Genomic DNA, 55,677 nt, shown 5'->3' with positions numbered 1-55,677 from the left:
GCGATGATCTGATTGAGCTTCGTCATGGTCCACCTCCCCGAATCGTTGCCTCGCACCGTCTTTCGCCCCCCCGGTGCGGACACGACGCTACGGGAGCGGCAAGGCCATGCGCGACTGATTTTTCAGGTGAGGACGAGGAGTTCGGTGGGGGATGCGACCTCGACGCGCAGCCCGGCCTTGGCGGCGATCCGGCCGACCCCGCGCACATCCGACGGGTCCGCGCGGGTGAGAACGAGCGCGCGAGCGAGCAGCCCCTTGTGGTGCTTGTTGAAGTGGCTCACCACGGTCCGGCTGCCGTCCGGCTGCTCGGTGAGCACGGTGGCGGTGACCGCGCCGGGGACCGGGCCGAGCGCCTGATAGCTGCCGGAGCGCAGGTCGACGACCAAACCGCCCGCGGCTTCGGCGCGGAGCGCGGGGGTGAGCGTGTCCTTCCAGAGCGCGGGCAGGGTGGGCAGTCCGGGGAGGCGGGTGCCGCCGGAGAGGCGGTAGGCGGGGATCGGGTCGCCCGCGCGGACCACGCCGAAGAGCGCGGAGCCGACGGCGAGCCGCTGCAGCGCCTTGGCCTTCTGCGCGCGGGTGAAGGAGCGGGCGTCCAGTGCGTCGTAGAGGACGCCGGTGTAGCGCTCCAGCGCGGGCCGGGTGGCGGAGGTGCGGACGGTGGCATTGCGGGCGATCTCCGCCTCCGCCGATTTGCCGAGCCCGAGTACGGCGGCGGCCGTCGCGGGGTCGGCGGCCAGCTTCTCGACCGCGTCGAGCAGTTGCGCTCGGACCGGGGTGAGCGCGGTCAGCGAGAGCGAGCCGAGGTCGAGCGGGCCGCCGCGCCCGCCATCGGACTTGGTTTCGGAGGGGGGCAGCAGCACCAGCACGAGCGGTAACGGTAGTTCAGCCGGGAAACTCCTCGTCGCCTGCCACCGGCGGATGCGCGGTCCGGCGCGGTTTGTCCGCGGGAGGCGAGGGTAGGCGGCGCCCATGGTAGGGGAACAGCCGTCCATTCTGTTGATCGCCGATCCCGGGGCGCCGGAGGCGATCGCCGAGCATCTGTCCGAAGCGCTCGCGGATTCGCAGCACGCCGAGCACCGCGCGGACCGGGGCTGGGACGTGTCGGTGCGATGTCACGCCTATCCGATCGACGAGCACACCGAGTTCGCGGAGGTGGTCGGCGCCGTCGATCCGGGTGGCGAGACCGAGGATCTCGTCATCTACCTCACCGACCTGCCCCGGCGCCAGGGAACGACGCCGGTGCTGGCCGACATCGGCCTCTCCGACCGCTTCGCGGTGATCTCCATCCCGGGGCTTGGCGGCGCGTTCATCGAGCGCCGGGTCCGGGAGCTGGCGCGCACCGTCGTGGGCGAGGTGACGAGCCGCTCCGGGCAGCCGCACGCTCCGGCGACGCGGACGCACCGGGTGCAGGACGGGGATGTCGTCCACTACCTCGGGCCGTCGGCGCTGTCCCGGCTGCGGCTGCTCGCGGGCATGGTCTATGCCAACCGGCCGTGGCGATTGGTGACCGGCATGTCGAAGGTGATGATGGCGGCCTTCGCGACCGGCGCTGTGAGCCTGGCCTATCCGACGATGTGGCAGCTGTCGGCCACCATGGGGCCGTGGCGATTGAGCACGACGACCGTGCTGGCGATCCTGGCGCTGATCGCCTGGCTCATCATCGAGCACAGGCTGTGGGAACGCCCGCACGGAAGCGGCGAACGCGAGCGCGCGGTGCTGTACAACGCATCGACGGTGATCACCCTGACGATCGGCGTCATCATCTTCCACGCCGCGCTCTTCGCCCTGCTGCTGCTGACCGCCTGGTGGACGATCCCGCCGCAGATGGTCACCGAGAACACCGGCAGACCGGCGGACCTGACGACGCTGCTGCTGATGGCCTGGCTGGTCGCCGCCGTCGCCACGCTCGGCGGTGCGCTGGGATCGGGCATGGAGGACGACGAGGCCGTGCGCGCGGCCGCCTACGGGGTCAGGCAGCGTCGGCGCTTCGATCGCACGGACCGACCGGCCCCGCCGCGGGGGCCGATGGCCTGACACCCCCGGTCAGCGCCGGACCAGCACGGACTACCCTGTGCAACCGTGATCACCCGCCTCTCCCGCCTCTTCCTGCGTACCCTGCGCGACGACCCGGCCGATGCCGAGGTGCCCAGCCACAAACTGCTCGTGCGCGCGGGCTACGTCCGCCGGATCGCACCGGGCGTGTATTCCTGGCTACCGCTGGGGCTGAAGGTGCTGCGCCGGGTCGAGGATGTGGTGCGCGAGGAGATGAACGGCATCGGGGCGCAGGAGATCTCGCTGCCCGCGCTGCTGCCGCGCGAGCCCTACGAGGCGACCAAGCGGTGGACCGAGTACGGCGACGCGCTCTTCCGGCTGCGCGACCGCAAGGGCGCGGACTACCTGCTCGGGCCCACGCACGAGGAGCTCTTCGCGCTCACCGTGAAGGGTGAGTACAACTCGTACAAGGACCTGCCGGTCACGCTGTACCAGATCCAGACCAAGTACCGGGACGAGGAGCGGCCGCGCGCGGGCATTCTGCGCGGGCGCGAATTCGTCATGAAGGACTCGTACTCCTTCGACCTGGACGAGGCGGGGCTGAAGGCCAGCTACGCGGCGCATCGCGAGGCGTACCAGCGGATCTTCGAGCGGCTCGGGGTGAAGTACGCCATCGTGGCCGCCACCTCGGGGGCCATGGGCGGCAGCGCGTCGGAGGAGTTCCTGGCCGAGAGCGAGGTCGGTGAGGACACCTACGTGCGCTCGGAGTCGGGGTACGCGGCGAATGTGGAGGCGGTGGTGACGCCGGCGCCGGAGCCGCTGCCGATCGAGGGGCTGCCGGAGGCGGTCGAGCACGACACCCCGGACACGCCGACCATCGCGGCGCTGGTGGAGTGGGCGAACGGCGCGGGGATCGGGGCGGTGACCGCGGGCGACACGCTCAAGAACGTCATGGTCAAGCTGCGGCATCCGGACGGGAAGACCGAGATCGTCGGGATCGGCGTCCCGGGCGACCGCGAGGTGGACGGCAAGCGGCTCGGCGCCGCGCTGGAGCCCGCCGAGTTCGAGCTGCTCGACGAGGCCGACTTCGCCGCGAACCCGTTCCTGGTGAAGGGGTACATCGGGCCGCGTGGGTTGCAGCGCAATGGGATTCGGTACCTGGTCGATCCGCGGGTCGGGACCGGCACCAGCTGGATCACCGGGGCGGACGCGCCGGGCAGGCACGTGGTCGGGCTGGTGGCGGGGCGCGACTTCACGCCGGACGGCACCATCGAGGCGGCCGAGGTGCGGGACGGGGATCCGGCGCCGGACGGGCGCGGGACGCTGGTGACCGCGCGCGGCATCGAGATCGGGCACATCTTCCAGCTGGGCTACAAGTACACCGACGCGTTCGAGGTGGACGTGCTCGGGGAGAACGGCAAGCCGGTGCGGCTGGTCATGGGCTCGTACGGGGTCGGGGTCTCGCGCATGGTCGCGGTGATCGCCGAGCAGCAGCACGACGAGAAGGGGCTGCGCTGGCCCGCCGCCGTCGCGCCGTACGACGTGCACGTGGTGATCGCCAACAAGGACGGGGCCGCGCGGGACGGGGCCGAGGAGGTCGTGGCGGGGCTGGATGCCGCCGGGCTCGAGGTGCTCTTCGACGATCGCACCGCCTCGCCGGGGGTGAAGTTCAAGGACGCCGAGCTGCTCGGGATGCCGCTGGTGCTGGTCATCGGGCGGGGCTGGGCGCAGGGCGTCGTCGAGCTGCGCGACCGGTTCAGCGGGGAAGCGGAAGAGATCCCGGCCACCGAGGCCGTGGCGGCCGTGGTCGCGCGGGTCCGCGGCTGATTCAGACCGCGCCGGGGAAGGCGACCGTCGGGGGCTCAGCGCCGAGAATGCTCTGCCAGGTCGCCAACCGCAGCGTGGCCTCGGTGAGCCCGTCCACCCCGGTGGTGCGCACCTCGGGGGTGGTCCCCTTCTCGACCACGGAGCGCCAGGCCACGGCGGTATCCGTCTCGACGGCGACCGCGAGCCGGGCCGCCGCCACCGGATCGGTGACGGGGAAGGGCGCGGTGTAGGCGGCGCTCGGCGCGGGCGGGGTGAGCCCGGTCGCGGCGAGCGCGTCGACGGTGGCGTCCCGGCGGGCGCGGTGCGCGGCGGCGTGCTCGGCGAAGACGGTGTAGCGCTCGTCCGCGGCGTACGCGGCGATGATCCCGTAGGCGTAGACGGCGGCGTACTCGGCCTCCAGCGCGGTGCTCAGCGCCTCCTGGTCGGGTGTCATGCGAGCAGTACCTCCGCGTGCGCGGCGCAGGCCGCGCTGATCGAGGCGAGCAGCCCGGCCCGGTACCCGGTCTGGGTGCGCGCCAGGTCGGCCGCCGAGCGGCGGGAACGGGTGAGCCGGTCGCGCAGCTGCTGCACGGTCGGGGGCGCGGCGGCGGTGCCGGTGGCGCCGGTGATGGGATCGGCGGTGGGCTCGGCGGGGAGCGCCTCGCGGGTGCGGTGCACCGGGGTCGTGCCGTCGCCGTAGCTGCCGACCACCCGGGCGATCTCGGCGCGCAGCGCGTCGGCGTGCGCGGTGCGCTCGGCCGCGACCGTGGCCAGGGCCCTGGCGCGGGCGGGTTCGGTGGCCGCCATGGCGGTGGCCGCGGCGGCGTCCACGCGGGCCCGCTCCTCCTGCCCGGCCAGCTGGTCCGGATCGTGCACCGGGTCGCTCGCGCAGCCGGCGGCAGCGCCGAGCAGCAGCAGCCCCGCGGCGGCACCGGCCCCGGCGCGCAGGGCGGTGCGGCGATCGACCACGGGTCGGGACGCGGGAGGGCGGTTCGGCACGCGCCCCATCGTGCCAGACCGCGGTGACCACCCCGGCATCGGAACCCGGGCCCCAAAGTTGTCCGCGCGGAACGGGTTCAACCGGGTCCGGTAGCGTGGCGCCGGGGCGGGGCACTACGAAGAACGGCAGGTCCGAGACGAATGAGCATTCGAGACGTACCGGTGCGCACGCTGGCGGGCGAGCCGGCCACCCTGGCCGACGTGGCCGGTGACCGCGCCGCCCTCGTGGTGAACGTCGCCAGCAAATGCGGCCTGACGCCGCAGTACAGCGCCCTGGTCGAGCTGCAGAAGCAATACGGCCCGCGCGGCTTCACCGTCATCGGGGTGCCCTGCAACCAGTTCATGGGCCAGGAGCCGGGCAGCGCCGAGGAGATCCAGGAGTTCTGCTCCACCACCTACGGCGTCGACTTCCCGCTGCTGGAGAAGACCGACGTGAACGGCGACGAGCGGCACGAGCTGTACCGGACGCTCACCGAGACCCCGGACGCCGACGGCACCGCGGGCGATATCCAGTGGAACTTCGAGAAGTTCCTGATCGACCGCGAGGGCAAGGTCGTGGGCCGTTTCCGGCCGCGCACCACCCCGGACGCCGCCGAGGTCACCGCCGCCATCGAAGCGGCGCTCTGACCCCAGAGCCGACCGGAGCCGCCGCCCCGCCCGGGGTGGCGGCTCCGTCGCATCCCGGATGCCCGGAGTTCGCTCCGGCTCGCCGCCCGGGGTACCCCGCCGACCAGCGGATTGCGCTCCGGCCTCGGGAGGCGCGTTACGCTGGACCCTCGGCACAGGAACTTCCGACCCGCTGACAACTGAACCAGGAGCCGCCCACATGCCGTTGCCGACCGAGGAGAGGGTGAGCCAGCTTGTCGCTGGCCTCGTCGAGGGCCGAGGTTTCGATCTGGAGGGGGTCACGATCGCGGGCGGCCGCAGCGGGCAGGCGAAGATCACCATCGTGGTCGACCGGGACGCCGCCACCGACCTGGACACCGTCGCGGAGCTCAGCACCGACCTCTCCGGGCTGCTGGACGAAACGGGCGATTTCGGCGAGGCCGCCTACCTGCTCGAGGTCACCACCCCCGGCGTGGAGCGCCCGCTGGACGCGGAGCGGCACTGGCGCCGCGCGCGCGGCCGCAAGGCGCGGATCACGCTGCGCACCGGCGCCCCGCCCCCGGAGCCGGGGGTCGGCAGCCGCTTCGAGGCCCGCGTCGGCGCGCTCACCGGCGGGTCGATCGCGCTGGTGCTCGGCGGCAGGCGCAACCCGCACCGGGTCACCGTGCCGCTGGCCGAGATCGCCGAGGCCGTGGTGCAGGTGGAGTTCAACGCCCCCGGTGCGGCCGAGCTGGAGCTGGCCGGCGGCGTCGCCCCCGGCCGCCCCGACCCGCGCACCGAGAGCGCGACCCCGCTACCCGGCGACGAGCCGTCGTCCGTCGGTACCACCGAGCCGCAGACCGAAGGGATCGTGGAATGAACATCGAGATCGAAGCTCTGCGCGCCATCGTCACCGACAAGGGCATCTCCATCGAGACGGTGATCGCGGCGATCGAGCAGGCGCTGCTCACCGCCTACCGGCACACCGACGGGCACCAGCCCGACGCCTACATCGACATCAACCAGAAGACCGGCGTGGTCCGGGTGATGGCGCGCGAGGTGGACGCCGACGGGAACGTGCTCTCCGAGTGGGACGACACCCCGGAGGGGTTCGGCCGGATCGCCGCCACCACCGCCAGGCAGGTGGTGCTGCAGCGGCTCCGCGACGCGGAGAACGAGAAGTCCTTCGGCGAGTTCGCCACGCACGAGGGCGACATCGTCGGCGGCGTGGTGCAGCGCGACGCCAGGGCCAATGCCAGGGGCACCATCGTGGTCCGGATCGGCAGCGAGGTGAACGGCACCGAGGGGCTCATCCCGCCCGCCGAGCAGGTGCCGGGCGAGCACTACGAGCACGGCGACCGGATCAAGTGCTACGTGGTCGGGGTCTCCCGCGGCCAGCGCGGCCCGCAGATCACGCTCTCCCGCACCCACCCCAATCTGGTGCGCAGGCTCTTCGCGCTGGAGGTGCCGGAGATCGCGGACGGCTCGGTGGAGATCGTCGCGGTGGCCCGCGAGGCCGGGCACCGCTCCAAGATCGCGGTCCGCAGCACCGTCTCCGGGGTGAACGCCAAGGGCGCCTGCATCGGCCCGATGGGGCAGCGGGTGCGCAATGTCATGAGCGAGCTGGCCGGCGAGAAGATCGACATCATCGACTACGCCGAGGACCCGGCCTCCTTCGTCGGCAACGCGCTCTCGCCGTCGAAGGTGGTTTCGGTCACAGTGGTCGACCCGGATGCCCGCGCGGCCCGCGTGGTGGTGCCGGACTTCCAGTTGTCGCTGGCCATCGGCAAGGAAGGGCAGAATGCCCGGCTCGCCGCGCGGCTCACCGGCTGGCGGATCGACATCCGCAGCGACGCCGCTCCCGAGGTCGGCGACGGGGTGCGCAGCGAGGCCAACCGGAGTTGACCGAATCGATCGGGGGGGAGCGGTTCGATCATCCGGCCCCGGCAGCGGTATCATGGAAGAAGGTTCAGCTCGCGGGGCCGGTCCGGACATGTATCGGGTGCCGGAAACGCGAGATGGCCGCCGATCTGTTGCGGATCGTGGTGCGAGTGGAGGAAGCCGGAGACGGTCTTCCCGCGGTCGTCCCGGATCCACGGCACAGACTTCCCGGACGGGGTGCCTGGCTGCACCCCGTATCGGCTTGTCTGAGCGCGGCGCACAAGCGCCGGGCGTTCGGCAGAGCACTACGAGTGTCCGGACATCTGGATATCTCAGCCCTGGAGCATCACCTCGAGAACAGGCACGAGCACTCATGAGCACACCGTGAAGTACCAACGATGATCGTCCATCGGAGATAATCCGAGGTCGTGCGGGCCGCCGTCCCCAGGAACGGTGGAGCTGCTCGACCTCTCAGTAGAGGAGAGCAGTGGCAGGCAAGGCCCGCGTGCACGAGTTGGCCAAGGAACTCGGTGTCACCAGCAAGCAACTACTCGCAACGCTCAAGGAGCAGGGCGAGTTCGTGAAGTCCGCGTCGTCGACGGTGGAAGCTCCCGTCGCCCGCAGGCTGCGTGAGTCGTTCTCGAGCAAGTCGTCGAACGGCGCCAGGTCCGGGGCCCGCCCCGGCGGCGAGTCCGGAGCGCGCTCCGGCGGCGACAGCGCGGCCAGGCCCGGCGCGCGTCCCACCCCCGGTGGCGGCCCCCGCCCCGGCCCCCGTACCCCGTCCGATCGCGGCCCCGAGCGCAATGGCACCCCGGCGCCCGCGCAGGAGAGCAACGGCGCCGCCGCGGCAGCCCCGCAGCCCGGCAGCGCCCCGGCGCAGCGCCCCGGCGACGCCCCGCGTCCCGGTCCCGCCGCGAAGCCGGGTCCGGCCCGTCCGGCCGCACCGGCACCCGCCGCGGCCGCGCCGTCGGCCCCGTCCGCACCGGCCGGTCAGCGCCCCGCGCCCGGTGGCCCGCGCCCCGGCGAGCAGCAGCGCCCCGGCCAGCAGCAACGGCCCGGCCAGCAGCAGCCCCAGCAGCAGCAGCGTCCCGGTCAGCCGCAGCAGCGGCCCGCGGGCCCGCAGGCCGGTGGCCCCCGCCCCGGTGGCCCCAAGCCCGGGCCGAAGCCGCCGCGCGTCGGTAACAACCCCTTCTCCTCCGCGCCCGATCGGGAGCGGCCCGCGCCGCGTCCGGCGCCGGGTCCCGGCGGCCCCCGTCCGGGGCCGCGGCCGGGTCCGGCTCCGGGTGGCGCGCCGCGTCCGGCCGCCGCGGCCGGCCCCGGTGGCCCCCGTCCGGGTGGCCCGCGGCCGAGCCCCGGCTCGATGCCGCCGCGCCCGAACCCGGGTGCGATGCCGCAGCGTGCGGCGCGTCCCGGTGGTCCGGGCGGCGCCGGTCGTCCCGGTGGCGGTCGTCCCGGCGGCGCGCCCGGTGGCGGCGGTCGTCCCGGTGGCGGCGGCGGTGGCGGCGGCTACCGCGGTGGCGGCGGCGGTACCGGTGCTCCCGGTGGTACGGGTGCTCCCGCCGGTGGCGGTTTCCGCGGCCGTCCCGGTGGCGGCGGTGGCCGTCCGGGTGGTCCCGGTGGCCGCGGCGGCGCCGCGGGTGCCTTCGGCCGTCCCGGTGGCGCGCCCCGGCGCGGTCGCAAGTCGAAGCGGCAGAAGCGCCAGGAATACGATTCGATGCAGGCGCCCGCCGTCGGCGGCGTGCGGCTGCCGCGCGGCAACGGCGAGACCATCCGGCTCGCCCGCGGTGCCTCGCTCTCGGACTTCGCGGAGAAGATCGACGCGAACCCCGCTGCCCTGGTGCAGGCGCTGTTCAACCTCGGCGAGATGGTCACCGCGACCCAGTCGGTGAACGACGAGACGCTCGAGCTGCTCGGCGGCGAGATGAACTACGTCGTCCAGGTGGTCAGCCCGGAGGACGAGGACCGCGAGCTGCTGGAGAGCTTCGACCTCACCTACGGCGAGGACGAGGGCGACGAGGGCGACCTCGAGCAGCGGCCGCCGGTGGTCACCGTCATGGGCCACGTCGACCACGGCAAGACCCGCCTGCTCGACACCGTCCGCAAGGCCAACGTCCGCGAGGGCGAGGCCGGCGGCATCACCCAGCACATCGGCGCCTACCAGGTGCTCACGCACCTGAACGACACCGACCGGCTGATCACCTTCATCGACACCCCGGGCCACGAGGCGTTCACCGCCATGCGTGCCCGCGGCGCGAAGGCCACCGACATCGCGATCCTCGTGGTCGCGGCGGACGACGGCGTCATGCCGCAGACGGTGGAGGCGATCAACCACGCCCAGGCGGCCGACGTGCCGATCGTGGTGGCGGTGAACAAGATCGACAAGGAGGGCGCGAACCCGGAGAAGATCCGGCAGCAGCTCACCGAGTACAACCTGGTGGCCGAGGAGTACGGCGGCGACACCATGTTCGTCGACATCTCCGCCAAGCAGGGCACGAACATCGACGCGCTGCTGGAGGCCGTGCTGCTCACCGCGGACGCGGCGCTCGACCTGCGGGCCAACCCGGAGCAGGACGCGCAGGGTGTCGCCATCGAGGCGCACCTCGACCGCGGCCGCGGCCCGGTGGCCACCGTGCTGATCCAGCGCGGCACGCTGCGGGTCGGCGACTCGATCGTGGCCGGCGACGCCTACGGCCGCGTCCGCCGCATGGTGGACGAGCACGGCGACGACGTCGACGCCGCACTGCCCTCGCGGCCGGTGCAGGTCATCGGCTTCACCTCGGTGCCGGGCGCGGGTGACAACCTGCTCGTGGTGGACGAGGACCGGATCGCCAGGCAGATCGCCGACCGGCGCAATGCCCGCAAGCGCAACGCGCTGCAGGCCCGCAGCCGCAAGCGGATCAGCCTGGAGGATCTGGATGCCGCGCTGAAGGAGACCAGCGAGCTCAACCTGATCCTGAAGGGCGACAACTCCGGCACCGTCGAGGCGCTGGAGGAGGCGCTGCTGCAGATCGACCTCGGCGACGAGGTCCGGCTGCGGATCATCGACCGCGGTGTCGGTGGCGTCACCGAGACGAACGTCAACCTGGCGTCCGCCTCGAACGCGATCATCATCGGCTTCAACGTCCGCGCGGAGGGCAAGGCCACCGAGCTGGCCAACCGCGAGGGCGTCGACATCCGCTACTACTCGGTGATCTACCAGGCGATCGACGAGATCGAGAAGGCGCTCAAGGGCCTGCTCAAGCCGATCTACGAGGAGGTCGAGCTGGGTCGCGCCGAGATCAGGCAGATCTTCCGCTCCTCGAAGTTCGGCAATATCGCCGGCTGCATGGTGCTCTCCGGCTCGGTCAAGCGGAATGCCAAGGCGCGCCTGCTGCGGGACAACGTGGTGATCGTGGAGACCATGACCATCGCCTCGCTGCGCCGGGAGAAGGACGACGCGACCGAGGTCCGCGAGGGCTTCGAATGCGGTATGACCGTCACCTACTCCGATATCAAGGACGGCGACATCATCGAGGCGTACGAGCTGCGCGAGAAGCCGCGCGACTGACGCTCGGCAGCGTGACGGCGCTCCGGCCCCCGGGCCGGGGCGCCCTCGCGCGCCCTACTCGGAGGTGAGCGTGTACCTCGGTGCACTCGAATTCGACATCCTGCTCGGGGATGTGCACTCGCTCAAGGAGAAGCGCAAGGTGATCCGGCCGGTCCTGGCCGAGCTGCAGCGCTTCGGGGTGAGTGCCGCCGAGGGCGGGGACCACGATCTCCATCGCCGCTCCCAGCTGGGTGTGGCGATGGTGAGCGCGGGAATGGATCAATTGACGACGGTCCTCGACCGTTGTGAGCGGCACGTGGCCGCGCGTCCGGAGCTAGAGTTGCTGGCGGTGCGCCGCCGCATCTTCGGACCGGAGGACTGAGAACGTCCTCCGCCGACGCCGTTCCGATATCAGGACAGGAGGAATCGGCCATGGTGGATCAGGCCAGGGCACGCCGGCTGGCGAAGCGGATCTCCGCGATCGTGGCGACCGCGATCGAGTACGAGATCAAGGACCCGCGTCTGCGTTTCATCACCGTCACCGACGCGAAGGTCACCGGTGATCTGCGCGACGCCACCGTCTACTACACGGTGCGCGGCGAAACCCTCGACGCGGAGCCGGATTACACCGAGGCCGCGGCCGGGCTGGAGAAGGCCAAGGGGGTGCTGCGCTCGAAGGTGGGCGCGGGCACCGGGGTCAAGTTCACCCCGACGCTGGCCTTCGTGCTCGACACCGTGCCGGACGCCGCGCGCGAGATGGAGGAGCTGCTCGCTCGCGCCAAGGAGCAGGACGACGCGGTGGCCAGGGTAGCCGCGAATGCCAGCCCGGCCGGCGACCCGGACCCGTACAAGAGCGACCGCGACGACGACGAGTAACCGGCACGCGCATGATCTCCACGGATGAGCCGGTCGAGCTGGGCCCGGCGGTACGAGCGCTGGACGCGGCTCGATCGGTCACCATCCTCTGCCACGTGCAACCGGACGCCGACACCGTCGGCAGCGGGCTCGCGCTGGCGCAGGTCTTGCGCAGGCGCGGGGTGCCGGTGTGGGTCTCGTTCGCCGAACCGGCGGCGCTCCCGGTCTCCATGCGCACGCTGCCCGGCGTCGAGCTGCTCGTCCCGCCGGGGGAGGTGCCCGCCGAGGTCGACCTGCTGGTCACCGTGGACTGTGGCAGCGCGGGGCGGCTCGGCGCGCTCGGCGATCGGCTGGCGGGTGCGGGCACCACGCTGGTGATCGACCACCACCGCTCGAACACCCGGTTCGGGGGCGTCAACCTCATCGACCCCGATGCCGAATCGACGGCGGGGCTGGTCGCCCGGGTGCTGGACGCCTGGGGCGAGCCGATCGACGCGGCGGTGGCGCACTGCCTGTACGCGGGGCTGGTCACCGACACCGGGTCGTTCCGCTGGGTGCGGCCGGGGACGCACGGGCTGGCCGAGCGGCTGCTCGGCACCGGGATCGACGGCGCCGAGATCTCCCGCGGGCTGCTCGACACGCACCCGTTCGGCTGGCTGCCCATGCTCGCCGCGGTGCTCGGTAGCGCCCGGCTGGAGCCTGCGGTATGCGGCGGGATCGGGCTGGTCTACGCCTTCGTGCGGCGCGCCGATGTGCGGGCGCTCGGCGCCGAGGAGGTGGAGAGCGTCATCGATATCGTGCGCACCAGCGCCGAGGCCGGGATCGCCGCCGTCTTCAAGGAGCACCGCACCGTCGAGGGCCGCTGGACCGTCTCGCTGCGCTCCCGGAACAGCGGGCCGGGGGCCGCCGACGGGGTGGACGTGTCCGCCGTCGCCACCGCGCTCGGCGGCGGCGGGCACCGTTTCGCCGCCGGGTACACCGCGCACGGCACGGCCGACGAGATCCTCGCCGCCCTGCTCGCCGTGCTCGAATGAGCGACAGCGACCTATCCGGCCTTCCGGAGACCGAGCACCACCCCGCCGCGCGAGCCGACCCGGAGCCGGCCCGCGATGCCGGGCCGCGGCGGCTGCTGGCGCTGGCGATCCCGACGCTCGGCGTACTCGTCGCGGAACCGATCTACCTGCTCTTCGACCTGGCTGTGGTCGGCAGGCTGGGCGCGCAGGCGCTGGCCGGGCTCGCGGTCGGCGGGCTGATCCTGGCCCAGGCCAGCACCCAGCTCACCTTCCTCTCCTACGGCACCACGGCCCGCTCCGCGCGCAGGCACGGCGCGGGGGATCGCGGCGGCGCGGTGACCGAGGGCGTGCAGGCCACCTGGCTGGCGCTCGGCATCGGGCTGGCGCTGCTGCTCGCGGTGCAGCTCGCCGCCGCCCCGATCGTCGGGGTGATCGCGGGCGGCTCCGAGATCGCCGGCCAGGCGCTGCCCTGGGTGCGGATCGCGCTGTTCGGGGTGCCGCTCATCCTGATCGCCATGGCCGGCAACGGCTGGCTGCGCGGCGTGCAGGAGACCAGGCGGCCGCTGATCTTCGTGGTGTGCGGGCTCGCGCTCTCGGCGCTGCTCTGCCCGCTGCTGGTGCACGGGCTGTGGTTCGCCCCGCGCTGGGGGCTGCCCGGCTCGGCGGTGGCCAATGTCGCCGGCCAGGGCGTCACCGCCGTGCTCTTCCTGACCGCGTTGGTCCGGGAGCGCGCCGAGCTGCGGCCGCGCGCCGCGATCATGCGCGCGCAGCTGGTGCTCGGCCGCGACCTCATCGTGCGCAGCCTCGCCTTCCAGGCGTGTTTCGTCTCCGCCGCCGCGGTCGCCGCCCGCTTCGGCGCGGCCTCGGTCGCCGCACACCAGGTGGTGCTGCAGCTCTGGAACTTCCTGGCGCTGACCCTCGACGCGCTCGCCATCGCCGCCCAGACCCTGGTCGGCGCGGCGCTCGGCGGCGGCGACGCGCGCGGCGCCCGCACCCTGGCGGGCCGGGTGACCCGGTGGTCGCTGCTCTTCGCGGTGGCGCTGGCCGCCTGCTTCGCGCTCGCCGCCGCGGTGCTCCCGCCGCTCTTCACCACCGACCCGGCGGTCCTGGACCGGATCGGCGTCATCTGGTGGTTCTTCGTCGCCATCATTCCGGTCGCCGGGGTGGTGTTCGCGCTCGACGGCGTGCTGCTCGGCGCCGGTGACGCCGCGTACCTGCGCACCACCACCATGGCGGCCGCGCTGGTCGCCTTCCTGCCCGCGATCTGGCTGGCCCTGATTTTCGGGTGGGGCGTTGCGGGAATTTGGGCCGGACTGGTCGCTTTCATGCTCGCGCGGCTGCTCGCGGTCGGTTCCCGCGCCCTTTCCGGACGCTGGGCCCGGGTCGGCGCGGACATTCAGAGGCCCTGATTTCTGGGTGTACCCCGGCCGCGAATCCGTCGTTATAGTCGGTGCTCTATTCCTGGTGGCGGGCGATCGAGGGGCATCGAAAGGACGGCGGGAAATGTCGAACAAGGGGTATGACGAGAGGCCGGTGACGCTGGCGCCGATACTCGCCGCGAGCTGCGCGCTCTGGCTCGGTCGCAGCGTGCGCGACCGGGTGCGCCCGCGCCGCGGCGGCACGGCGCGGCAGGTGGTGCCGGAGCACGGGAATCTCGAGCTGGCCGAGGTTTTCGATCGGAAGACCCCGGTGGTGATCCGGAATACCGCGAACCAGTGGTCGGTCTTCGAGAATTATCAACCGGCGAAGCTGCGCGAGAAGTACCGGACCGAAAAGGTCTACGCGCTGACGAGTACCACCAATGTTTTCACCCAGGAGACGTCGCCGGTCGAATTGCTGGAGTACGGCGATGTGATGACGGCGATGTTCGATTCCCCGAATCCGGACAAGAAGTATTACTCCCGCGCCGCCGCCGATCCGGCGCCGCTGGCCGAGCAGCTCCCCGCGCGCATCGGCGGCCGCACCCAGAGCACCGCCGCGAGCAGCGTCTGGATGGGGCAGTCCGGCAATCTGACGCCGCTGCACAACGATCCCTGGCACGGCCTGCTCATCCAGCTGCACGGCCGCAAGCGGGTACGGCTCTTCCCGCCGGATGAGTACCGCAATGTCTACGGCCGGGTCCCGAGGCGGGTGAACGACCCCTACACCGGGCTGCCGGACGAGTTCGACCCCGAGTTCGGCGCCGTCCCGCGGCTGCGCGAGGCGGAGAGCTACGACGTGCTGCTCGACACCGGCGACGTGCTCTACATCCCCATGTTCTGGTGGCACCAGGTGGAGTCGGTGGACTCCTCCATCTCCTACGTGGCCCGGTACAACCCCCGCTACCTGGAGTTCATGCGGGCGGCGTTCTTCCCGATGGGGGCGCGCGGCGTGCTGCGGATCATCGCCCAGCTGACCTCCGGGCTGCGCCGCAAGAAGAAGTGACCGGGCGCCCGGCGGCGTGCTGCCCGGACGGCCCGCCGCCGGGTGTGGCACCGTGGATCGGGTGATACCCAAGTTGATGGCGGTGAGCGACATCCACGTCGGTCACCAGGGCAACAAGCCGGTGGTCGAGCAGATCCGGGCGGATTCGCCGGAGGACTGGCTGATCGTCGCCGGCGATGTCGCGGAGAAGACCGAGGACATCCGCTGGGCGCTGGAGCTGCTGCGCAGCCGGTTCGCCAAGGTCATCTGGGTGCCGGGCAACCACGAGCTGTGGACCACCGCCAAGGACCCGGTGCAGATGCACGGGGCGCCGCGCTACGACTACCTGGTCTCGCTCTGCCGCGACCTCGACGTGCTCACCCCGGAGGACCCGTACGCCGTCTGGCGCGGCGCGGGCGCCGAGGAGCACGGCGGCGCCGTCACGCTGGTGCCGATGTTCCTGCTCTACGACTACTCGTTCCTGCCCGCGGGCACCAGCACCAAGGCCGAGGGGCTGGCCGTCGCCCGCGAGCGCAATGTGGTCGCCACCGACGAATTCCTGCTGGCGCCGGATCCGTACGTGACCAGGGACGCCTGGTGCCACGCCAGGGTGCAGGCCACCGAGCGCAGGCTGAACGCGCTGGAGCCGAACACCCCGGTGGTGCTGATCAACCACTTCCCGCTGGTCCGGGAGCCCACCGACGTGCTCTTCTACCCGGAGTTCTCGCTCTGGTGCGGCACCACGCTGACCGCCGACTGGCACACCCGCTACAACACCGTCTGCTCGGTCTACGGGCACCTGCACATTCCGCGCACCTCCTGGTACGACGGCGTGCGCTTCGAGGAGGTCTCGCTCGGCTACCCGCGCGAGTGGCAGCGCCGCGGGCTGCCGGAGAACCTGCTGCGCCAGATCCTGCCCGCGCCGGAGTACCCGCCGGGCGCGCTCAACAAGTTCGGCGGGCACTTCCGGATCACGCCGGAGATGGAGGCGGCGGCCGAGGAGATGCGGGCCAAGGCGCAGCGGCGGCGCGGTATCTGATCGCGGCTGGACTAGGCTCGACGCCGATGATCGAGAACATTCTGCCGTCCGGGATCGCCGCCGCGGAGCTGCTGGAGTACCCGGAGGGGCTGCGCGCGCACCCCGCCGAGGAGCACCTCATCGCCAAGTCGGTGGAGAAGCGCAGGCGTGATTTCATCGGGGCGCGGCACTGCGCCAGGCAGGCGCTGGCCCAGCTGGGCGAGGCGGAGGTGCCGATCGGCAAGGGGGAGCGCGGCATGCCGCTCTTCCCGCGCGGGATCGTCGGCAGCCTCACGCACTGCGACGGCTACCGCGCCGCCGCGCTCGGGCACGCGCTGCGCTTCCGCTCGGTCGGTATCGACGCCGAGCCGCACGCGGAGCTGCCGGACGGGGTGCTCGATTCGGTCAGCCTGCCCGAGGAGCGGCAGTGGCTGAAGGAGACCGAGAGCCCGCTGCACCTCGATCGGTTGCTCTTCTGCGCCAAGGAGGCCACCTACAAGGCGTGGTTCCCGCTCACGCTGCGCTGGCTCGGCTTCGAGGACGCGCACATCACCTTCACCGTCGACGCGGCGGGCGCGGACTCCGGCTCCGGCACCTTCCACACGAAGCTGCTGGTCCCCGGCGGCACCAACGACGGCGGCAGGCCGCTGCTCGACTTCGACGGCCGCTGGCAGATCGCCGGCGGGCTCATCCTGACCGCGATCGCGACCGCCTGATGGACCCGCTCGGCGGATTGCTGATCGTGGACAAGGATCCCGGCATGACCAGCCACGACGTGGTCGGGAGGTGCCGCCGGATCCTGGGGACGCGGAAGGTCGGGCACGCGGGGACGCTCGACCCCATGGCGACCGGGGTGCTGGTGCTCGGCGTGGAGCGGGCCACCAAGCTGCTCGGGCTGCTGACGCTCACCACCAAGGCGTACTCGGCGACCATCCGGCTCGGGGCGAGCACCAGCACCGACGATGCCGAGGGGGAGGTGCTCGCGGTTGCTCCCGCCGGGCACGTGACCGACGCGGCCGTCGCGGCCGAGGTGGCGGTGCTGACCGGGGAGATCCAGCAGGTGCCCGCGACGGTGAGCGCGATCAAGATCGACGGGGAGCGGGCGTATGCCCGGCACCGGGCCGGCGAGGAGGTGCGGCTGGCGGCGCGGCCGGTCACGGTCTCGCGGTTCGCCGTGCTGGCGCGGCACGATCGCGGGGAGTTCGTTGATCTCGAGGTCGAGGTGGAGTGCTCCTCCGGCACCTACATCCGGGCGCTGGCCCGTGATCTCGGCGCCGCGCTCGGGGTCGGGGGGCACCTGACGGCGCTGCGCCGCACCCGGGTCGGGCCGTTCACGCTCGAGCACGCTCGCACGCTGGAGTCGCTCGCCGCGGCGCCGTCGCTCTCGCTGCCCATGGACGAGGCGGTGCGGGCCGCGTTCCCGCTCCGCGATATCGACCCGGCGCAGGCCGAGGATCTGCGGAACGGGCGGTGGCTGGAGCCGGTCGGGCGGGACGACGTGTACGCGGCGGTCGATCCCGAGGGGAAGGCGATCGCGCTGCTGCGGGAGAGCGGGAAGCGGGCGGCCTCGGTCATGGTGGTGCGGCCCGCGGGGTTCTGACCGGCGGGTTCATGCCTCACCGCCGAGGAGCGGGGTGAGGGCGCCGAGGAGGGCGCCGGTGCTGACGGCGTGCATATCGGCGCGGGTGACGGTGCCGTTCTCCAGCCAATCCACGGTGAGCACCCGGACGAAGGTGAGCCAGGCGCCGATCACCGACTCGGCGGCGGCGCGGCGCTCCGCGGGGAGCCCGAGCTCGTCGAGCATGCGGCGGCGCAGCTCGCCGAGCTCGCCCGCGATGATGCCCTGGATGGTGGGGTCGGCGGCGAGCACCTTATTGGCCGCGAGCACCGCGTGCGGGTTGGCCTCGAAGTAGTCCAGGTGCGTGTTCAGCGCGGTCGAGATCTGCTCCGGCACCGAGAGTCCGGGGTCGAACGAGGAGTCGACCAGGAGCTGCGCCGCGGCCTGCTCGTAGACGGCGGCGAAGAGGTCCCGCTTGGCGGGGAAGTGCCGGTAGAGCAGGGCGCGCGAGATGCCGGCCGCGGCGGCGACCTCCTCCATCAGCACCGCCTCGTACGGCCGGTCGGCGAAGAGCCCCGCCCCCGCCTCCACGATCTGGGCGCGGCGCTGCTCCGGGGTGAGGCGACGGCGAACCATGACCGCCAGCTTAGTTGACGCACGTCTACCGGGCCGCCATAGTAGACGTACGTCTACTAACTCCGGGAGGGAATCATGGCGGCATCGGTCTTGCGCTGGCTGGCACTGGTCATGGGGGTGACCTGCCTGCTCATCGGGCTCGAGCACCTGGCGACCGGCGAGGCGCTCTTCCCGGACATGGGCGAGCCGGGCGCCACCGCGGACAGCCAGGCCCGCTTCTTCGGCGCGGTCTTCGCCGGCTACGGCCTGGCCTGGATCCTGGCCGCGCGCCGCGACCCCATCCCGGCGAACGTCATCCGCTTCCTGGCGGGCATCATGCTGCTCGGCGCGGTGGGCCGCTTCCTCTCCATCGCCGTGCACGGCTGGCCGCACCCGTTCGTGCTCGCGCTCACCGCGCTGGAGGTGCTGCTGCCGCCGGTCTACCTGGCGCTCGCCGACGCCGACGAAAAACAGGCCCGGGTCGTCACGAGCTGATCTGCGGGCGCAGCCGCTCGACCGCGTCGCTCATGTGCTCGACCAGCAGCTTGCGCGCCCGCTCCGGCGCGCCGGCGGCGATCGCCTCGCGCAGCCCGACGTGCTCCCTGGCCTGTTCGCGCAGGTCCGGGTAGGTGGTCTGGAGCGCGCCGAGGCACATGCGGGTCTCGATCAGCAGGGTGCGCGCCGCGCGCACCAGCCGCGGGCTGCCCGAGCTCCGCACCAGCGCCTCGTGGAACGCCTGGTCGGCGTCGGAGACGCCGACCGCGTCGCCCGCCTCGGCCCGCGCCGTCATCTCGGTGACGCTGGGCGCGAGCGCCGCGGCGGCGATCTCCCTGCGGCCGTCCAGGATGAGCTCCAGCGCGCCGCCCTCCAGCGCGGTGCGGGCCCGGTAGATGTCGACCACGTCGTCCAGCGCGAGCTCGATGACGAAGATGCCCCGGTGCCGGATGCTGTGCAGCAGCCCCTCGGAGACCAGCCGCTGCATGGCCTCGCGCACCGGCCCGCGGCTCACCGCGAACTGCGCCGCCAGGTCGGCCTCGCCCAGCTGCGCGCCCGGCGCCAGGCTGCCGCGCATGATGGCGTCCCGGAGCCGGTCCGCGATCATCTCCGCGGTCGACTTCCGGTCCACCGGCTGGAAATCAACGACGGACATCACTCGGCCTCCCGGTGAAGAGGGTACCCAGCGCCGGCGCGACCGGGGCCGCCCCGGCCAGCCGGAGCCCGGCCCAGACGGTGACCTGGTTGGCGGTGAGCACCGGCTTGCCCAGCGCCCGCTCCAGCTCCGGCAGGAGCGCCAGGGTGTGCATGGCGGTGTCCGGGATCAGCAGCGCCTCGGCGTCGGCGTGGTCGTTCGCCGCGGCGAGGGCGAGCACCCGGTCCGGGGTGAGCGTGCCGACCTCGGCGGCGGTGTCGATCCCGGCGCTGGTCATCGCGGTGACCTCGATGCCGGCGGCGGCCAAGAAGTCGACGAAGAGCCGGGCGACGTCGTCCGGGTAGCTCGCCGCCACCGCCACCCGGCGCAGCCCGAGCGTGTGCGCGGCGTCGGTGAAGGCGATGCCGGTGCTGGTCGCGGGCACTCCGGCGGCGTCGGCGAGGCCGCGCGCCTGCTCGCGCGCGCCGTCCGGGCCGTAGACGAAGCTGCCCGAGGTGCAGGCCCAGACCACGGCGTCCGGCCGGTGCGGGGCGAGCAGCTCGGCGCCTGCCCGCAGCCGGGCCGGGCTGCCCAGGTCGAGCAGCTCCGGGACGGCGTGCAGGTCGGTGCCGTAGATGTGCGCCACCGGCAGCCGCACGCCGAGCGCCGCCGCGACGGGCGGGTAGTCGTCCTCGGCGGCGTGGTCGGGGTAGACGAGACCGACGGTGGTCATGGCGCTCCTCCTAGAAGACGTCGAGCAGCCAGCGGCCGGGCCCCATCATGGGGAGTTTCATCCGGCCGAGGCAGGCCCACATGGTGAGCTGGTTGGCGGTGAGCACGGGTTTGCCGAGCCGCTGCTCCAGCGGCTCGATCACGTCGTAGGTGGGCAGGTTGGTGCAGCTCACGAAGACGGCCTGGGCATCGGGGGCGTCGGCGCCGAGGATCCGCTCGGCGATGGTCCGGTAGCCGACCTTCCAGATGCCGCCGCCGAGGCCGAGGTGGTCCGAGCGCACCACCGCGCAGCCCGCCTCGGCGAGGAAGTCGTGCAGCTTGCCGGTGAGGATCTCGTCGTACGGGGTGAGCACCGAGATCCGGGAGAGCTCCAGCCGCTGGATCGCCTCCAGCAGCGCGCCGGAGGTGGTCACCGCGTCCGTCGCGCCCGCAGCGCGGATGGTGTCGCAGAGCGACCGTTCGTACCCGAGCCCCTTGATGAAGCTGCCGGAGGAGCAGAGGTAGGCCACCACCTCCGGTTCGACGTGCAGCACATTGCGGGTGGCGGCGGTGAGGTGCGCGGCGTCCGAGACCAGCTCGGCCATCGCGAGCGAGACCGGGACCGGCTCGTACGGGGTGCGCGCCAGGTGCAGGCTGACGTCGAGCGGGGCCCACCGCCAGAGCTCGCGCTCCAGCGCGAGGTCGAACGGCGCGATGATCCCGATGCCGCGCTGGGCGACCGGACCCTCGATGCCGGGAAAGCTGAAATCCACTGCGGCCCCTCTGACCAGCGCTTCTCCTGCGATCCGTGCGAGCAGCACACGATCGGATTGTTGACAATCATACGATGCGATCCTACGGTGTCAACGTGGAAAAGGCCCCTGTGATCACCGTCCTGCACGGCGACCACGCGCCCGAGCCGGGGGCGCTCGCCCGCATCGCCGACCGCGCCGAGCTGCGCTGGACCGGCGCGGCCGGGCTCCCGGCGGCGCTGCGCGGCGCGGACGCGCTCTTCGTGCTGGATTTCGGCACCGACGCGCTGCCCGCCGCCTGGCCGCAGGCGGACGCGCTGCGATGGTTGCACATGGGCTCGACCGGCGTCGACGCGGCGATGTTCCCGGCGCTCATCGCCAGCGACGTCGTGGTCACCAATACCCGCGGGGTCTTCGACGCGGCCATCGCCGAGTACGTCCTCGGCCAGATCCTCGGCTTCGCCAAGGATCTCGGCGGTGCGCTGCTCCGGCAGCAGCGGCGGGAGTGGGAGTACCGGGAGACCGAGCGGGTCGCGGGCGCCTCGGTGCTGATCGTCGGCACCGGCGGGATCGGCCGGGCCATCGCGCGGCTGCTGCGCGCCGTCGGCATGCGGGTCTCGGCGATCGGCAGGCGCGAGCGCCGCGGCGACCCGGACTTCGGCACCGTCGGCACCGACCTGCACGCCGAGCTGCCGCACGCCGACTACGTGGTGGCGGTCGCGCCGCTCACCGAGCGCACCAGGCACCTCTTCGATGCCGCCGCCTTCGCCGCCATGAAGCCGCACGCGCGGTTCGTGAATGTCGGCCGCGGCGAGCTGGTGGTGACCGACGCGCTGGTCGAGGCGCTGCGCACCGGCGCGATCGCGGGCGCGGCGCTGGACGTGGTCGACCCGGAGCCGCTGCCCGCCGAGCATCCGCTCTGGACGCTGCCCGGCGTCCGGATCACCCCGCACAACTCCGGCGATTGGATCGGCTGGAGCGGGGCAATCCTGTCGGCGTTCGCCGACAACTTCGACAACTGGGTCGCCGGGCGGCCCCTGCGCAATGTGGTCGACAAGCAACTCGGGTACGTGCCCGGCTGAAGGAGCCCCCCTCGATGAGCAACGCAGGGAACACCACCCCGTCCGACCCCGCCGCCATGACCGCCGCGCAGCTGGTGACGGCGTACGCGGCGGGCACGCTCTCACCGGTGGAGGCGACCGAGGCCGTGCTCGCGGCCATCGCCGACCGCGACCCCGCGGTGAACGCCTTCTGCCTGGTCGACCCGGACCGGGCGCTGGTGCAGGCCAAGGATTCCGAGGAGCGCTGGCACTCCGGGTACGCGCGCGGGCTGCTCGACGGCGTCCCGGTCTCGATCAAGGACATCTTCCTCACCGAGGACTGGCCCACCCGGCGCGGCTCCACCTCGGTCGACCCGGCCGGGCCCTGGACGGTGGACAGCCCGGTCACCGCGCGGATGCGCGAGGACGGGATGGTGTTCGTCGGCAAGACCACCACGCCGGAGATCGCCTGGAAGGCGGTGACCGACAGCCCGCTGACCGGGATCACGCGGAATCCACTGGCGCCGGGCACGACCGCGGGCGGGTCGTCCGGGGGGAGCGCGGCGGCGGTCGCGGGCGGGATGGGGCCGGTGTCGGTCGGCACCGACGGCGGCGGCAGTATCCGGATTCCGGCCGCGTTCTGCGGGATCGTCGGGTTCAAGCCGACGCACGGGCGAGTGCCGCTCTTCCCCGCCAGCCCGTTCGGCCCGCTGGCGCACGCCGGGCCCATGACGCGCACCGTCGAGGACGCCGCGCTGCTGCTCGACATCCTCGCGCTGCCCGACCCGCGCGACCCCACCGCGCTCGCCCCGACGCTCGCCACCTTCCGCGGCGAGATGCACCGGGACGTGCGCGGGCTGCGGGTGGCGTGGTCGCCGAACCTGGGCTATGCCACCGTCGATCCCGAGGTCGCGGCGATCACCGAGGCGGCGGTGCGGCGGCTCGCCGACGCGGAACTCACGGTGACCGCCGCCGACCCCGGCTTCGCCGATCCCCTGGACGCCTTCGAGATCCTGTGGGCGGCAGGGGCGGCCACCATGCTGGCCGGATTCCCGGCGGGCAGCCGGGAGCGGGTCGATCCCGGGCTCGGCGCGGTGTGGACCAGGGGTGACGCGGTGAGCGCCGTCGAGTACCTGGAGGCGCGGAATGTCGCCGCGCAGCTCGGGATCACCATGGGCACGTTCCACCAGGACCACGACGTGCTGGTCACCCCCACCGTGCCGATCCCCGCCTTCGAGGCGGGGCACGACGTGCCGCCCGGCAGCGGGCTGCGCAGCTGGCCGGACTGGACCCCCTTCACCTACCCCTTCAACCTCACCCAGCAGCCCGCCATCAGCATTCCCGTCGGCCGCACCGCCGCCGGGCTCCCCGTCGGCCTGCAGATCGTCGGCCCCCGCCACTCCGACGATCTCGTTCTCGCCGTCGCGCGCTACGCGGAACACGTCCTGGGCTAGCCCCCATCTGCCGACGCGAATCAGTCGAGCGCGAAGCGGGCGACATTCACTGCGGCAATTCCGCCGCCCGCCGCTCGAGCACGCCCCGCTCCTTCTCATTGCGGCACAACGCGATAGCCGTCGCGAACTCGACCCGCGCCTCGGCATTCCGCCCGAGCCGCGCCAGCAGCTCCCCGCGCACATTCGGCACCAGATGCGACCCACCCAGCGCCCCCTCGGCAATCAACGCGTCCACCAGGGGAAGCGCCACCGCAGGCCCCCGCGCCATGGACACCGCCACCGCCCGGTTCAACCGCACCACCGGAGAAGGAGCGATCCGCCCCAGCGCCTCGTACAGCACCACGATCCGCTCCCAATCGGTCTCGCCGAAAGTCGCGGCCACCGCGTGACATTCGGCGATCGCCGCCTGCACCCCGTACGCCCCGAGCCCGATCGCCGCGCCGCGCGCGAGCGCCGCCCGCCCGCGCCGGATACCGTCCCGATCCCAGCGCCGCCGATCCTGCTCCGCCAGCAGCACCGGCTCCCCGTCGGCCCCGGTCCGCGCCGGAAACCGCGCCGCCGTCAGCTCGAGCAGCGCGAGCAACCCGTGCGGCTCGGCGTGGTCCGGCACCAGCCGGGCGAGCACCCGCGCCAGCCGCAGCGCCTCCGCCGCCAAGTCCAGCCGGATCTGCGTCGCCCCCGAACTCGCCGACGACCCCTCGGTGAAGATCACGTACAGCACTCCGAGCACCGACCCGAGCCGCTCCCGCCGCTCCTCCGGCGCGGGCACCTCGAACGGCACCCTTGCCGCGGCGAGCGTCTTCTTGGCGCGGGTGATCCGCGCCTGCACCGTCGCGGTCGGCACCAGGAACGCGGCCGCGATCTCGTCGCTGGTGAGCCCGCCGACCACCCGCAGCGTGAGCGCGATCCGCGCCTCCGCCGCGAGCATCGGATGGCAGGCCACGAACATCAGCGCCAGCACGTCGTCATCGATCCGCTCCGGGTCCCACGGCTCCGGCGGCACCGGTTCGCCCCCGGTGGCGGCGCCGCCCTCGCCCAGCGCGCGGGCGAAGGCGGCATACCGGTCACCGAGCGCGGCGCTGCGCCGGAAGGCGTCGATGGCGCGGCGCTTGCCCGCGGTGAGCAACCACCCGGCCGGGTCCCGCGGCACCCCGTCCCGCGGCCACGCCACGAGCGCCTCGGCCAGCGCCTCCTGCGCCACATCCTCGGCCAGCGCGAACTCCCCGGTGTAGCGGGCGAGCGCGCCGACGATCCGCGCCGACTCGATCCGCCACACCGCGGCGACCGCGGCGCGCCCGGCCGCACCGCTCACAGCTGCCCGGTGGCCTCGCGCCAGGCGCGCTCCTTCTGGATCCACACATTGTCCTGCGGGAACTCGCTGATCTCCGGGACGCGCCTGATCTCGGTCTTGAAGCCGGGTCCGCCCGCGGGCAGCCGCTTCGCCCACTCGATCGCCTCCTCCTTGGAGGCCACGCTGAGGATGTAGTAACCGCCGAACAGCTCCTTGGTCTCGCCGTAGGGGCCGTCGGTGACGACCGGCGGGTCGGCGGAGTAGTCGACCACCACGCCCTCGGCCGGGTCCTCCAGCCCCTCCGCGGCCAGCAGCACCCCGGCCCGGATGAGCTCGTCGTTGAAGCGGCCCATCGTCTCCAGCATCTCGTTCATATCGAACGCGGCCATCGCGGCGTAGGCCTCGTCGGTGGCGCGCATGATGAGCATGTACTTCATGTCCGTCTCCCTCGGTGTGCGGGTCCCGCTCGGACCCTCTCACCCCTTGGTCGAACGGGCCGCCCGCCGAATCGACACGGCACGAAACATTCTTCCAAGATTTTTCTAGCCGCGGGCGAAGGCCAGGGTCTCGCCGAGCACGCCGTGCGTCCAGAGGGCGTTGCAGGCGGCGGCGAGCTCGGGGAGCCCCTCCTCGATGGTGGCGAAGACATTGCCGGGCACCCAGCCCTGGTCGCCGTTGATCAGCAGGTTGTTGCGGCCGTAGAAGAGCGCGAGGTCGGTGGCGCCCTGTTCGTTGGCGGCGGCGGAGCCGGGTTCGTAGCCGTAGGCGGGGTTGCCGATCTCCCAGGGCTCGAAGTCGAAGAGGCAGACGTCGCCCGGGATGGGGGTGACGGTCGGGTTCTCCCGGTGCGGGGCGGCGGTGAGCCGGGGGACCAGGGTGTAGACCTCGTTGCGGGCGTACTTGGCGTGGAAGGCGTCGCCCTCCTGCGGCAGCGCCTCCCACACCGCGGCGCAGGTGCCGGGCGCCTCGTCGTCCAGGAGGCGGGCCCGGCAGGTGACGCCCGCCTTGGTCAGCGTGATGGTGATGTAGCGGGCCATGCTGTCTCCTCGGGTCGGCGCGATCAGAGCTCGGCGAGCACCTCGGACCAGATGCCGAGCGCGTCGCGGATCTGCGCGTCGGTGACGATGAGCGGCGGGATCATCCGCACCACGTTCATGTGCGCGCCGCAGGTGAGCAGCAGCAGCCCCTTGGCGACCGCGGCCCGCTGCGCGGCCGACGCCGTCTCCGGGTCGGGATCGCCGGTGGCGGTGGTGAACTCGCACCCGGCAAGCAGCCCGAGCCCGCGCACATCGCCGATCTGCTTGGTCTGCTGCTCGCGCAGCCCGGCCAGCAGCTCGGCGCCGCGGTCGGCGGCGTTCCGCACCAGCCCCTCCGACTCGATGACGTCCAGCGTGGCCAGCGCCGCCGCGCAGGCCACCGCGTTGCCGCCGTAGGTGCCGCCCTGCGAGCCCGGCCACGCCTTCGCCATGAGCTCGGCCGAGGCCGCGATCCCGGAGAGGGGGAAGCCGCTGGCCAGCCCCTTGGCGATGGTGATGACATCCGGCCGGACGTCGAAGTGCTGGTGCCCGAAGAACTTCCCGGTACGCCCGAACCCGGTCTGGATCTCATCGATCACCAGCAGGATGCCGTGCCGATCGGCGCGCTCGCGCAGGCCGTGGAAGAAGGCGGTGTTGCCGGGGATGTAGCCGCCCTCGCCGAGCATGGGCTCCACGATGAAGGCGGCGGTCTCGGCGGGCCCGGTCAGCGTGGCGAGGATGTAGTCCAGCTCGCGCAGCGCGAAGGCGGTGGCCTCCTCCTCGCTCCAGCCGTACCGGTAGGCGGTGGGGAAGGGGGCCACGTGCACCCCGGACATGAGCGGGCTGAACCCGGCCGAGAACCGGGTGCCGGAGGTGGTCATGGTGGCGGCGGCGACGGTGCGGCCGTGGAACCCGCCGTGGAAGACGATCACGTTCGGCCGCCCGGTGGCCTGCCGCACCAGCCGCAGCGACGCCTCCACCGCCTCGCTGCCCGAGTTGCTGAAGAAGAGCGTGTCCAGCCCGCTGGGCAGCACGTCGCCGAGCCGCTCGGTGAGGCGAAGCAGCGGCTGGTGCATGACCGTCGTGTACTGGCCGTGGATCAGCTTCCCGACCTGCTCCTGCGCCGCCGCGACCACGCGCGGGTGGCAGTGCCCGGTGCTGGTGACCCCGATGCCCGCGGTGAAGTCCAGGTAGCGCCGGCCGTCGGTGGCGTGCAGGTAGCACCCCTCGCCGCGCTCCACCACGACGGGAGTGGCCTGCTTGAGCACCGGTGACAGCTGGGTCATGGGGATCCGCCCTCCGTAGTGATCCGAAGATTGTCTGTTGTCGGATTGTTGACAATATGCCTACCATGACTGCGGCGGTCCCGACAAGGGAATGCCACGGGAGCCGAGAGGAGACGGGATGCCCACCCAGTCAGACGAGCGGGCCGCGCTGGAGACCGTGCCGACGGGGCTGTTCATCGGCGGCAAATGGCGGGAGGGCGCGCGCACCTTCCCGGTGGCCGACCCGGCCACCGGCGCGACCATCGCCGAGGTGGCCGACGCGAGCGCCGCGGACGGCATCGCCGCGCTCACCGCCGCCGCGGAGGCGCAGCCCGACTGGGCCGCGACCCCGCCGCGCGAGCGCAGCGACCTGCTCATGCGGGTGCACCGCGCGCTGCTCGCCGACGTCGACCGGCTCGGGCTGGTGCTCACCCTGGAGATGGGCAAGCCGCTGGCCGAGGCGCGCGGCGAGATCGCCTACGCCGCCGAGTTCTTCCGCTGGTTCGCCGAGGAGGCGGTGCGGCTGGACGGCGGCTACATGCAGGCGCCCGCGGGCGGCTCGCGCTTCCTCGTCACCAAGCAGCCCGTTGGCCCGAGCCTGCTCATCACGCCGTGGAACTTCCCGATCGCCATGGGCGCCCGCAAGATCGCGCCCGCGCTCGCCGCCGGCTGCACCAGCGTGATCAAACCGGCCGAGCAGACACCGCTCTCCATGCTCGCGCTGGCCGCGGTGCTGGAGCAGGCCGGGCTGCCCGCCGGGGTGGTCAACGTGGTCACCACCACCGACCCGGGCGCGGTGATCGAGCCCATGATCCGCGACCCGCGCTCCCGCAAGCTCTCCTTCACCGGCTCGACCGCGGTCGGCAAGGTGCTGCTCGAGCAGTGCGCCGGCACCGTCATGCGCACCTCCATGGAGCTCGGCGGCAATGCGCCGCTGCTGGTCTTCGACGACGCCGACCTGGACGAGGCGGTGGAGGGCGCGCTCGCCGCCAAGATGCGCAATATCGGGCAGGCATGCACCGCCGCCAACCGGATCCTGGTGCAGCGCGGCGTGGCCGACGAGTTCGGCAGGCGGCTCGCCGAGCGGATGGCGGCGCTGCCGATCGGCCGCGGCACCGAGCCGGACGTGGTCGTCGGGCCTCTGATCGACACCGACGCGCTCGCCAAGGTCGAGCAGCTGGTGGCCGATGCCAAGCAGCGCGGCGCCGAGGTGCTCACCGGCGGCGAGCGGCCGGCCGGGCCGGGCAACTTCTACCCGGCCACCGTGCTGACCGGGGTGCCGGACGCCGCCGAGCTGTGCCACACCGAGATCTTCGGCCCGGTCGCCGCCATCGGCGTCTTCGACACCGAGGAGGAGGCGATCACCCGCGCCAACGACACCCCGTACGGCCTGGTCGCCTACGTCTTCACGGAGAACCTGCGGCGCGGGCTGCGAGTCTGCGAGGCGCTGGAGACCGGCATGGTCGGCCTGAACCAGGGCGTGGTGTCCAACCCGGCGGCGCCCTTCGGCGGCGTCAAGGAGTCCGGCCTCGGGCGCGAGGGCGGCTTCTCCGGGATCGACGAATTCCTCGAGACCAAATACATCGGAGTGCGACTGTGAGCTATCGGATTGCCACCATCCCCGGCGACGGCATCGGGGTCGACGTGACGGTCGAGGCCGTGGCGGTGCTGGACGCCGTGCTGCCCGGGCTGGAGTGGACCGAGTTCGACTGGTCCTGCGAGAACTACCTGCGCACCGGCGCCATGATGCCGCCGGACGGGCCCGCCCGGCTCGCCGGGTTCGACGCGATCCTGCTCGGCGCCGTCGGCTTTCCCGGCGTACCGGACCACGTCTCGCTGTGGGGGTTGCTGATCCCGCTGCGCCGCGCCTTCGGTCAGTACGTGAACCTGCGGCCGGTGAAACTGCTGCCCGGCACCGAATCCGCGCTGCGCGGGCGGACCGCCGAGGACCTGGACATTCTCATCGTCCGGGAGAACTCCGAGGGGGAGTACTCGGAGATCGGCGGCACGCACAACCCCGGGCGGCCGGACGAATTCGTGCTGCAGGAGTCGGTGTTCACCCGGGTCGGCTGCGAGCGGATCATCCGCTACGCCTTCGACCGCGCCGCGGAGCGCTCCGGGAAGCTCTGCTCGGCTACCAAGTCCAACGGGCTGATCCACTCCATGCCCTACTGGGACCGGATCTTCGACGAGGTCGCCGCCGAGTACCCCGGGGTGGAGACCAGGCAGATGCACGTGGACGCGCTGGCCGCGGAGATCGTGCTGCACCCCGACCGGCTCGACGTCATCGTCGGCTCGAACCTCTTCGGCGACATCCTCTCCGACCTGGCGGCCGCGGTCACCGGCGGGCTCGGGCTGGCGCCGTCGGGCAATATCGACCCGACCCGCTCCGCGCCGTCCATGTTCGAAGCGGTGCACGGAAGTGCCCCCGACATCGCGGGTCAGGGGATCGCCAACCCGGTCGCGCAGATCCTCGCCGGGGCCATGCTGCTCCGCCACCTCGGCGAAGAAGGCGCGGCGGAGGCCGTCGAACGGGCCGTCCTCGACGTGCTCGGCGCGGGGGAGGTGCTCACCCCCGACCTCGGGGGCACATCCACGACAGCTGAACTCGGCGCGGCGATCGCCGACCGCGCCCGCGAACTGGCGGGAGCGAAGTCGCTGCCGGCCTGACGCGGTCTACGTTCGACGCACCCGACGTCAGGTGGTCACCCAGATGGCTTCCGCCGCGGGCTGACCGAGATCGACCGGGGTTTCGGCGGTACCGATGCGAATCGCGATGGTCCCGGCGAAATCCCGGCGCTCGGCCACACTGATCACCGTGTCCAGCGCGATCCCCACCGAATCGAAGTAGCGCAACATCTCCGGATCGGAATCCGAGATCCGCGCCACCCGCCCCGACTCGCCCGCCGCGAACTCGCTCAGCGGGCGGGCCGGCGGCGTCGGCACGGCGCCGTCCACCGACGGGATCGGGTCACCGTGCGGATCCCGATCCGGGTAGCCGAGCTTCGCGTCGATCCGCGCCATCAGCAGCTCCGACACCGCGTGCTCCAGGATCTCCGCCTCGTCGTGCACCTCGTCCCAGCCGTAGCCGAGCTCGCTCACCAGGAACGTCTCCAGCAGCCGGTGCCTGCGCACCATGGCGATCGCCGCTCGCCTGCCGTCCTCGGTCAGCGTGATCGCGCCGTAGCGGGCGTGCACCACCAGCCCCTGATCGGCCAGCTTCCGCACCGCCTCCGAGACCGTCGACGCGGAGACCCCGATCCGCTCCGCCAGCAGCTTCGTCGACACCTTCTCCGGCGACCACTCCTGCGCCGTCCAGATCACCTTCAGGTAGTCCTGCGCGACCGAACTCAGCACCGGCGCCACCGTCGCGGCCCCGTCCACCGAGGGCTCCGGCGCGTCGGTCAGCTCGCGGCGGGTCGTGATGTCTCGTTTCCCGGGCACATTTCGAGCTTATGCACTCGGCGCCCGATCCACACGCCGCACCGCCACCGGCAACCTCCGATTCACCGCCCCGACCACCGTCCGTGACCTCGAGCATGACCGGCCCGGCCCGAATACGCATCGGCGCGCACAGTGCGTAGGCTGCGCACTGTGCTGAGATGGCGAAGCCTCGACGACGTGCCCGCGGACTGGGGACGCTGCGTGGTCACCATCGGTGTGTTCGACGGTGTGCACCGGGGCCACGCGCAACTCATCAGCAGGGCGGTGAAAGCCGCCGCCGCGCGCGGCGTCCCCGCGGTGCTCATGACCTTCGACCCGCACCCCATGGAGGTGGTGCGGCCCGGGTCGCACCCCGCCCAACTGACCACGCTCACCCGGCGCGCCGAACTCGCCGAAGAACTCGGCGTCGACGTGTTCTGCGTCATGCCGTTCACGCACGAGTTCATGAAGCTCACCCCCTCCCGCTACGTGCACGACCTGCTGGTCGAACGGCTGCACGTCGCCGAGGTCGTGGTCGGCGACAACTTCACCTTCGGCAAGAAGGCCGCGGGCAATGTCGAGACCATGCGCGAACTCGGGCTGCGCTGGGGCTTCGAGGTCGACGCCGCCACCCTGCTCGGCGAACAGTCCGTCACCTACTCCTCCACCTACATCCGGGCCTGCGTCGACGCCGGCGACATGGCCAACGCCACCGAGGCGCTCGGCAGGCCGCACCGCGTCGAAGGCGTCGTCGTGCACGGCGACGGGCGCGGGCGGACCTTCGGATACCCCACCGCCAACGTCGCGCCGCCCATGCACGCCGCCATCCCGGCCGACGGGGTCTACGCGGGGTGGTTCACCGTGCTCGGGCCCGGGCCGACCATCGGCACCGTGACGCCGGGGCAGCGAGCCATGGCGGCTATCTCGGTCGGCACGAACCCGACCTTCTCCGGGCGGGCCCGGACCGTCGAGGCGTACGTTCTGGACCGGGAAGCCGATCTCTACGGGCAGCATGTCGCGGTCGACTTCGTGCAGCATCTGCGGGGGATGCTCAAATTCGACTCCACCGAGGCGCTCGTCGAAGCCATGGCCGGGGATGTGGACGCCGCCAGGGCGGTGCTCGCCCGCGGGTGAAGGTCCGGTAGGGTGGCTCCTCGGGTTTGCTGCGGTCCGCGGCGGCGCCCAGGCCCGGTTCGCCGGGGACCATTCGCGCGGAACTGAGAAATGGGAGTGGATGCCGCATGGCGCTGACCACTGAGCAGAAGTCGAGCATTCTGGCCGAGTACGGGCTGCACGAGAAGGACACCGGGTCGCCGGAGGCGCAGATCGCGCTGCTGTCGAAGCGGATCGCCGACATCACCGAGCACCTCAAGAAGCACAAGCATGATCACCACACTCGGCACGGGCTGATGGCGCTCATCGGGCGTCGGAAGCGGCTGTCGAAGTACCTGGCTGACAACGATATCCAGCGGTACCGGTCGTTGATCGAGCGGTTGGGGCTTAGGCGGTAATCTCGCCGGCTGTGTTTTTTGGCGCGCCTGCGGCGCGCGTGTTCGCGGCCCCTATGGCTCGCGTTCGAGCACTCGAGACTCGCGCCTGCGGCGCATGCGCTTCGAGTGCTCGAACGCGAGCCGGCCGCGAACGGGGCTCGTAAGACTCGCCCCCGGGGTGGCTGGGTCGGTGGGGTATCTCCCCACTCGAGCGATACCAAGTGGTCCTGTCCCAGCGGACCGTTCCCTCGCTCCGCTTCGGGCCCGCATCTCTACCCTGGCGGCACCGTCCGTGCTTATCGCTCAGAGCTGAGTAATTCCACCTGGGCGGAGCAACCCCAGCCCTGGGGGCGGAGGAACCCCAGCCCGGGGAGGAACCCCAGCCCTGGGGGCGGAGGGACCCCAGCCCCGGGGCAGAGCAACCCCGGCCCCGGGGGCGGAGGAACCCCTTCCCCTTCCCCTTGCCTGCGGGAGGGGGGCGTAGCCCTGCGGGGGTTCGGGGGCGCAGCCCCCGAGAAACCCCCTTTTTCTCTACCCGCCGCGCCGGAAAGGCGCTTTGACCTGCGCCACCGCCACTAGGACCGGGGTTCTGGGCGATTTACCCGCGGGTAGACGTACAATCTGGACGTTGGCTCCTCTGCGGCAGCGAGACACCGCTCTCGCGCCCGGACAACTACGGCAACAGCCGGACGCACCCGTCGCGTGGCGTCGGTCTTCGGTAGTGGCCTCCCGGCACGGACAAGGGCTCCGTCCGGCGGGCTTCGATCGATGACCGCCTCCGCGTCGCCGCTCCCAAGGGGGAACGGCCGGGTGCGCGCGTTGCGCAGCACGAGGCTGCCGCGCGGCCGCACCCGGAACGGCTGACGAAATGCCGGATCGCGCCCGACGGGCGCTGGATCCGGCGAAGACGAGAGGTTGAGAAAAGACATATGACCGACACCATCGAACGGAACTCCACGGCAGTCGAGGTCGAGCCCGGCGTGTACGAGTCCGTCGCGCTGATCGACAACGGCGCCTACGGCACCCGCACGGTCCGCTTCGAGACCGGCCGGCTGGCCCGGCAGGCGGCCGGCGCGGTCGCCGCCTACCTGGACGACGAGACCATGCTGCTCTCCGCCACCTCGGCGGGCAAGGCACCCAAGGACCACTTCGACTTCTTCCCGCTGACGGTCGACGTCGAGGAGCGGATGTACGCCGCCGGCCGCATCCCGGGCTCCTTCTTCCGCCGCGAGGGCCGCCCCTCCACCGACGCGATCCTCACCTGCCGCCTGATCGACCGGCCGCTGCGCCCCTCCTTCGTCGACGGGCTGCGCAACGAGATCCAGGTGGTCGTCACCATCCTGAGCCTCGACCCGAACGACCTCTACGACGTGGTCGCCATCAACGCCGCCTCGGCCTCCACCCAGATCGCCGGGCTGCCGTTCTCCGGCCCGGTCGGCGGTGTCCGGGTCGCGCTGCTGCAGGACCCGGCGGTCGGCGGCGCCCAGCAGTGGGTCGCCTTCCCGACGGTCGAGCAGCTCGAGCACGCCGTCTTCGACATGGTCGTGGCCGGTCGCGTGGTCGACTCCGGTGACGTCGCCATCATGATGGTCGAGGCCGAGGCCACCACGAACGTGCTCGCGCTGATCGACGCCGGCGCGCAGGCGCCCACCGAGGCCGTCGTGGCCGAGGGGCTCGAGGCCGCCAAGCCGTTCATCGCCCGGCTGGTCCGCGCGCAGGCCGACCTCGCCGCGCTGGCCGCCAAGCCGACCGGCGAGTTCCCGCTCTTCCCGCCCTACGGCGACGACGTCTTCGCCGCCGTCGAGAACGCCGCCGCCGCGCAGCTCGGCGAGGCGCTGAGCATCGCGGGCAAGCAGGAGCGCGAGGAGAAGATCGACGAGATCAAGCTCACCGTGCTCGACCAGCTCGGCGAGACCTTCGCCGGCCGGGAGAAGGAGCTGGGCGCCGCCTTCCGCTCGCTCACCAAGAAGCTGGTGCGCAAGCGCATCCTCACCGACAGCTTCCGGATCGACGGCCGCGGCCTGGCCGACATCCGCGCGCTCTCCGCCGAGGTCGCGGTGATCCCGCGGGCGCACGGCTCGGCGCTGTTCGAGCGCGGCGAGACCCAGATCATGGGCGTCACCACGCTGGACATGGTGAAGATGGCGCAGCAGGTCGACTCGCTCGGCCCGGAGACCAGCAAGCGCTACATGCACCACTACAACTTCCCGCCGTACTCCACCGGTGAGACCGGCCGCGTCGGCTCGCCCAAGCGGCGCGAGATTGGCCACGGCGCGCTCGCCGAGCGGGCCCTGATGCCGGTGCTGCCCAGCCAGGAGGAGTTCCCCTACGCCATCCGGCAGGTCTCCGAGGCGCTGAGCTCCAACGGCTCGACCTCGATGGGCTCGGTCTGCGCCTCGACGCTCTCGCTGCTGAACGCGGGCGTCCCGCTCAAGGCGCCGGTCGCCGGCATCGCCATGGGCCTGGTCTCGGACACCGTCACCGGCGCCGACGGCACCGACGAGGTGCGCTACGTGGCGCTCACCGACATCCTCGGCGCCGAGGATGCCTTCGGCGACATGGACTTCAAGGTCGCGGGCACCCGCGACTTCGTCACCGCGCTGCAGCTCGACACCAAGCTCGACGGCATCCCCTCGCAGGTGCTCGCCGGGGCGCTGGCGCAGGCGCACGACGCCCGCACCACCATCCTCGACGTCATGGCCGAGGCCATCACCTCGCCGGACGAGATGAGCCCGTACGCCCCGCGCGTCACCGCGATCAAGATCCCGGTGGACAAGATCGGCGAGGTGATCGGCCCCAAGGGCAAGGTCATCAACCAGATCACCGAGGACACCGGCGCCAATATCTCCATCGAGGACGACGGCACCGTGTTCGTCGGCGCGACCGACGGCCCGTCGGCGCAGGCCGCGATCGACGCGATCAACGCCATCGCCAACCCGCAGCTGCCGAAGGTCGGCGAGCGCTTCCTCGGCACGGTCGTGAAGACCACCGCCTTCGGCGCGTTCGTCTCGCTGCTGCCGGGCCGCGACGGGCTGGTGCACATCTCCAAGCTGGGCAACGGCAAGCGCGTCGCCAAGGTCGAGGACGTGGTCAACGTCGGCGACAAGCTGCGCGTCGAGATCGCCGACATCGACAACCGCGGCAAGATCTCGCTGGTCCCGGTCGAGGATTCCGCCGAAGCCGCGGCCCCCGAGGCCGCCGCCGCCGAAAGCGAGTAGACACGGTATCTGTGAGTACCGAGAACACGACGGCCCCTCTGCTCCGCGCTGAGCAGGGGGGTTCGTCGCTCCGAACCGCCACCGCCGAGGAACTCGGCTCGGACAGCGGGGTCCGCCGCACCGAGCTGCCCGGCGGGCTGCGCGTCGTCACCGAGCACGTGCCCGGCGTGCGCTCCGCCTCCGTCGGCGTCTGGGTCGGCGTCGGCTCCAGGGACGAGGGGCCCGGCGTCGCCGGCGCCGCGCACTTCCTGGAACACCTGCTGTTCAAAGCCACCCCCACCCGGAGCGCGCTGGACATCGCGCAATCCATGGACGCCGTCGGCGGCGAGCTCAACGCCTTCACCGCCAAGGAACAGACCTGCTACTACGCGCACGTCATCGACGAGGACCTGCCGCTCGCGGTCGAGCTCGTCTCCGACGTGGTGCTGAACGGGCTGTGCCGCGGCGCCGACGTCGAGGTCGAGCGGCAGGTGGTGCTCGAGGAGATCGCCATGCGCGACGACGACCCGGAGGACCTGGTCGGCGACGCCTTCCTCACCGCGCTCTTCGGCGACCACCCGATCGGCCGCCCGGTCATCGGCTCGGTGGAGTCCATCGAGGCCATGCGCCCCACCCAGCTGCGCTCCTTCCACCAGCGCCGCTACCGGCCGGAGCGGATGGTCGTCGCGGTCGCGGGCAATATCGAGCACGAGCACACCGTCGAACTCGTGCACCGCGCCTTCGCCGGGCGGCTCGACCCGGCCGCCGCGCCCGCCCCGCGCCGCGAGGGCCGCTTCCGCACCCGCACTGCCCCCACCCTGCACTGGAGCAACCGGGACAGCGAGCAGTCGCACCTGGCCTTCGGCGTGCGCGCCTACGGCAGGCACGAGGGCGACAAGCGCTGGCCGCTCTCGGTGCTCAACACCGTGGTCGGCGGCGGGCTCAGCTCCCGGCTCTTCCAGGCCATCCGGGAGGAGCGCGGGCTCGCCTACTCGGTGTACTCCGGCGTCGACACCTTCGCCGACACCGGCGCCTTCTCGGTCGCGCTCGGCTGCCAGCCGGAGAACCTCGGCACCGTCGCCGCGCTCGCCCGCGGCGTCCTGGAGGACGTGGCGGCGAACGGCATCACCGACGCCGAGTGCGCCCGCGCCAAGGGCTCACTGCGCGGCGGGCTGGTGCTCGGGCTGGAGGACTCCGGCTCCCGGATGAACCGGATCGGGCGCAGCGAGCTCAACTACGGGAATCACCGCAGCGTCTCCGAGACGCTCCTGCGCATCGACGCGGTGACGACCGAGCAGGTCGACGCCGTCGCGCGGACCCTGCTCGCCCGGCCCATGGCGGCCGCGGTCGCCGGGCCGTACCGCCGCACCCGGGATCTGCCGGTCGCGGTGCGGAGGCTGGTGGAGAACTAGGGGGTCGGGGGGCGCTTGCCGAGGCCGCGGGCGAGCCGGAGGGTCGGCTACCTGCGGCCCGGTTCGCGGCGAGGTCGCGCTCCGGCCCGGTCACCGCACGCCGCGGTTGGCCGCCTCGACCACCGCGGGCAGCAGCCCGGGCAGCGCGGCGTCCAGCTCGCGGCGGCGCAGCCGCTGGCAGGTGTTCCCCTCGACGGTGAGCCGCTCGATCACCCCCGCCTCGCGCAGGATCTTGAAGTGGTGGGTGGCGGTGGACTTGTTGATCGCGTCGTAGAGCGCCGCGCACCGCACCGGCCCCTCGGCATTCGCCAGCCGCCGCACCATCTCCAGCCGGACCGGGTCCTGCAGCGCGCCGAGCACGGCGGACAGCGGCGCCACCGGCGCGGAGACGTTCGCTTCGCTCATGATCTACCTCACTCGGTTTGATGACTATCGTACCCGGGTCGTATGGTCGAGTGCGGTTCGACAACCATCAAACCTATCGGACGGAGCCGCGATGACCGCGACCATCGCCCAGCCGGCGGCGCAGCGCTGGGCCTATCCGCTCGTCCTGATCGCGACCGGGGTCGCGCTCGGGGTCTCCGGCGCGCCCGCGCCGCTCTACGGGCTGTACGAGTCCGAGTGGAACCTCTCGCCGCTCACCACCACCGTGATCTTCGCGGTGTACGCCGTCGCGGCGCTGGCCGCGGTGCTGGTCACCGGCCGGATCTCGGATGTGCTCGGCCGCAAGCCGGTGCTGCTCGGCGCCTTCGGCACCATGATCGCCGGGCTGGTGGTCTTCGTCGCCGCCGACTCGGTGCCCATGCTGGTGCTGGCCCGCGCGCTGCACGGCACGGCGGTCGGCGCCACCGTGGTGGCGGGCGCGGCCGCGCTGCTCGACCTGCGGCCGCACCGCGGCGCGCGCTCCGGGCAGCTGAGCGGGGTGGCGTTCAATGTCGGGATGGCGGTGACGATCCTCGGCTCGGCGCTGCTCGCCCAGTACGCGCCGCACCCGCTGCGCACGCCGTACGTGGTGATCAGCGTGGTCTGCCTGGCCATCGCGGCCGGGGTGATCGCGCTGCGCGAGCCGCACGCGGCCCGGGTGGCGGGGCGGATCCGGATCGCCAGGCCGTCGGTGCCCGCCGAGATCCGCGGCGACTTCTGGTTCTCCGCGATCGGCGTGATGGCGGCCTGGTCGGTGCTCGGCGTGCTGCTCTCGCTCTACCCCTCGCTGGCCGCGCGCCAGACCGGCATCCACAACCTGGTCTTCGGCGGCGCGGTGGTGGCCGCGACGGCGCTCGCCGCGGCGCTGGTGCAGCTCTTCGCCACCCGCGTCCCGGCCCGGCGGGCCGCCGTGATCGGCGATATCGGCATGGCCTTCGCGCTGCTCGCGCTGATCCCGGCGCTGGCCACGCACAGCTGGGTCGCGGTGCTGCTGGCCGGGGTGTTCCTCGGCGCGACCTTCGGGCTCGGCTTCGGTGGCTCGCTGCGGCACCTGTCGAATGTGGTGCCGCAGCACAAGCGCGGCGAGACCATGTCGGCGTACTACCTGCTCGCCTACACCGCCATGGCGCTGCCGACGGTGCTCGCCGGGTGGGCCGCCAATACCTGGGGGCTGAGCACGGTCTTCCCGTGGTTCGTCTCCGCTGCCGCCGTAGCCTGCCTGGTCGCCGCCGGGCTCGGGCTGCGGCGTCGGGGCGCGGAGTAGCGTCGGCGCCATGAGGATCCGTGGAGCCGTCCTGGAGCGCATCGCCGCGCCCGCCCCGTTCGCCGACTCGGCGCCGCTCACCATCTCCGAGCTGGAGCTGGCCGAGCCGGGGCCGGGCGAGCTGCTGGTCCGGATCGAGGCGGCGGGGCTGTGCCACTCGGATCTCTCCGTGGTCGACGGCAACCGGGTGCGCCCGGTGCCCATGCTGCTCGGGCACGAGGCCGCGGGCCGGGTCGAGGCCGTCGGCCCCGGCGAGCCGGATATCGCCGTCGGGCAGCGCGTCGTCATGACCTTCCTGCCGCGCTGCGGCGAGTGCGCGGGCTGTGCCAGCGAGGGCCGCACGCCGTGCATACCCGGCAGCGCCGCCAACAATGCGGGCGAGCTGCTCAACGGCGGCCGCCGGCTGCGCCGCGACGGCGCCGAGGTGCACCACCACCTCGGCGTCTCCGCCTTCGCCACGCACGCCGTGGTGGACCGCCGCTCGGTGGTGCCGGTCGACGACGACGTCCCGCCCGAGGTCGCCGCGGTGCTCGGCTGCGCGGTGCTGACCGGCGGCGGCGCGCTGCTCAACTCGGCGCCGCCCGCGCAGGGCGACCGGATCATGGTGGTCGGGCTCGGCGGCGTCGGCATGGCGGCGGTGCTGGTCGCGGTCTCGCTCGGGGTCGGCGCGGTGATCGCCGTCGACACCGTGCCGGAGAAGCTCGCGCTGGCCCGCGAGCTCGGCGCGGCCACCGCGCTCACCCCCGCCGAGGTCGCCGAGCGGGGCGTGCAGGCCGAGGTGGTGGTGGAGGCCGCGGGCAATATCCGCGCCTTCGAGACCGCGGTCGCCGCCACCGCGCCCGGCGGCACCACCGTCACCGTCGGGCTGCCCGCCCCGGACGCCCGCGCGAGCATCTCGCCGCTGGCGCTGGTGGCGCAGGGCCGCTCGATCGTCGGCAGCTACCTGGGCTCCGCGGTGCCCGCCAGGGACATCCCCGAGTACGTGCGGCTGTGGCGCGCGGGCAGGCTGCCGGTGGAGCGGCTGGTCTCCGCCCGGATCGGGCTGGAGCAGATCAATGCCGCCATGGACGAGCTGGCCGCCGGGAACGCGCTGCGTCAGGTGATCGTGTTCGGCGGCTAGGCTCACCACGTTCGGGACGAGAGGAGAAGCGGTGACCATTCGGGTCGGAGTACTCGGTGCGCAGGGAAAGGTCGGCCAGGCCATCTGCGCCGCGGTGGACGCGGCGGACGACCTGGAGCTGGTCGCCACCGTCGACAAGGACGACGCGCTGACCGCCCTCACCGAGGCGAACACCGAGGTCGTCGTGGACTTCACGCACCCCGACGTCGTCATGGGCAACCTGAAGTTCCTGGTGCAGCACGGGATCCACGCCGTGGTCGGCACCACCGGCTTCGATGACGCCAGGCTCGCCGAGGTGCGCGGCTGGCTGGCGGAGAGCCCCGCGACCGGCGTGCTGATCGCCCCCAACTTCGCCATCGGCGCGGTGCTCTCCATGCGCTTCGCCGAACAGGCGGCGCGCTTCTTCGACTCGGTCGAGGTGGTGGAGCTGCACCACCCGAACAAGGCGGACGCGCCCTCCGGCACCGCCTACCGCACCGCCCGGCTGATCGCCGAGGCCAGGGCGAAGGCCGGGGCCGGCCGCAGCCCCGACGCCACCAGCACCGAGCTGGCGGGCGCGCGCGGCGCCGACGTCGACGGGGTGCGGGTGCACTCGGTGCGGCTCGCCGGGCTGGTGGCGCACCAGGAGGTGCTCTTCGGCACCCAGGGCGAGACGCTGACCATCCGGCACGACTCCATCGACCGCGACTCCTTCGCCCCCGGCGTGCTGCTCGGCGTCCGGAGTATCGCCGCCCGCCCCGGCCTCACCGTCGGGCTCGACCCGCTGCTGGATCTGTGACCGAATCCGCCCCCGCCCGCGAGGTGCTGAAGCGGGTCGCCTTCATCGCCGCCCTGGTGCTGGCGCTCGGCTTCTACTTCCTGTTGCTCGGCCGGATCGCGCTCGAGCTGCTCACCTCCGGCGAGGCGGCGGCCGTCGCGATCGGCGCCGGGGTGCTGATCCTGCCGATCATCGGCGTCTGGATCGTGGTCGCCACCCTGCGCGCCGCGCTGGCGCACCAGCACCTGGCGCGCCGCATGCACGCCGAGGGCCGCGAACTCGACACCGCCGATCTGCCGCGCCGCCCCTCCGGCCGCGTCGAGACCGCCGCCGCCGACGCGCTCTTCGCGCAGGTCAAGACTGAATGGGAAGCCGACCCCGACAACTGGCGCTCCTCCTACCGCCTGGCCCGCGCCTACGACCTGGCCGGGGACCGCTCCCGCGCCCGGGAGGTCATGCGCCGCGCCGTCGCCCTGGAACGCCTGGACCGGTGACCCCGTGCCCCGCCTGCTGATCATCCACCACACCCCCTCGCCGCACACGCACGAGATGTTCGAGGCGGTGCTGCGCGGGGCCACCGATCCCGAGATCGAGGGCGTCGAGGTCGTCCGCCGCCCCGCGCTCTCAGTCGCGCCCCTCGATGTCCTGGAGGCCGACGGCTACCTCCTCGGCACCCCCGCCAACCTCGGCTACATGAGCGGCGCCCTCAAGCACGCCTTCGACACCGTCTACTACCAGGCCCTCGACACCACCCGCGGCCGCCCCTTCGGCCTCTACCTGCACGGGAACGAGGGCACCGAGGGCGCGGTGCGCGCCATCGACGCGATCACCACCGGCCTCGGCTGGGTCAAAGCTGCCGAGCACGTCGTCGTTTCGGGCAAGCCGTCCAAGGCCGACCTCGAACAGTGCTGGGAACTCGGCGGCACCCTCGCCGCGCAACTGATGGGATGACCGCGCCCCCGATTCTGGTGGGCTGACTGCACCCCCCGCACCCGGCATACTTCCTGCACGTGCCGCACACGACGGCCAAAGAGGGGAGTACCGAGGTGACCTGGGGCGAGGACGGCGCACCGGCCCGGCGGATCGGGCTGGTGGAGGACCACGAATCGGTGGCGATCGGCCTGGCCGCGATGCTGGCCCCCGAACCCGACCTCGATCTGGTGCACACCGCGGGCACCGTCGCCGAACTGCTCGCCGCCACAGCTGATCTCGACTTGGCCGTGCTGGATCTGCGGCTCGCCGACGGCTCGGTGCCGGAGGACAATGTGCGCGCGCTGCGCGGGCGCGGGATCGAGGTGCTGGTGTTCACCGGCGCCGACAATGCGTTCCTGGTGCGGTCGGCGGCGCGGGCGGGGGTGCTCGGCGTGGTGCGCAAGTCGGAGGATGTGCCGACGGTGGTGGCGGCGGTGCGCCGCGCGGCCTCCGGCGAACAGGTGGTGACCACCGACTGGGCCGCCGCCATCGACGGCGATCCGCAGCTCTCCGATGTCGGGCTGAGCCCGCGCCAGGAGGAGGTGCTGATGCTGTACGCCTCCGGCGAGAAGGCCTCCCGGGTGGCCCGGCTGACCGGCCTCTCCGAGCAGACCGTCAACGACTACCTGGGCCGGATCCGGCAGAAGTACGCCGACGCCGGGCGCCCGGCGCCGACCAAGACCGACCTGTACAAGCGCGCGGTGGAGGACGGTTGGCTCCCGATGCCCGAGCGCAACAGCAGGGCATGACCGCGGGCGCCGTCGCCCCCGTCGAATCCGTCCGGGTCCCCGCGGGCCGCTGGGTGCGCGGGCTGCTCTCCATCGCGGCGGGCCCGGCCGCCGAGCCCGCCGCCGACCGCATCCTGCGCCGGCTCGGGCTGAGTGTCGGTATCGCCGGGGTGATCGTCGGGCTGGTGGAGCTGCCGGAGATCGCGGACCAGAGCCGCGGCGCCGACCCGGGCCGGGTGCTGCTCACCGTGGTGCTGGCCTTCGGGCTCTTCCCGGTGCTCGCGGTGATCTCGGTGGGGATGAACCGCAGGGCGATCCAGCGCACGGCCGCCGCCGCGGCGGTGAGCTTCCTGCTGGCCGCGCTCATGGTGCCGAGCACCTACCCGGTGCTGGCGTCGGGCTCGGAGCAGATCTGGCTGTACCGGGTACTGGTGCTCGGGGTGCTGGCCGCGGCGCTCTCCTGGCGGCTCGCCTTCGCCGTCGGGTACCTGGTGCTCAGCTGCGTGCTGGTCTCGGCGGCCAATGCCGCGGTGCTGCCGGAGGTCACGGCGGCGGCCTTCGTCAGCGCGGTGGCGAGGTCGGGCGGGCTGGCCGCGCTCTTCGCCTGGTGCGTCATCTACGCGCGGGCGGCGGCGGCCCGGGTGGACCGGGAGTCGGCGCTGGAGGGCAGGCGCGCGGCCGCGGTGGCCGGGGCGGCGGCCAGGGAGCGGGAGCGCGCCCGCTTCGCCGCGCTCATCCACGACGCGGTGCTCTCCACCCTGCTCGACGCCTCGCGCGGCGGCTGCACCGAGCCGAGCGTGCTGCACAAGCAGGCCCAGCGCACGATCGCGCAGCTGGACGCGGTGCGCGGCGGCGGCATCGCGCCGGACCGGCTGGACGCGCAGTCCGCCATCGGCTTCCTGCGCTCCGCGGTGCACGAGGTGAACCCGGAGATCGAGTTCGGCGCGCAGCGCCCGGGGGCGGGCGGCGACCTGGACATGCCGCTGGAGGCCGCGGTGACGCTGGCCGCCGCGCTCACCGAGGCGGCGCGGAACAGCCTGCGGCACGCCGCCGTGCCCGGCCGCGCCGTCCGCCGCACCGTCACCGTGACGATCGGCGCGGGCGGTATCCGCGTGGTGCTGCGCGACGACGGCGCCGGTTTCGACCTCCGCGCGGTGCCGCCGGACCGGCTCGGCGTCGCGGTCAGCATCCTCGGCCGGATGAGCAGGCTCCCCGGCGGCGCGGGATTCGTGGAATCACACCGCGGCGAGGGCACCACGGTGACGCTGGTGTGGGGCGACGATGGCTGACCGGGACACCGATTTCGCGCTGCGCGACCTGCTCGGGCTGCGCGACGGCGCCGCCTGGCTCTTCCTGGTCGGCTTCGAGGCCATCATCGTGCTCTATATGGTGCGCAACTTCGCCGGATCGCCGCCGATCCCCGCGCTGCTCGCGCTGCTCGCGCTGGCCGCGGCCGGGCTGCTGGTGCTGGTCATCCCGGTCGACCCGCTCCCGGCCAGCGCGACCGCGCTGGTGGTGCTCGCCGCCCCGATCGCGGCGGTGCTCACCATGACCGGGCTGCCGGAGCGCGGCGACGCGCCGCAGGTCTCGACCGCCTTCGCCGCCTCCTACGTGCTCGCCCTGCTGGTGCTGCGCGGCCGGCTCGGCGCCGCCTGGATCGGGGTGGCGGCCACCGCGGGGGTGATCGCGGTGCTGGCCGCGGCCGAGGGGATGACCGGCGGCGCCTTCGTCGGCACCATCGTGCCGATCGGCACCGTGGCCGGGGTCTCGCTCTTCGCCGCCGTCATGCGGCCCACCCAGCGCTCGCTGCGCACGCTGCGCGAGGAGGCGACGCTGCGGGCCGCCGCCGAGGCCACCCTGGCCGCGGAGAACGGCGAGCGGGACCGCCAGCTCGCCCGGCTGGACCGGCTGGCCCGGCCCATGCTGGAGCGGATCGCCGCGGGCGCCGACCTGAACGGCAGGGACCGCGAGGAGTGCAGGCTGCTGGAGGCCGAGCTCAGGGACGGGCTGCGTGCCCCGCAGCTGGTCACCGACGAGCTGAGCGCCGCCGCGCGCGGCGCCCGCGCGCGCGGGGTCGAGGTGGTGCTGCTGGACGACGGCGGCTTCGCCGGGGTGCCGCGGTGGGTGCGCGAGCGGGTGGTGGACGCCGCCGCGAAGGAGCTGGACGCCGCCACAGACGGCACCGTCACCGTGCGGGTGCTGCCCATGGGCCGCCGGGTACTGGCCACCGTGCTCGCCGCCGCGGGCGCGGGGGACCGGCGGATCGAGATCGACGCCGCCGGCGACGTCCGGGTCTCCACCTGACCTGTCGGACCCCCGTGGCATCCTGCGCAGCATGCGGACGATGAGTGCGGCCGTCGCGCGCCGGACGGCGCTGGCGGCCCAGGGGTTCGGGCGGCGCAGGCCCGCTGTCACCACCCGCAGGACGGTCCTCGACGTACTGGCCAGAACCCAGCTGCTGCAGATCGATTCGGTCTCGGCGGTGGTGCGCGCGCACTACGCGCCGGTCTTCAGCCGGATCGGCGGCTACGACCGCTCACTGCTGGACGACGCGGCCTGGCGGCACCGGGCGCGCACCCCGCGCCGGCTGGTGGAGTACTGGGCGCACGAGGCCGCGCTGATCCCGGTCGAGGACTGGCCGCTCTTCCGCTGGCGGATGACGCAGTACGAGCACGGTCGCTGGGCCGGGATGCGCCGGGTGCTGGAGCGCAACCCGACCCTCGGCGCCGACATCGTGGACGTGCTCACCGAGGTGGGCCCGGCCAACGCCGCGGAGGTCGAGAAGCACCTGGAGCTGGACAAGCCGCGCCCGCGCGGCTCCTGGTGGGATCTCACCGACACCAAGACCATCTGCGAGCAGCTCTTCGCGGCGGGCACCGTCTCGGTGAGCCACCGCACCGGCTTCACCCGCTACTACGACCTGGCCGAGCGGGTGATCCCGTCGGAGCTGCACGCCAGGGCGGTGCCGCAGGAGGAGGCGGTGCGCGAGCTGGTGCGCCGGGCCGCCACCGCGCTCGGCGTCGCCACCGAGCCCGACCTGCGCGACTACTACCGCATGCAGCGCAAGCAGACCGAACCGGCCATCGCCGAGCTGGTCGACGCCGGCGAGCTCATCCCGGTCGCCGTCGAGGGCTGGGATCGCCCCGGCTACCTGCGCGCGGGCGCCCCGGCGCCGCGCCGGATCTCCGGCGCCGCGCTGCTCTGCCCCTTCGACCCGCTGGTCTTCTGCCGCCCCCGCACCGAGCGGGTGTTCGGCTTCCACTACCGGATCGAGATCTACACCCCCGAGCCCAAGCGCGTGCACGGCTACTACGTCTTCCCGTTCCTGCTGGACGGGCAGCTGGTGGGCCGGGTCGATCTACGCGCCGAGCGCGCGGCCGGGCGGCTGCTCGTCCCCGCCGCCTTCGCCGAGCCCGGCCACGCCACCCCCTACACCGCGGCCGCGCTGGCCGAGGCGCTGCGCGAGATGGCCGACTGGCTGGAGCTGGACGACGTGGTGCTCGGCGACCGCGGGGATCTCATGCCGGAGCTGGCTCAGGCGTCGCCGCGCGGCTCCGGCTTGGAGCTCGGGCCGTAACCGCCGCCGTAGCCCCGCATCTGGTCGCGCAGGGTATTGCTGACGGCGTGCGAGAGCCAGGAGTTGAGCGACTGCCCGCTCTGCGCCGCGGCCTCCTCGGCGCGCGACTTCAGCTGCTCCACCAGCCGCAGCGTGACCCGGCTGATATCGCCGGTCATCTCCTCGAAGGTGGGCGGGGTATCGGCGCCCTCCTTGGCGACCGGGCGCACATCGACCGCGGCGTCCGCGCCCCGGACCGAGACGTGCACCGTGCGGTCGCCGAGCGCGGTGCTCACCTCGGCGGCGAGGTCCGAGAGCGCGGCCAGCAGCATCAGCCGCGCGGAGCTCTCCACGGCGGTGGCCAGCGCCTCGGCGGTGGCGCGGGTCTTCTCGTCGCCGAGCGCGGCCGCGGCGACCAGGTCGGCGCGGAGGCGGGCGGTGTAGCTGTCGAGATTCATGACACCAGCATGGCGTCTCCGTGATGTCATGGCAAGAAATCCGTGACGCCACTCGATGTCGGTATGGTGTCAGTGCGAGGGGTGCGGCCGGTTCGCGCGGGTGCGGCACACCGGCGCCCGGACGAGGGTGTCGAGCGGACAAGCACGACCGGGTAGCCTTTCTCACCATGAGGAACGGTGAAACGACGCCCACCCCGCTCCGGGCGTCCGGCTCGGTCGGCGTCGCCATGGTGACCCCTTTCACGCCCGAGGGGAAGCTGGACGTCGACGCGGGTGTCGCGCTGGCGGCCCACCTGGTGGACCGCGGCGTCGACCTGCTCGCCGTCTCCGGCACCACCGGCGAGTCGCCGACCACCACCGAGTCCGAGAAGGCCGATCTGCTGCGCGCCGTCGTCGACGCCGTCGGCGAGCGCGCCACCGTGATCGCGGGCGCGGGCACCTACGACACCGCGCACTCGATCCACCTGGCGCGCAATGCGCAGCGGGCGGGCGCCCACGGGTTGCTGGTCGTCACGCCGTACTACTCGCGCCCCTCCCAGGAGGGGCTGGTCGCGCATTTCACCGCGGTCGCCGACGCCACCGACCTGCCGGTCACGCTGTACGACATCCCGCCGCGCTCGGTGGTGCCGATTGCCTCGGACACCATCCGGGTGTTGGCCGAGCATCCGCGGATCGTCGCGCTGAAAGACGCCAAGGGCGATCTGAACATGGGCGCCGGGCTGATCGCGGAGACCGGGCTGGCCTGGTACTCCGGCGACGACGCGCTCAACCTGCCCTGGCTTTCGGTGGGCGCGACCGGCTTCATCAGCGTTATCGGGCACCTGGTGCCGGAGCGGCTGCGCGACCTGCTCACCGCCTACACGGCCGGTGACGTGGAGCGGGCCCGGCAGCTCAATGCCGATCTGATCGGGCTGAACAATGCCATGGCGCGCCTCGGCGGCGTGGCAATGACCAAGGGCGGGCTGCGCTTGCTCGGCGTGGATGTGGGCGAGCCGCGGTTGCCGCAGCTCATGCCCTCCACCGCCCAACTCGACGAGCTGGCCGGCGATCTGCGGGCCGCGGGGGTACTTGTATGAGCCGACCACGGAGACGTTCCGCCAGCCGCACCGCGGGCCCGCCGCTCCCGGCGAGTGAGCGGCCGGTCGCCGAGAGCGCCGCTCCGGAGATCGACGCCGCCGCCGATGCGGCGGCGGTCGTAGCGGAAGGTGCCGCGACCAGTCGCGCCGCCACGGGCGAGACCGGAGCCGCCGCGAGCGAAACCGGTACGGATTCTGGCCGCGCCGCCACGGAAGAGACCGTCGCGGTGACCGCCGAGCGGACAGACCGTTCGGGCCGCGACGGCGGTGCCGAGCAGTCGAGCGGCCGCCAGGGCAATCGCCGCAACAACAACCGCGGCAGGCAGTCCGGGCGCCGCTCGGAGCCGGCGCAGGACCAGCCCGTGCTGGCCCCGCAGGACCGGCTCGGCACCCCGCCCAAGGCCCCGCGCAACGGCCTGCGCGTCTTCGCGCTCGGCGGCATCGGCGAGATCGGCCGCAACATGACCGTCTTCGAGTTCGGCGGCAAGCTGCTCATCGTCGACTGCGGCGTGCTCTTCCCGGAGGACCAGCAGCCCGGCGTCGACCTGATCCTGCCCGACTTCCGGCCCATCGAGGACCGGATGGACGACATCGTCGCGGTGGTGCTCACGCACGGCCACGAGGACCACATCGGCGCCGTGCCCTTCCTGCTCCGGCTGCGCCAGGACATCCCGGTGGTCGGCTCCCGCTTCACCCTCGCGCTGGTCGCGGCGAAGTGCCGCGAGCACCGGCTGCACCCGAAGCTGGTCGAGGTCACCGAGGGCCAGCACACCACGCACGGCCCGTTCGGCTGCGAGTTCTTCGCGGTCAACCACTCCATCCCGGACGCGCTCGCGGTCGCCATCCGCACTCCGGCCGGCGTGGTGCTGCACACCGGCGACATCAAGTTGGACCAGCTCCCGCTGGACAACCGGCTCACCGACCTGGCCGGCTTCTCCCGGCTCGGCGACGAGGGCGTCGACCTCTTCCTGGTCGACTCCACCAATGCCGAGGTGCCCGGCTTCGTCACCCCGGAGCGCGAGATCGGCGGCGTGCTCGACACCGTCATCGGCAAGGCCCGCGGCCGGGTGATCGTGGCCTCGTTCGCCAGCCACGTGCACCGGATCCAGCAGGTTGTGGATGTGGCCCAGCGCTACGGCCGCCGGGTCTGCTTCGTCGGCCGCTCGATGGTCCGCAATATGCAGATCGCGCAGGAGCTGGGCTACCTGACGGTGCCGTCCGGTGTCGAGATCACCATGGACGGCGCCGCGAGCCTGCCCGGTGACCGCCTGGTGCTGATCTCCACCGGCTCCCAGGGCGAGCCGCTCTCGGCGCTCTCCCGGATGGCCCGCGGCGACCACCGGCAGATCAACGTGCGCGCCGACGACCTGGTGGTGCTGGCCTCCTCGCTCATCCCGGGCAACGAGAACTCGGTCTTCACCGTGGTGAACGGCTTGGCCCGGCTCGGCGCGACGGTGATCACCCAGCAGAACGCGAAGGTGCACGTCTCCGGCCACGCGTCGGCGGGCGAGCTGCTCTACCTGTACAACGCGGTGCGGCCGACCAATGCCATGCCGGTGCACGGCGAGTGGCGGCACCTGCGCGCCAATGCCGCGCTGGCGGTGGCGACCGGCGTGCCCGAGGAGCGGGTGGTGCTGGCCGAGGACGGCGTCGTGGTCGACCTGGTGGACGGCATCGCCTCCATCGTCGGCCGGGTGCCGGTCGGCCACGTCTACGTGGACGGCCTCTCGGTCGGCGACGTCGGCGAGTCCACGCTCTCGGACCGGCTGGTGCTCGGCGAGGGCGGCTTCATCTCGATCACCGTCGCCATCGATCAGGACACCGGCAAGGCGGTCAGCCCGCCGGAGCTCAGCGGCCGCGGCTTCTCCGACGACCCGAGCGCGCTCGCCGACGCCGCCCAGCTGGTGGAGGCGGAGCTGCTGCGGCTGGCCGGCGAGGGCGTCACCGACACGCACCGGATCGCGCAGAGCGTGCGCCGGGTGGTCGGGCGCTGGGTGGCCGATGTCTACCGGCGCCGCCCGATGATCATCCCCACCGTGATCGGGGTCTGATCCCGCGAGACGACGAGAGCCCGCCGGAGTGATCTCCGGCGGGCTCTGTCGTACCCCGGCTCAGCCCTCGCAGGCGGCCGATTCGATCTTCGCGCTCTTCACCACATTGCAGGCGAAGGTGTTCGAGACCTTCCACTGCCCGCCCTCGGAGACGAACTCGATGAAGGCGTTCTGCACCGGGGTGCCGCCGATCGTGACGTCGGCGTCGGCCTTCACCTTGCCGCCGGCCGGCTCCTGCACGTTCGTCACCTTCACGGTGACGTTCTCCCGCTCGGCCGCGGCCACCAGGTTCTGCACCAGGTAGGGATCCTGCTCGGCGTTCTGGATCCAGCTGATCTTCTCGGCGTTCGGCACCGCGGGGTCGAAGGCCTTGGTGAGCCGGTCGTTCAGCTCGGCGACCGTCGGCTTGGCCAGCACCGGCGCGGCCGCCGAGGTCGGCGCGGAGCCGGTCTGCTTGCTGCCGATGTCGCTGCCGCCCTGCGCGTCGCCGGCGTCGGCGTCGCGGGTGGCGGTGGCGACGGTGCTATCGCCGGACTTGTCGTCCGTGGAGCTGCTGCAGCCGACCGCGAGGGTGCAGGCGGCCGTGGTCAGGAGCACCGCGGCGGCGGTGCGGAAAGGGTGCTTCACAGTGTTCCCCCGTCAGTTGCTGTGGTTGGAGGTGCAGTTCCAGTGCACGATGGTGGCGTCGGAGTAGTTCTCGTTGAGCGCCAGCGACTGCGCCGAGCGGCGCGAGGCGCCGTAGGCCCAGCTCCAGGTGGAGGTGCGCTCGGAGTAGGCGACGGCGCCGCAGCCATTGGCGAACCACACCAGCGACTCGCAATCCGCGGCGCCGCAGCTGCTCAGCGCCTTGGCCGTGGCCTGATCGACGTCGGCGTAGTCGTACGAGTAACCGATCAGCCCGGTCGAGGGGGAGAGCGCGATGGCGCCGTAGTAGGAGCGCGCGGCCTGCGCGGAGGGGGCGCCGAGTGTCAGCGCGGAACCGACCGCGGCGGCGACGGCGACGCCGGAGACGAACTTTTTCACGGGGGAGTTGCCCTTCTGTCCGGAAGATCCACGACCCGATGGACCGAAGCAACAAAATACACAGTGCGGCGCGCGCTGGGTATCTTCGGCAGGGTGAGCATGGCACAGAAGGAACGCCGCGAACTCGTGGCGACGATGGCGGCCGCCGGTCCGGACGCACCGACGCTCTGCGGGAGCTGGACCGTCCGCGATCTCGCCGCGCACCTGGTGGTGCGGGAGCGCAGGCCGGACGCCGCGCCCGGGATCATGATCAAGGCGCTGGCGCCGCGGTTGGAGAAGGTGCAGGCGCGCGCCGCCGCGCGGCCGTTCCCCGAGCTGCTCGAGGTGGTGCGGACCGGGCCGCCGTGGTGGTCGCCGCTCAAGCCGATCGACGCCGTCGCCAACCTCGCGGAGTACTTCGTGCACCACGAGGACGTCCGGCGCGGGGGCGAGGTGTGGGAGCCGCGCGAGCTGCCCGCCGGCGAGCAGCGGCAGCTCTGGAAGACCGTGCGGCGCATGGGGAAGATGGCGTACCGGAAGTCGCCGGTGCCGATCGTGCTGCGCACCCCGGACGGGGACGAGGCGCGGATCGGCTCGGGCTCCGGCGAGCCGGTCGTGCTGCTCGGCGCCCCCGCCGAGCTGCTGCTGCACGCCTTCGGGCGGGACAAGGTGCGGATCGAGACCTCCGGCCCGGAAGAGTCGGTTCGCCTGGTCCTCGCCCTGGACCGCTCCCTGTAGCCCGCGAACAACCCCGTGACCGGCCCGCGAGACGCGCGGGAACAGTGTTGCGGATGGTTTCCGCGGGGCATTTGGGGCTAGCCTGGGGCCATGGCAGGTAAGCCCCGCAGCACCACGTCGGCTCGGCCGCGCGCGGGAACGGCGCGGGGGAGGGCTCCCCGAAGCGGTTCCGCGCCCGCCGCTTCCGGGGTGCCGCGGGCCGGCGCGCCCGCCCCGAGAACCCGGAGTGCGCCGCGGGCGGGCGCCACCGCGCGGGCCGGCGCCACCGCGCGGACCGGTGCGGTCCGCCGCCCGGCCCGGCGTCCGGCGGGGGCCAGGTCGAACACCGCTCCGCTCGCCGTGTTCACCCGCGCGATCACCGGCGGCTGGTCCATGCTGGCGCGCGGCGTCGGCGCCGCCACCCGCACGGTGAGCAGGGCGGGCGATATCGACCACGGCCACCGGCGCGACGGCATCGCGCTGGGGCTGCTCGCCTTCGCGGCGGTGGTGGCCGCCGCCGTCTGGCTCTCCGCGGGCGGCCCGGTCGGCCGCTGGGTGGAGACGGTGATCCGCGCGGTGGGCGGCTCCGCCTCGGCCGCGGTCCCGTTCGCCGCGGCGGCGGTCGCGGTGATCCTCATGCGCACCGAGCCGCGCCCGGAGATCCGCCCCCGCCTCGTCCTCGGCGGGCTCATGGTGGGGCTGCCCTTCCTCGGCCTCTGGCACCTCGCCGCGGGCGCCCCCACCGACGCGCACGGCCGCTCCCGCGCCGCCGGTTTCCTCGGCTTCGTGGCAGGCGGCCCGCTCGGCCAGGGGCTCACCCCGTGGCTCGCCGCCCCGATCCTGGTGCTCTGCGTCGCCTTCGGCGTGCTGCTGCTCACCGGCATCACGGTGCGCGAGGTGCCCGACGTGCTGCGCCGCTGGTTCGGCACCCAGTCCGGCGGCGACGAGTACGCCGACTACGACGCCGCGCACCCCTTCGACACCGGCTACGGCACGCTCGACCCGCCCGGCTACGACGACCCGCCCGCGCGCCCGCGCCGCCGCCGCGGCCGCACCCCGGCCGAGAACTACCCGACCGACGAGTTCCCCGGCTCCGGCGCCTCCACCGAGCTGCTCGGCGAGCCCCCGCTGCGCGATGCCAAGCCGATCGAGCCGCCGCCCGCCCCGGAGCCGGAACCCGCCCCGAAGCCGCGCAGGCGCGCCACCCCGGCGCCGGTCGACCAGACCCCGCCGCCGCCCCCCGAGCCGGAGTTCGTCACCGACCGGGTGATCGAGGGCGACTACACGCTGCCCCCGCTCTCCCTGCTCACCGACGGCGACCCGCCGAAGAAGCGCAGCGCCGCCAATGAGTCGATGATCGAGGCGATCACCGAGGTGCTGGTGCAGTTCAAGATCGACGCGGCGGTCACCGGCTTCGTCCGCGGCCCGACGGTCACCCGGTACGAGGTGGAGCTGGGCCCCGGCGTGAAGGTCGAGAAGATCACCGCGCTGGCCAGGAACATCGCGTACGCGGTGGCGACCGAGAACGTGCGGCTGCTCGCGCCGATCCCGGGCAAGTCCGCGGTCGGCATCGAGGTGCCGAACTCCGACCGCGAGCTGGTCCGGCTGGCCGACGTGCTCAAGGCCGGCTCCACCCGCAACGATCACCACCCGCTGGTGATCGGGCTGGGCAAGAACATCGAGGGCGAGTTCGTCTCGGCGAACCTGGCCAAGATGCCGCACCTGCTCGTCGCCGGCTCCACCGGCTCCGGCAAGTCGAGCTTCGTGAACTCCATGCTGGTCTCGCTGCTGCAGCGGGCCACCCCGGACGAGGTGCGGCTCATCCTGATCGACCCCAAGATGGTCGAGCTCACCCCCTACGAGGGCATCCCGCACCTGATCACGCCGATCATCACCCAGCCCAAGAAGGCCGCCGCCGCGCTGGCCTGGCTGGTCGAGGAGATGGAGCAGCGCTACCAGGACATGCAGGCCAGCAAGGTGCGGCACATCGACGACTTCAACCGCAAGGTGAAGTCCGGCGCCATCACCACCCCGCTCGGCAGCGAGCGGGTGTACCGGCCGTACCCCTACATCCTGGCCATCGTGGACGAGCTCGCCGACCTGATGATGACCGCCCCGCGCGACGTCGAGGACGCCATCGTCCGGATCACCCAGAAGGCGCGCGCGGCCGGCATCCACCTGGTGCTGGCCACCCAGCGCCCCTCGGTGGACGTGGTCACCGGCCTGATCAAGACCAATGTGCCGTCCCGGCTGGCCTTCGCGACCTCCTCGCTCACCGACTCGCGCGTCATCCTGGACCAGCCGGGCGCGGAGAAGCTGATCGGCATGGGCGACGGGCTCTTCCTGCCCATGGGCGCGGGCAAGCCGACCCGGCTGCAGGGCGCCTACATCTCCGACGAGGAGATCTACGGCGTCGTCGAGTTCACCAAGAACCAGGCCGAGCCGGAGTACACCGAGGGCGTCACCGCGGCGAAGGCGGGCGAGAAGAAGGACGTCGACCCCGATATCGGCGACGACCTGGACGTGCTGCTGCAGGCCGTGGAGCTGGTGGTCACTTCGCAGTTCGGCTCCACCTCCATGCTGCAGCGCAAGCTGCGGGTCGGCTTCGCCAAGGCGGGCAGGCTGATGGATCTCATGGAGACCCGCGGCGTCGTCGGGCCCAGCGAGGGCTCCAAGGCCAGGGACGTGCTGATCAAACCGGACGAGCTGGACGGCGTGCTGTTCGCCATCCGCGGGGGTGATCCGGAGCCGGCCGACGCGGAGTGAGGTGTAGCGTCCGGTGTGACGAACCACCCGGTTCCGCCCCGCTGCGGCAAACCTCGGACAATTCGGGCATGCTGGGTGCCATGAAAGCAGCCGTCGACAGGACCCGCGCATGCAGGTGACCGGACTCGTATGGGTGATCACCATCGTGGTGATCCTGGGATTGTTCGTCTTCGACTTCTTCGCGCACGTGCGCACCCCGCACGAACCGAGCTTCAAGGAATCGGGCTTCTGGTCCGCCGTCTACATCGGGATCGCGCTGCTCTTCGGCGGCTTCGTCGCCTGGCAGTGGGGCGGCACCTACGCCGGTGAGTACTACGCGGGCTTCGTCACCGAGAAGGCGCTCTCGGTGGACAACCTGTTCGTCTTCCTGATCATCATGAGCACCTTCGCGGTGCCGCGGAAGTACCAGCAGAAGGTGCTGCTCATCGGCATCGTGCTCGCGCTGGTGATGCGCGGCGGCTTCATCGCCGTCGGCGCGGCCGCGATCAGCGCCTTCAGCTGGGTGTTCTACCTGTTCGGGGCGTTCCTGATCTACACCGCCGTGAAGCTGCTCAAGGAGAGCGGGCACGAGGTGGAGGCGGAGGAGAAGCGGGACTCCGCGATCGTCCGGATCACCAAGAAACTGGTGCCGACCACCGACGACTACCACGGCGACAAGCTGTTCGCCCGGATCGACGGCAAGCGGGTGGTCACCCCGATGCTGCTGGCGCTGCTCGCCATCGGCTTCGCCGATCTGCTCTTCGCGCTCGACTCGATCCCGGCCATCTACGGCCTCACCGAGCAGCCGTACCTGGTCTTCACCGCCAACGCCTTCGCCCTCATGGGGCTGCGCCAGCTGTACTTCCTGATCGGCGGGCTGCTGGACCGCCTCGTCTACCTCTCCTACGGCCTCGCCGCCATCCTGGCGTTCATCGGCGTCAAGCTGGTGCTGCACGCGCTGCACGAGAACACGCTGCCGTTCATCAACGGTGGTGAGCACGTCGCGGTCCCGGAGATCTCCACCCCCCTCTCGCTCTCGGTGATCATTGGCATCCTGGTGATCGCCACGGTGGCCAGCCTCCTCCGCACCCGCGGCTCCGCGAAGCCGCGCGCGGAAACACCCGACCCGGCCGAACAGCCGAAGTAGCACGCCGAGGTCCGAGCGGAAGCGGCACGTCCGAGGCGGCCGCCGAAGCAGCACCTCGGTGCGGGAGACCCCGCTGCAGGCGAACGCGGCGGTCTACCCCGCCCGGGGACGCGCCGGTCCACCCCATCCGGGGGCGCGGGGGGCGGCACACCGCCAGGTGTGCCGCCCCCCGCTTCACCCTTCGAGACGCCCCGGCCGGGTCGCAGACCCGAGAGGGCGTCGGACGCGAGCTTCAGTCCGAGAACGCCCCGAGCACCGGCAACCACTCGGCGACGCGAACCGCATCGATCAACTCCTCGCGCGCGAACGGATCACGCCCGAGCAGCTCGAGAAGCTCCGCTTCCGACGAGGTGCGGAAGAGGAGCAGGGCACCGGACCCATCGGAATACGGTCCACTGGTGAGCAGCGTCCCGGCGTCGACCAGCGACCCCAACCAGTTCCGATGCTCCGCGCGATGAACATCGCGCCCGGGCACGGTGCCCGCGGAGTAGGTGTAGTGCACGGCGAAGGTCGGCACGCGACGATCCTCTCAATCCAGGGTCAGCAGCATCCGAGTATTGCCGAGCGTGTTCGGCTTCACGTAGCTCAGGTCCAGGAACTCGGCCACACCGGTGTCGTAGGAGCGGCACATCTCCGCGTACACCTCGGCGGTCACCGGCGTGCCGTGGATCTCCACGAACCCGTGCCCGGCGAAGAACGGCACCTCGAAGGTGAGCACGAACACCCGCCGCAGCCCCAGCTCCCGCGCCACCTCCACCAGCCGGCGCACGATGAGCTTGCCCACACCGTGCCCCTTCACGCTCGGGTGCACCGCCACCGTGCGCACCTCCCCGAGATCCGCCCACAGCACGTGCAGCGCGCCGCAGCCGACGAGCCGGCCGTCCAGCTCCGCCACCCAGAACTCCTGGACCGCCTCGTACAGCGTCACCAGGTTCTTCTCCAGCAGGATGCGGCCCGCGTAGACGTCGATGAGCTCCTTGATCCCCGGCACGTCCGCGGTGCGGGCTCGGCGCACCACCACGGCGGAAGCGGGCGCGCCGGGGGGCGCGACGGAGTTCGCGTCGCTGGTGGAAGCACCGAGTGGTGCCCGAGAAGTCATGGGGTGAACAGTAGCGGGGCCGGTTACCGATAGGCTGAGGCTGTGCCGCGCATCCGACCCTTCTCGCCCCGGTATCGCCGTGCGCGATCCGCGGGCCGGGGGCTGTCGTGAGCGCGCAGCCCGAGGAGATC

Annotated in this window: 57 protein-coding genes (1 of these 57 only partly in view); 38 read left to right on the top strand and 19 right to left on the bottom strand. The window is 72.5% G+C overall.

Translation table 11 applies throughout. The features are described from left to right. On the bottom strand, nucleotides 1–26 hold the 5' portion of the coding sequence (locus AB0H71_RS28190) for a hypothetical protein (protein ID WP_357026778.1). 550 nt of this gene lie to the left of the window's left edge; only the first 26 of its 576 coding nucleotides appear in the window; the start codon lies at nucleotides 24–26; its stop codon lies off the left edge, out of view. 96 nt (nucleotides 27–122) lie between these two features. Next, nucleotides 123–866, bottom strand: a complete 744-nt coding sequence (yaaA, locus tag AB0H71_RS28185) for a peroxide stress protein YaaA (protein ID WP_357026776.1) — start codon at nucleotides 864–866, stop codon at nucleotides 123–125. Between the two features lie 103 nt (nucleotides 867–969). On the opposite strand from yaaA, the gene AB0H71_RS28180 reads away from it, so the two are divergent. Continuing rightward, entirely contained in the window at nucleotides 970–2,034 is a 1,065-nt protein-coding gene (locus AB0H71_RS28180) for a hypothetical protein (protein ID WP_357026774.1), read from the top strand. A 45-nt stretch (nucleotides 2,035–2,079) separates the two neighbouring features. After that, nucleotides 2,080–3,819 carry a proline--tRNA ligase gene (locus tag AB0H71_RS28175; RefSeq protein ID WP_357026772.1) on the top strand — a complete coding sequence of 580 codons (1,740 nt, stop codon included), beginning with the start codon at nucleotides 2,080–2,082 and terminating at the stop codon, nucleotides 3,817–3,819. 1 nt (nucleotide 3,820) lies between these two features. Here the strand turns inward: AB0H71_RS28175 and AB0H71_RS28170 are convergent, their stop codons facing one another. Continuing rightward, a complete protein-coding gene (locus AB0H71_RS28170) occupies nucleotides 3,821–4,252 on the bottom strand; it encodes a DUF4439 domain-containing protein (protein ID WP_357026770.1) in 432 nt (143 codons plus the stop codon). Beyond that, nucleotides 4,249–4,806, bottom strand: coding sequence for a hypothetical protein (locus tag AB0H71_RS28165; RefSeq protein WP_357026768.1), 558 nt, complete (start codon nucleotides 4,804–4,806; stop codon nucleotides 4,249–4,251). The genes AB0H71_RS28170 and AB0H71_RS28165 overlap by 4 nt, the downstream gene beginning before the upstream one ends. A 132-nt stretch (nucleotides 4,807–4,938) precedes the next feature. Between AB0H71_RS28165 and AB0H71_RS28160 the strand changes: the two genes are divergently transcribed. From AB0H71_RS28160 to truB, 13 genes are all read left to right on the top strand, one after another. After that, entirely contained in the window at nucleotides 4,939–5,424 is a 486-nt protein-coding gene (locus AB0H71_RS28160; protein WP_357026766.1) for a glutathione peroxidase, read from the top strand. 199 nt (nucleotides 5,425–5,623) lie between these two features. After that, on the top strand, nucleotides 5,624–6,262 hold the full coding sequence (gene rimP / locus AB0H71_RS28155) for a ribosome maturation factor RimP (protein ID WP_357026764.1): 639 nt from the start codon (nucleotides 5,624–5,626) through the stop codon (nucleotides 6,260–6,262). Continuing rightward, nucleotides 6,259–7,287: a transcription termination factor NusA gene (gene nusA, locus AB0H71_RS28150; protein ID WP_357026762.1), complete on the top strand. Its 1,029-nt coding sequence runs from the start codon at nucleotides 6,259–6,261 to the stop codon at nucleotides 7,285–7,287. Before rimP ends, nusA begins: the two co-directional genes overlap by 4 nt. Before the next feature lie 113 nt (nucleotides 7,288–7,400). Continuing rightward, a complete protein-coding gene (locus AB0H71_RS28145; RefSeq protein ID WP_357026760.1) occupies nucleotides 7,401–7,640 on the top strand; it encodes a YlxR family protein in 240 nt (79 codons plus the stop codon). Nucleotides 7,641–7,750: 110 nt separating this feature from the next. After that, a complete protein-coding gene (gene infB / locus AB0H71_RS28140; protein ID WP_357026758.1) occupies nucleotides 7,751–10,810 on the top strand; it encodes a translation initiation factor IF-2 in 3,060 nt (1,019 codons plus the stop codon). A 70-nt stretch (nucleotides 10,811–10,880) separates the two neighbouring features. Next, nucleotides 10,881–11,171: a DUF503 domain-containing protein gene (locus tag AB0H71_RS28135; RefSeq protein ID WP_357026756.1), complete on the top strand. Its 291-nt coding sequence runs from the start codon at nucleotides 10,881–10,883 to the stop codon at nucleotides 11,169–11,171. 50 nt (nucleotides 11,172–11,221) lie between these two features. Then, a complete protein-coding gene (gene rbfA / locus AB0H71_RS28130; RefSeq protein ID WP_357026754.1) occupies nucleotides 11,222–11,665 on the top strand; it encodes a 30S ribosome-binding factor RbfA in 444 nt (147 codons plus the stop codon). A gap of 11 nt (nucleotides 11,666–11,676) precedes the next feature. Next, nucleotides 11,677–12,678, top strand: a complete 1,002-nt coding sequence (locus AB0H71_RS28125; RefSeq protein WP_357026752.1) for a bifunctional oligoribonuclease/PAP phosphatase NrnA — start codon at nucleotides 11,677–11,679, stop codon at nucleotides 12,676–12,678. Then, on the top strand, nucleotides 12,675–14,066 hold the full coding sequence (locus AB0H71_RS28120) for an MATE family efflux transporter (protein ID WP_357026750.1): 1,392 nt from the start codon (nucleotides 12,675–12,677) through the stop codon (nucleotides 14,064–14,066). Before AB0H71_RS28125 ends, AB0H71_RS28120 begins: the two co-directional genes overlap by 4 nt. Nucleotides 14,067–14,160: 94 nt before the next feature. After that, entirely contained in the window at nucleotides 14,161–15,081 is a 921-nt protein-coding gene (locus AB0H71_RS28115; RefSeq protein WP_357026748.1) for a cupin-like domain-containing protein, read from the top strand. 61 nt (nucleotides 15,082–15,142) lie between these two features. After that, the gene (locus AB0H71_RS28110; protein WP_357026746.1) at nucleotides 15,143–16,099 is read left to right on the top strand and encodes a metallophosphoesterase; all 957 of its coding nucleotides are present in this window, start codon (nucleotides 15,143–15,145) and stop codon (nucleotides 16,097–16,099) included. A 26-nt stretch (nucleotides 16,100–16,125) separates the two neighbouring features. Beyond that, a complete protein-coding gene (gene npt, locus AB0H71_RS28105; RefSeq protein ID WP_357026744.1) occupies nucleotides 16,126–16,794 on the top strand; it encodes a 4'-phosphopantetheinyl transferase Npt in 669 nt (222 codons plus the stop codon). After that, nucleotides 16,794–17,678, top strand: coding sequence for a tRNA pseudouridine(55) synthase TruB (gene truB / locus AB0H71_RS28100; protein ID WP_357026742.1), 885 nt, complete (start codon nucleotides 16,794–16,796; stop codon nucleotides 17,676–17,678). The genes npt and truB overlap by 1 nt, the downstream gene beginning before the upstream one ends. Before the next feature lie 9 nt (nucleotides 17,679–17,687). Here the strand turns inward: truB and AB0H71_RS28095 are convergent, their stop codons facing one another. Beyond that, nucleotides 17,688–18,272: a helix-turn-helix domain-containing protein gene (locus AB0H71_RS28095; protein WP_357026740.1), complete on the bottom strand. Its 585-nt coding sequence runs from the start codon at nucleotides 18,270–18,272 to the stop codon at nucleotides 17,688–17,690. A gap of 75 nt (nucleotides 18,273–18,347) precedes the next feature. On the opposite strand from AB0H71_RS28095, the gene AB0H71_RS28090 reads away from it, so the two are divergent. Then, entirely contained in the window at nucleotides 18,348–18,746 is a 399-nt protein-coding gene (locus AB0H71_RS28090; protein WP_357026737.1) for a DUF4345 domain-containing protein, read from the top strand. On the opposite strand, the gene AB0H71_RS28085 is transcribed toward AB0H71_RS28090, so the two are convergent. Genes AB0H71_RS28085 through AB0H71_RS28075 form a run of 3 tightly spaced genes read right to left on the bottom strand, consistent with a single transcriptional unit; the run spans nucleotide 18,736 to nucleotide 20,864 of the window. Continuing rightward, nucleotides 18,736–19,404 (bottom strand): GntR family transcriptional regulator, encoded by a 669-nt coding sequence (locus AB0H71_RS28085; protein ID WP_357026735.1) that lies wholly within the window; start codon nucleotides 19,402–19,404, stop codon nucleotides 18,736–18,738. The genes AB0H71_RS28090 and AB0H71_RS28085 overlap by 11 nt on opposite strands. Then, nucleotides 19,388–20,113 (bottom strand): maleate cis-trans isomerase, encoded by a 726-nt coding sequence (locus AB0H71_RS28080; RefSeq protein ID WP_357026733.1) that lies wholly within the window; start codon nucleotides 20,111–20,113, stop codon nucleotides 19,388–19,390. Before AB0H71_RS28080 ends, AB0H71_RS28085 begins: the two co-directional genes overlap by 17 nt. Nucleotides 20,114–20,123: 10 nt before the next feature. Next, nucleotides 20,124–20,864: an Asp/Glu/hydantoin racemase gene (locus AB0H71_RS28075; RefSeq protein ID WP_357026731.1), complete on the bottom strand. Its 741-nt coding sequence runs from the start codon at nucleotides 20,862–20,864 to the stop codon at nucleotides 20,124–20,126. 95 nt (nucleotides 20,865–20,959) lie between these two features. Between AB0H71_RS28075 and AB0H71_RS28070 the strand changes: the two genes are divergently transcribed. After that, a complete protein-coding gene (locus tag AB0H71_RS28070) occupies nucleotides 20,960–21,925 on the top strand; it encodes a D-2-hydroxyacid dehydrogenase (RefSeq protein ID WP_357026729.1) in 966 nt (321 codons plus the stop codon). A gap of 14 nt (nucleotides 21,926–21,939) precedes the next feature. Next, nucleotides 21,940–23,337, top strand: a complete 1,398-nt coding sequence (locus AB0H71_RS28065) for an amidase (RefSeq protein ID WP_357026727.1) — start codon at nucleotides 21,940–21,942, stop codon at nucleotides 23,335–23,337. Between the two features lie 46 nt (nucleotides 23,338–23,383). Here AB0H71_RS28065 and AB0H71_RS28060 read toward each other — a convergent pair whose 3' ends face one another. From AB0H71_RS28060 to AB0H71_RS28045, 4 genes are all read right to left on the bottom strand, one after another. Further along, on the bottom strand, nucleotides 23,384–24,673 hold the full coding sequence (locus AB0H71_RS28060; protein WP_357026934.1) for a DUF6596 domain-containing protein: 1,290 nt from the start codon (nucleotides 24,671–24,673) through the stop codon (nucleotides 23,384–23,386). Further along, entirely contained in the window at nucleotides 24,646–25,065 is a 420-nt protein-coding gene (locus AB0H71_RS28055; RefSeq protein WP_357026725.1) for a YciI family protein, read from the bottom strand. The genes AB0H71_RS28060 and AB0H71_RS28055 overlap by 28 nt, the downstream gene beginning before the upstream one ends. A gap of 105 nt (nucleotides 25,066–25,170) precedes the next feature. Continuing rightward, nucleotides 25,171–25,665 (bottom strand): DUF3830 family protein, encoded by a 495-nt coding sequence (locus AB0H71_RS28050; RefSeq protein ID WP_357026723.1) that lies wholly within the window; start codon nucleotides 25,663–25,665, stop codon nucleotides 25,171–25,173. Between the two features lie 23 nt (nucleotides 25,666–25,688). Further along, nucleotides 25,689–26,930 (bottom strand): aminotransferase class III-fold pyridoxal phosphate-dependent enzyme, encoded by a 1,242-nt coding sequence (locus AB0H71_RS28045; protein ID WP_357026722.1) that lies wholly within the window; start codon nucleotides 26,928–26,930, stop codon nucleotides 25,689–25,691. Between the two features lie 118 nt (nucleotides 26,931–27,048). Between AB0H71_RS28045 and AB0H71_RS28040 the strand changes: the two genes are divergently transcribed. Together AB0H71_RS28040 and AB0H71_RS28035 are read left to right on the top strand one after the other, a co-directional pair. Then, nucleotides 27,049–28,509 (top strand): NAD-dependent succinate-semialdehyde dehydrogenase, encoded by a 1,461-nt coding sequence (locus AB0H71_RS28040; RefSeq protein WP_357026720.1) that lies wholly within the window; start codon nucleotides 27,049–27,051, stop codon nucleotides 28,507–28,509. Then, a complete protein-coding gene (locus AB0H71_RS28035; protein ID WP_357026718.1) occupies nucleotides 28,506–29,579 on the top strand; it encodes a tartrate dehydrogenase in 1,074 nt (357 codons plus the stop codon). The genes AB0H71_RS28040 and AB0H71_RS28035 overlap by 4 nt, the downstream gene beginning before the upstream one ends. A 27-nt stretch (nucleotides 29,580–29,606) precedes the next feature. Here AB0H71_RS28035 and AB0H71_RS28030 read toward each other — a convergent pair whose 3' ends face one another. Then, a complete protein-coding gene (locus AB0H71_RS28030; RefSeq protein WP_357026932.1) occupies nucleotides 29,607–30,275 on the bottom strand; it encodes a metal-dependent transcriptional regulator in 669 nt (222 codons plus the stop codon). Between the two features lie 228 nt (nucleotides 30,276–30,503). Here AB0H71_RS28030 and AB0H71_RS28025 point away from each other — a divergent pair, with 228 nt between their 5' ends. The 4 genes from AB0H71_RS28025 (at nucleotide 30,504) to AB0H71_RS28010 (ending at nucleotide 36,431) form a co-directional block, all read left to right on the top strand. Then, nucleotides 30,504–31,466 carry a bifunctional riboflavin kinase/FAD synthetase gene (locus AB0H71_RS28025; RefSeq protein WP_357026716.1) on the top strand — a complete coding sequence of 321 codons (963 nt, stop codon included), beginning with the start codon at nucleotides 30,504–30,506 and terminating at the stop codon, nucleotides 31,464–31,466. Nucleotides 31,467–31,573: 107 nt separating this feature from the next. Further along, nucleotides 31,574–31,843, top strand: a complete 270-nt coding sequence (gene rpsO / locus AB0H71_RS28020; RefSeq protein ID WP_357026714.1) for a 30S ribosomal protein S15 — start codon at nucleotides 31,574–31,576, stop codon at nucleotides 31,841–31,843. Between the two features lie 908 nt (nucleotides 31,844–32,751). Further along, the gene (locus tag AB0H71_RS28015) at nucleotides 32,752–35,040 is read left to right on the top strand and encodes a polyribonucleotide nucleotidyltransferase (RefSeq protein ID WP_357026712.1); all 2,289 of its coding nucleotides are present in this window, start codon (nucleotides 32,752–32,754) and stop codon (nucleotides 35,038–35,040) included. A gap of 125 nt (nucleotides 35,041–35,165) precedes the next feature. Continuing rightward, nucleotides 35,166–36,431 carry a pitrilysin family protein gene (locus AB0H71_RS28010; protein ID WP_357026930.1) on the top strand — a complete coding sequence of 422 codons (1,266 nt, stop codon included), beginning with the start codon at nucleotides 35,166–35,168 and terminating at the stop codon, nucleotides 36,429–36,431. A 90-nt stretch (nucleotides 36,432–36,521) separates the two neighbouring features. Here AB0H71_RS28010 and AB0H71_RS28005 read toward each other — a convergent pair whose 3' ends face one another. After that, nucleotides 36,522–36,836 (bottom strand): helix-turn-helix domain-containing protein, encoded by a 315-nt coding sequence (locus AB0H71_RS28005; protein WP_357026710.1) that lies wholly within the window; start codon nucleotides 36,834–36,836, stop codon nucleotides 36,522–36,524. Between the two features lie 91 nt (nucleotides 36,837–36,927). On the opposite strand from AB0H71_RS28005, the gene AB0H71_RS28000 reads away from it, so the two are divergent. The 9 genes from AB0H71_RS28000 (at nucleotide 36,928) to AB0H71_RS27960 (ending at nucleotide 45,272) form a co-directional block, all read left to right on the top strand. Continuing rightward, the gene (locus AB0H71_RS28000; RefSeq protein WP_357026708.1) at nucleotides 36,928–38,118 is read left to right on the top strand and encodes an MFS transporter; all 1,191 of its coding nucleotides are present in this window, start codon (nucleotides 36,928–36,930) and stop codon (nucleotides 38,116–38,118) included. 10 nt (nucleotides 38,119–38,128) lie between these two features. Continuing rightward, nucleotides 38,129–39,238 (top strand): alcohol dehydrogenase catalytic domain-containing protein, encoded by a 1,110-nt coding sequence (locus AB0H71_RS27995; RefSeq protein WP_357026706.1) that lies wholly within the window; start codon nucleotides 38,129–38,131, stop codon nucleotides 39,236–39,238. Nucleotides 39,239–39,269: 31 nt separating this feature from the next. Next, complete coding sequence (gene dapB / locus AB0H71_RS27990; RefSeq protein WP_357026704.1) at nucleotides 39,270–40,016, top strand: 4-hydroxy-tetrahydrodipicolinate reductase; 747 nt, start codon at nucleotides 39,270–39,272, stop codon at nucleotides 40,014–40,016. Beyond that, complete coding sequence (locus AB0H71_RS27985; protein WP_357026702.1) at nucleotides 40,013–40,489, top strand: hypothetical protein; 477 nt, start codon at nucleotides 40,013–40,015, stop codon at nucleotides 40,487–40,489. The genes dapB and AB0H71_RS27985 overlap by 4 nt, the downstream gene beginning before the upstream one ends. Nucleotides 40,490–40,493: 4 nt before the next feature. Then, nucleotides 40,494–40,946 carry a flavodoxin family protein gene (locus AB0H71_RS27980; RefSeq protein ID WP_357026700.1) on the top strand — a complete coding sequence of 151 codons (453 nt, stop codon included), beginning with the start codon at nucleotides 40,494–40,496 and terminating at the stop codon, nucleotides 40,944–40,946. A gap of 95 nt (nucleotides 40,947–41,041) precedes the next feature. Then, nucleotides 41,042–41,716 (top strand): response regulator transcription factor, encoded by a 675-nt coding sequence (locus AB0H71_RS27975; protein WP_357026928.1) that lies wholly within the window; start codon nucleotides 41,042–41,044, stop codon nucleotides 41,714–41,716. Beyond that, a complete protein-coding gene (locus tag AB0H71_RS27970; protein WP_357026698.1) occupies nucleotides 41,713–42,984 on the top strand; it encodes an ATP-binding protein in 1,272 nt (423 codons plus the stop codon). Before AB0H71_RS27975 ends, AB0H71_RS27970 begins: the two co-directional genes overlap by 4 nt. Further along, nucleotides 42,977–43,999 (top strand): hypothetical protein, encoded by a 1,023-nt coding sequence (locus tag AB0H71_RS27965; protein ID WP_357026696.1) that lies wholly within the window; start codon nucleotides 42,977–42,979, stop codon nucleotides 43,997–43,999. The genes AB0H71_RS27970 and AB0H71_RS27965 overlap by 8 nt, the downstream gene beginning before the upstream one ends. Before the next feature lie 31 nt (nucleotides 44,000–44,030). Then, nucleotides 44,031–45,272, top strand: coding sequence for a crosslink repair DNA glycosylase YcaQ family protein (locus AB0H71_RS27960; protein ID WP_357026694.1), 1,242 nt, complete (start codon nucleotides 44,031–44,033; stop codon nucleotides 45,270–45,272). Here AB0H71_RS27960 and AB0H71_RS27955 read toward each other — a convergent pair. Next, nucleotides 45,230–45,709: a hypothetical protein gene (locus AB0H71_RS27955; RefSeq protein WP_357026692.1), complete on the bottom strand. Its 480-nt coding sequence runs from the start codon at nucleotides 45,707–45,709 to the stop codon at nucleotides 45,230–45,232. The genes AB0H71_RS27960 and AB0H71_RS27955 overlap by 43 nt on opposite strands. A gap of 167 nt (nucleotides 45,710–45,876) precedes the next feature. On the opposite strand from AB0H71_RS27955, the gene dapA reads away from it, so the two are divergent. Further along, the gene (gene dapA, locus AB0H71_RS27950; RefSeq protein ID WP_357026690.1) at nucleotides 45,877–46,785 is read left to right on the top strand and encodes a 4-hydroxy-tetrahydrodipicolinate synthase; all 909 of its coding nucleotides are present in this window, start codon (nucleotides 45,877–45,879) and stop codon (nucleotides 46,783–46,785) included. Beyond that, entirely contained in the window at nucleotides 46,782–48,836 is a 2,055-nt protein-coding gene (locus AB0H71_RS27945; RefSeq protein ID WP_357026688.1) for a ribonuclease J, read from the top strand. Before dapA ends, AB0H71_RS27945 begins: the two co-directional genes overlap by 4 nt. A gap of 60 nt (nucleotides 48,837–48,896) precedes the next feature. Here the strand turns inward: AB0H71_RS27945 and AB0H71_RS27940 are convergent, their stop codons facing one another. Continuing rightward, nucleotides 48,897–49,463, bottom strand: a complete 567-nt coding sequence (locus tag AB0H71_RS27940; RefSeq protein ID WP_357026686.1) for a hypothetical protein — start codon at nucleotides 49,461–49,463, stop codon at nucleotides 48,897–48,899. Nucleotides 49,464–49,475: 12 nt separating this feature from the next. Continuing rightward, nucleotides 49,476–49,859, bottom strand: a complete 384-nt coding sequence (locus AB0H71_RS27935; protein WP_357026684.1) for a DUF4189 domain-containing protein — start codon at nucleotides 49,857–49,859, stop codon at nucleotides 49,476–49,478. 93 nt (nucleotides 49,860–49,952) lie between these two features. Here AB0H71_RS27935 and AB0H71_RS27930 point away from each other — a divergent pair, with 93 nt between their 5' ends. The 3 genes from AB0H71_RS27930 to AB0H71_RS27920 all read left to right on the top strand — a co-directional run bounded on the left by AB0H71_RS27930 (nucleotide 49,953) and on the right by AB0H71_RS27920 (nucleotide 54,447). After that, nucleotides 49,953–50,576 (top strand): TIGR03085 family metal-binding protein, encoded by a 624-nt coding sequence (locus AB0H71_RS27930; RefSeq protein ID WP_357026682.1) that lies wholly within the window; start codon nucleotides 49,953–49,955, stop codon nucleotides 50,574–50,576. Between the two features lie 90 nt (nucleotides 50,577–50,666). Continuing rightward, entirely contained in the window at nucleotides 50,667–53,321 is a 2,655-nt protein-coding gene (locus tag AB0H71_RS27925; RefSeq protein WP_357026680.1) for a DNA translocase FtsK, read from the top strand. A gap of 109 nt (nucleotides 53,322–53,430) precedes the next feature. Next, entirely contained in the window at nucleotides 53,431–54,447 is a 1,017-nt protein-coding gene (locus AB0H71_RS27920) for a TerC family protein (RefSeq protein WP_357026678.1), read from the top strand. A gap of 232 nt (nucleotides 54,448–54,679) precedes the next feature. Here AB0H71_RS27920 and AB0H71_RS27915 read toward each other — a convergent pair whose 3' ends face one another. Beyond that, nucleotides 54,680–54,964, bottom strand: a complete 285-nt coding sequence (locus AB0H71_RS27915; protein ID WP_357026676.1) for a YciI family protein — start codon at nucleotides 54,962–54,964, stop codon at nucleotides 54,680–54,682. A 12-nt stretch (nucleotides 54,965–54,976) separates the two neighbouring features. Then, a complete protein-coding gene (locus AB0H71_RS27910) occupies nucleotides 54,977–55,546 on the bottom strand; it encodes an amino-acid N-acetyltransferase (protein WP_357026674.1) in 570 nt (189 codons plus the stop codon). Nucleotides 55,547–55,677: the final 131 nt, after the last annotated feature.

This window comes from Nocardia sp. NPDC050697 (genome assembly GCF_040654395.1).
Taxonomy (GTDB): domain Bacteria; phylum Actinomycetota; class Actinomycetes; order Mycobacteriales; family Mycobacteriaceae; genus Nocardia.
This window is presented reverse-complemented; position numbering and strand designations above follow the sequence as displayed.

Coding starts and splice junctions, on each gene's coding strand:
- AB0H71_RS28165 (WP_357026768.1), bottom strand. CDS start 4,806: ATGGGGCGCGTGCCGAACCGCCCTCCCGCGTCCCGACCCGTGGTCGAT.
- AB0H71_RS27925 (WP_357026680.1), top strand. CDS start 50,667: ATGGCAGGTAAGCCCCGCAGCACCACGTCGGCTCGGCCGCGCGCGGGA.
- npt (WP_357026744.1), top strand. CDS start 16,126: ATGATCGAGAACATTCTGCCGTCCGGGATCGCCGCCGCGGAGCTGCTG.
- rimP (WP_357026764.1), top strand. CDS start 5,624: ATGCCGTTGCCGACCGAGGAGAGGGTGAGCCAGCTTGTCGCTGGCCTC.
- AB0H71_RS27955 (WP_357026692.1), bottom strand. CDS start 45,709: ATGAATCTCGACAGCTACACCGCCCGCCTCCGCGCCGACCTGGTCGCC.
- AB0H71_RS28125 (WP_357026752.1), top strand. CDS start 11,677: ATGATCTCCACGGATGAGCCGGTCGAGCTGGGCCCGGCGGTACGAGCG.
- AB0H71_RS28005 (WP_357026710.1), bottom strand. CDS start 36,836: ATGAGCGAAGCGAACGTCTCCGCGCCGGTGGCGCCGCTGTCCGCCGTG.
- AB0H71_RS28180 (WP_357026774.1), top strand. CDS start 970: ATGGTAGGGGAACAGCCGTCCATTCTGTTGATCGCCGATCCCGGGGCG.
- AB0H71_RS28095 (WP_357026740.1), bottom strand. CDS start 18,272: ATGGTTCGCCGTCGCCTCACCCCGGAGCAGCGCCGCGCCCAGATCGTG.
- AB0H71_RS28080 (WP_357026733.1), bottom strand. CDS start 20,113: ATGACCACCGTCGGTCTCGTCTACCCCGACCACGCCGCCGAGGACGAC.
- AB0H71_RS28090 (WP_357026737.1), top strand. CDS start 18,348: ATGGCGGCATCGGTCTTGCGCTGGCTGGCACTGGTCATGGGGGTGACC.
- AB0H71_RS27910 (WP_357026674.1), bottom strand. CDS start 55,546: ATGACTTCTCGGGCACCACTCGGTGCTTCCACCAGCGACGCGAACTCC.
- AB0H71_RS28045 (WP_357026722.1), bottom strand. CDS start 26,930: ATGACCCAGCTGTCACCGGTGCTCAAGCAGGCCACTCCCGTCGTGGTG.
- AB0H71_RS27970 (WP_357026698.1), top strand. CDS start 41,713: ATGACCGCGGGCGCCGTCGCCCCCGTCGAATCCGTCCGGGTCCCCGCG.
- AB0H71_RS27995 (WP_357026706.1), top strand. CDS start 38,129: ATGAGGATCCGTGGAGCCGTCCTGGAGCGCATCGCCGCGCCCGCCCCG.
- AB0H71_RS28000 (WP_357026708.1), top strand. CDS start 36,928: ATGACCGCGACCATCGCCCAGCCGGCGGCGCAGCGCTGGGCCTATCCG.
- rbfA (WP_357026754.1), top strand. CDS start 11,222: ATGGTGGATCAGGCCAGGGCACGCCGGCTGGCGAAGCGGATCTCCGCG.
- AB0H71_RS28055 (WP_357026725.1), bottom strand. CDS start 25,065: ATGAAGTACATGCTCATCATGCGCGCCACCGACGAGGCCTACGCCGCG.
- AB0H71_RS27960 (WP_357026694.1), top strand. CDS start 44,031: ATGCGGACGATGAGTGCGGCCGTCGCGCGCCGGACGGCGCTGGCGGCC.
- AB0H71_RS28050 (WP_357026723.1), bottom strand. CDS start 25,665: ATGGCCCGCTACATCACCATCACGCTGACCAAGGCGGGCGTCACCTGC.
- AB0H71_RS28170 (WP_357026770.1), bottom strand. CDS start 4,252: ATGACACCCGACCAGGAGGCGCTGAGCACCGCGCTGGAGGCCGAGTAC.
- rpsO (WP_357026714.1), top strand. CDS start 31,574: ATGGCGCTGACCACTGAGCAGAAGTCGAGCATTCTGGCCGAGTACGGG.
- AB0H71_RS28065 (WP_357026727.1), top strand. CDS start 21,940: ATGAGCAACGCAGGGAACACCACCCCGTCCGACCCCGCCGCCATGACC.
- AB0H71_RS27920 (WP_357026678.1), top strand. CDS start 53,431: ATGCAGGTGACCGGACTCGTATGGGTGATCACCATCGTGGTGATCCTG.
- AB0H71_RS28015 (WP_357026712.1), top strand. CDS start 32,752: ATGACCGACACCATCGAACGGAACTCCACGGCAGTCGAGGTCGAGCCC.
- truB (WP_357026742.1), top strand. CDS start 16,794: ATGGACCCGCTCGGCGGATTGCTGATCGTGGACAAGGATCCCGGCATG.
- nusA (WP_357026762.1), top strand. CDS start 6,259: ATGAACATCGAGATCGAAGCTCTGCGCGCCATCGTCACCGACAAGGGC.
- AB0H71_RS27945 (WP_357026688.1), top strand. CDS start 46,782: ATGAGCCGACCACGGAGACGTTCCGCCAGCCGCACCGCGGGCCCGCCG.
- dapA (WP_357026690.1), top strand. CDS start 45,877: ATGAGGAACGGTGAAACGACGCCCACCCCGCTCCGGGCGTCCGGCTCG.
- AB0H71_RS28120 (WP_357026750.1), top strand. CDS start 12,675: ATGAGCGACAGCGACCTATCCGGCCTTCCGGAGACCGAGCACCACCCC.
- AB0H71_RS27965 (WP_357026696.1), top strand. CDS start 42,977: ATGGCTGACCGGGACACCGATTTCGCGCTGCGCGACCTGCTCGGGCTG.
- AB0H71_RS28160 (WP_357026766.1), top strand. CDS start 4,939: ATGAGCATTCGAGACGTACCGGTGCGCACGCTGGCGGGCGAGCCGGCC.
- AB0H71_RS28040 (WP_357026720.1), top strand. CDS start 27,049: ATGCCCACCCAGTCAGACGAGCGGGCCGCGCTGGAGACCGTGCCGACG.
- AB0H71_RS28115 (WP_357026748.1), top strand. CDS start 14,161: ATGTCGAACAAGGGGTATGACGAGAGGCCGGTGACGCTGGCGCCGATA.
- AB0H71_RS28145 (WP_357026760.1), top strand. CDS start 7,401: ATGGCCGCCGATCTGTTGCGGATCGTGGTGCGAGTGGAGGAAGCCGGA.